This is a genomic window from Streptomyces sp. NPDC031497, from assembly GCF_055580905.1.
In genome coordinates this window covers 226809-283564 of record NZ_JBVIKO010000011.1, presented here as the reverse complement: position 1 = coordinate 283564, position 56756 = coordinate 226809, and the positions used below count along the sequence as shown (strand labels likewise).

Annotated in this window: 52 protein-coding genes and 1 tRNA gene (2 of these 53 cut by a window edge); 18 read left to right on the top strand and 35 right to left on the bottom strand. The window is 70.3% G+C overall.

The features are described 5' to 3' along the window. From tatC to ACZ5K7_RS24450, 10 genes are all read right to left on the bottom strand, one after another. Positions 1–935: the 5' portion of a twin-arginine translocase subunit TatC gene (tatC, locus tag ACZ5K7_RS24495; RefSeq protein ID WP_351700314.1), read on the bottom strand. 10 nt of this gene lie to the left of the window's left edge; only the first 935 of its 945 coding nucleotides appear in the window; it begins with the start codon at positions 933–935; its stop codon lies beyond the left edge, outside the window. 47 nt (positions 936–982) lie between these two features. After that, a complete protein-coding gene (tatA, locus tag ACZ5K7_RS24490) occupies positions 983–1270 on the bottom strand; it encodes a Sec-independent protein translocase subunit TatA (protein ID WP_468916067.1) in 288 nt (95 codons plus the stop codon). Positions 1271–1530: 260 nt separating this feature from the next. Next, on the bottom strand, positions 1531–1725 hold the full coding sequence (locus tag ACZ5K7_RS24485; RefSeq protein ID WP_351700309.1) for a hypothetical protein: 195 nt from the start codon (positions 1723–1725) through the stop codon (positions 1531–1533). A 10-nt stretch (positions 1726–1735) separates the two neighbouring features. Beyond that, positions 1736–1969, bottom strand: a complete 234-nt coding sequence (locus ACZ5K7_RS24480; protein WP_351700678.1) for a hypothetical protein — start codon at positions 1967–1969, stop codon at positions 1736–1738. A 195-nt stretch (positions 1970–2164) separates the two neighbouring features. Further along, entirely contained in the window at positions 2165–3175 is a 1011-nt protein-coding gene (locus ACZ5K7_RS24475; protein WP_351700306.1) for a helix-turn-helix transcriptional regulator, read from the bottom strand. A 19-nt stretch (positions 3176–3194) separates the two neighbouring features. After that, the gene (locus tag ACZ5K7_RS24470) at positions 3195–4148 is read right to left on the bottom strand and encodes a helix-turn-helix transcriptional regulator (protein ID WP_351700303.1); all 954 of its coding nucleotides are present in this window, start codon (positions 4146–4148) and stop codon (positions 3195–3197) included. Between the two features lie 206 nt (positions 4149–4354). Next, on the bottom strand, positions 4355–4726 hold the full coding sequence (locus ACZ5K7_RS24465) for an FKBP-type peptidyl-prolyl cis-trans isomerase (protein ID WP_351700300.1): 372 nt from the start codon (positions 4724–4726) through the stop codon (positions 4355–4357). 74 nt (positions 4727–4800) lie between these two features. Then, a complete protein-coding gene (locus ACZ5K7_RS24460) occupies positions 4801–5802 on the bottom strand; it encodes an FKBP-type peptidyl-prolyl cis-trans isomerase (RefSeq protein ID WP_351700297.1) in 1002 nt (333 codons plus the stop codon). A 104-nt stretch (positions 5803–5906) separates the two neighbouring features. Then, positions 5907–7268 (bottom strand): Pup--protein ligase, encoded by a 1362-nt coding sequence (gene pafA / locus ACZ5K7_RS24455; protein WP_069771814.1) that lies wholly within the window; start codon positions 7266–7268, stop codon positions 5907–5909. A gap of 9 nt (positions 7269–7277) precedes the next feature. After that, positions 7278–8537 (bottom strand): MFS transporter, encoded by a 1260-nt coding sequence (locus tag ACZ5K7_RS24450; RefSeq protein WP_468916064.1) that lies wholly within the window; start codon positions 8535–8537, stop codon positions 7278–7280. An 88-nt stretch (positions 8538–8625) separates the two neighbouring features. Here ACZ5K7_RS24450 and ACZ5K7_RS24445 point away from each other — a divergent pair, with 88 nt between their 5' ends. Next, positions 8626–9642 (top strand): LacI family DNA-binding transcriptional regulator, encoded by a 1017-nt coding sequence (locus ACZ5K7_RS24445; RefSeq protein WP_468916062.1) that lies wholly within the window; start codon positions 8626–8628, stop codon positions 9640–9642. 79 nt (positions 9643–9721) lie between these two features. Here the strand turns inward: ACZ5K7_RS24445 and prcA are convergent, their stop codons facing one another. From prcA to arc, 6 genes are all read right to left on the bottom strand, one after another. After that, positions 9722–10480, bottom strand: coding sequence for a proteasome subunit alpha (gene prcA, locus ACZ5K7_RS24440; protein ID WP_351700286.1), 759 nt, complete (start codon positions 10478–10480; stop codon positions 9722–9724). A 71-nt stretch (positions 10481–10551) separates the two neighbouring features. Beyond that, entirely contained in the window at positions 10552–11397 is an 846-nt protein-coding gene (gene prcB, locus ACZ5K7_RS24435; protein ID WP_351700283.1) for a proteasome subunit beta, read from the bottom strand. Next, complete coding sequence (locus tag ACZ5K7_RS24430; RefSeq protein WP_468916060.1) at positions 11349–11954, bottom strand: endonuclease VII domain-containing protein; 606 nt, start codon at positions 11952–11954, stop codon at positions 11349–11351. The genes prcB and ACZ5K7_RS24430 overlap by 49 nt, the downstream gene beginning before the upstream one ends. Before the next feature lie 49 nt (positions 11955–12003). Beyond that, positions 12004–12222 (bottom strand): ubiquitin-like protein Pup, encoded by a 219-nt coding sequence (locus ACZ5K7_RS24425; RefSeq protein ID WP_351700277.1) that lies wholly within the window; start codon positions 12220–12222, stop codon positions 12004–12006. A 195-nt stretch (positions 12223–12417) separates the two neighbouring features. Then, positions 12418–13929, bottom strand: coding sequence for a depupylase/deamidase Dop (gene dop, locus ACZ5K7_RS24420; RefSeq protein ID WP_351700274.1), 1512 nt, complete (start codon positions 13927–13929; stop codon positions 12418–12420). Between the two features lie 244 nt (positions 13930–14173). Continuing rightward, positions 14174–15940, bottom strand: a complete 1767-nt coding sequence (gene arc, locus ACZ5K7_RS24415) for a proteasome ATPase (RefSeq protein WP_351700271.1) — start codon at positions 15938–15940, stop codon at positions 14174–14176. Between the two features lie 535 nt (positions 15941–16475). Between arc and ACZ5K7_RS24410 the strand changes: the two genes are divergently transcribed. Continuing rightward, on the top strand, positions 16476–16781 hold the full coding sequence (locus ACZ5K7_RS24410) for a ferredoxin (protein WP_351700267.1): 306 nt from the start codon (positions 16476–16478) through the stop codon (positions 16779–16781). Between the two features lie 46 nt (positions 16782–16827). Here the strand turns inward: ACZ5K7_RS24410 and ACZ5K7_RS24405 are convergent, their stop codons facing one another. The 3 genes from ACZ5K7_RS24405 to ACZ5K7_RS24395 form a co-directional block, all read right to left on the bottom strand. Beyond that, positions 16828–17409 (bottom strand): hypothetical protein, encoded by a 582-nt coding sequence (locus tag ACZ5K7_RS24405; RefSeq protein WP_468916056.1) that lies wholly within the window; start codon positions 17407–17409, stop codon positions 16828–16830. A gap of 482 nt (positions 17410–17891) precedes the next feature. After that, a complete protein-coding gene (locus ACZ5K7_RS24400; RefSeq protein WP_351700261.1) occupies positions 17892–18794 on the bottom strand; it encodes a tRNA (adenine-N1)-methyltransferase in 903 nt (300 codons plus the stop codon). Positions 18795–18865: 71 nt separating this feature from the next. Beyond that, on the bottom strand, positions 18866–20575 hold the full coding sequence (locus ACZ5K7_RS24395; protein ID WP_468916111.1) for a site-2 protease family protein: 1710 nt from the start codon (positions 20573–20575) through the stop codon (positions 18866–18868). Between the two features lie 146 nt (positions 20576–20721). Here ACZ5K7_RS24395 and ACZ5K7_RS24390 point away from each other — a divergent pair, with 146 nt between their 5' ends. Together ACZ5K7_RS24390 and ACZ5K7_RS24385 are read left to right on the top strand one after the other, a co-directional pair. Next, positions 20722–21663 (top strand): RecB family exonuclease, encoded by a 942-nt coding sequence (locus tag ACZ5K7_RS24390; RefSeq protein WP_351700255.1) that lies wholly within the window; start codon positions 20722–20724, stop codon positions 21661–21663. Between the two features lie 15 nt (positions 21664–21678). Beyond that, positions 21679–22350, top strand: coding sequence for a response regulator (locus tag ACZ5K7_RS24385; RefSeq protein WP_020939010.1), 672 nt, complete (start codon positions 21679–21681; stop codon positions 22348–22350). 67 nt (positions 22351–22417) lie between these two features. Here the strand turns inward: ACZ5K7_RS24385 and ACZ5K7_RS24380 are convergent, their stop codons facing one another. The 3 genes from ACZ5K7_RS24380 to metH all read right to left on the bottom strand — a co-directional run bounded on the left by ACZ5K7_RS24380 (position 22418) and on the right by metH (position 28790). Then, a complete protein-coding gene (locus tag ACZ5K7_RS24380; RefSeq protein WP_351700252.1) occupies positions 22418–24019 on the bottom strand; it encodes an ABC transporter substrate-binding protein in 1602 nt (533 codons plus the stop codon). Positions 24020–24442: 423 nt separating this feature from the next. After that, complete coding sequence (locus ACZ5K7_RS24375) at positions 24443–25144, bottom strand: HAD family hydrolase (RefSeq protein ID WP_351700249.1); 702 nt, start codon at positions 25142–25144, stop codon at positions 24443–24445. A 130-nt stretch (positions 25145–25274) separates the two neighbouring features. Further along, positions 25275–28790: a methionine synthase gene (gene metH / locus ACZ5K7_RS24370; protein WP_468916052.1), complete on the bottom strand. Its 3516-nt coding sequence runs from the start codon at positions 28788–28790 to the stop codon at positions 25275–25277. A gap of 376 nt (positions 28791–29166) precedes the next feature. Here metH and ACZ5K7_RS24365 point away from each other — a divergent pair, with 376 nt between their 5' ends. From ACZ5K7_RS24365 to ACZ5K7_RS24335, 7 genes are all read left to right on the top strand, one after another. Beyond that, complete coding sequence (locus tag ACZ5K7_RS24365) at positions 29167–29931, top strand: IclR family transcriptional regulator (RefSeq protein WP_351700243.1); 765 nt, start codon at positions 29167–29169, stop codon at positions 29929–29931. Between the two features lie 377 nt (positions 29932–30308). Then, entirely contained in the window at positions 30309–31103 is a 795-nt protein-coding gene (locus ACZ5K7_RS24360) for an MIP/aquaporin family protein (protein ID WP_351700240.1), read from the top strand. An 81-nt stretch (positions 31104–31184) separates the two neighbouring features. After that, positions 31185–32723 carry a glycerol kinase GlpK gene (gene glpK, locus ACZ5K7_RS24355; RefSeq protein WP_351700237.1) on the top strand — a complete coding sequence of 513 codons (1539 nt, stop codon included), beginning with the start codon at positions 31185–31187 and terminating at the stop codon, positions 32721–32723. Between the two features lie 53 nt (positions 32724–32776). Further along, on the top strand, positions 32777–34393 hold the full coding sequence (locus tag ACZ5K7_RS24350) for a glycerol-3-phosphate dehydrogenase/oxidase (protein WP_351700234.1): 1617 nt from the start codon (positions 32777–32779) through the stop codon (positions 34391–34393). Between the two features lie 328 nt (positions 34394–34721). Then, a complete protein-coding gene (locus ACZ5K7_RS24345; protein WP_351700231.1) occupies positions 34722–35519 on the top strand; it encodes a nucleoside phosphorylase in 798 nt (265 codons plus the stop codon). A gap of 55 nt (positions 35520–35574) precedes the next feature. Continuing rightward, on the top strand, positions 35575–36246 hold the full coding sequence (locus ACZ5K7_RS24340; RefSeq protein ID WP_351700228.1) for a FadR/GntR family transcriptional regulator: 672 nt from the start codon (positions 35575–35577) through the stop codon (positions 36244–36246). Positions 36247–36424: 178 nt separating this feature from the next. Next, positions 36425–37465 (top strand): PAC2 family protein, encoded by a 1041-nt coding sequence (locus ACZ5K7_RS24335; protein WP_468916048.1) that lies wholly within the window; start codon positions 36425–36427, stop codon positions 37463–37465. A 73-nt stretch (positions 37466–37538) separates the two neighbouring features. Here ACZ5K7_RS24335 and ACZ5K7_RS24330 read toward each other — a convergent pair whose 3' ends face one another. From ACZ5K7_RS24330 to ACZ5K7_RS24310, 5 genes are all read right to left on the bottom strand, one after another. Next, positions 37539–38477, bottom strand: a complete 939-nt coding sequence (locus tag ACZ5K7_RS24330) for an SMP-30/gluconolactonase/LRE family protein (protein ID WP_351700152.1) — start codon at positions 38475–38477, stop codon at positions 37539–37541. 248 nt (positions 38478–38725) lie between these two features. Then, complete coding sequence (mshC, locus tag ACZ5K7_RS24325) at positions 38726–39955, bottom strand: cysteine--1-D-myo-inosityl 2-amino-2-deoxy-alpha-D-glucopyranoside ligase (protein ID WP_468916044.1); 1230 nt, start codon at positions 39953–39955, stop codon at positions 38726–38728. Between the two features lie 103 nt (positions 39956–40058). Then, the gene (locus ACZ5K7_RS24320) at positions 40059–40874 is read right to left on the bottom strand and encodes an SCO1664 family protein (protein ID WP_351700146.1); all 816 of its coding nucleotides are present in this window, start codon (positions 40872–40874) and stop codon (positions 40059–40061) included. Then, positions 40838–41428 carry a DUF3090 domain-containing protein gene (locus ACZ5K7_RS24315; protein ID WP_351700143.1) on the bottom strand — a complete coding sequence of 197 codons (591 nt, stop codon included), beginning with the start codon at positions 41426–41428 and terminating at the stop codon, positions 40838–40840. Before ACZ5K7_RS24315 ends, ACZ5K7_RS24320 begins: the two co-directional genes overlap by 37 nt. Positions 41429–41536: 108 nt before the next feature. Next, on the bottom strand, positions 41537–42223 hold the full coding sequence (locus ACZ5K7_RS24310) for a histidine phosphatase family protein (RefSeq protein ID WP_351700140.1): 687 nt from the start codon (positions 42221–42223) through the stop codon (positions 41537–41539). Between the two features lie 173 nt (positions 42224–42396). On the opposite strand from ACZ5K7_RS24310, the gene corA reads away from it, so the two are divergent. Beyond that, positions 42397–43401: a magnesium/cobalt transporter CorA gene (gene corA / locus ACZ5K7_RS24305; protein WP_351700046.1), complete on the top strand. Its 1005-nt coding sequence runs from the start codon at positions 42397–42399 to the stop codon at positions 43399–43401. A 32-nt stretch (positions 43402–43433) separates the two neighbouring features. On the opposite strand, the gene ACZ5K7_RS24300 is transcribed toward corA, so the two are convergent. Beyond that, entirely contained in the window at positions 43434–44222 is a 789-nt protein-coding gene (locus ACZ5K7_RS24300) for a ferritin-like domain-containing protein (protein ID WP_468916037.1), read from the bottom strand. A gap of 226 nt (positions 44223–44448) precedes the next feature. Next, a complete protein-coding gene (locus ACZ5K7_RS24295) occupies positions 44449–45504 on the bottom strand; it encodes an LLM class F420-dependent oxidoreductase (protein WP_468916035.1) in 1056 nt (351 codons plus the stop codon). A gap of 254 nt (positions 45505–45758) precedes the next feature. Here ACZ5K7_RS24295 and ACZ5K7_RS24290 point away from each other — a divergent pair, with 254 nt between their 5' ends. Together ACZ5K7_RS24290 and ACZ5K7_RS24285 are read left to right on the top strand one after the other, a co-directional pair. After that, positions 45759–46742 carry an aldo/keto reductase gene (locus ACZ5K7_RS24290; RefSeq protein ID WP_351700030.1) on the top strand — a complete coding sequence of 328 codons (984 nt, stop codon included), beginning with the start codon at positions 45759–45761 and terminating at the stop codon, positions 46740–46742. After that, positions 46739–49123, top strand: a complete 2385-nt coding sequence (locus ACZ5K7_RS24285; protein WP_468916032.1) for a helix-hairpin-helix domain-containing protein — start codon at positions 46739–46741, stop codon at positions 49121–49123. Before ACZ5K7_RS24290 ends, ACZ5K7_RS24285 begins: the two co-directional genes overlap by 4 nt. A gap of 112 nt (positions 49124–49235) precedes the next feature. Here ACZ5K7_RS24285 and ACZ5K7_RS24280 read toward each other — a convergent pair whose 3' ends face one another. Beyond that, entirely contained in the window at positions 49236–49958 is a 723-nt protein-coding gene (locus tag ACZ5K7_RS24280; RefSeq protein WP_351700024.1) for a hypothetical protein, read from the bottom strand. Between the two features lie 47 nt (positions 49959–50005). On the opposite strand from ACZ5K7_RS24280, the gene ACZ5K7_RS24275 reads away from it, so the two are divergent. Beyond that, a complete protein-coding gene (locus tag ACZ5K7_RS24275; protein ID WP_046732800.1) occupies positions 50006–50194 on the top strand; it encodes a DUF5703 family protein in 189 nt (62 codons plus the stop codon). 101 nt (positions 50195–50295) lie between these two features. On the opposite strand, the gene ACZ5K7_RS24270 is transcribed toward ACZ5K7_RS24275, so the two are convergent. From ACZ5K7_RS24270 to ACZ5K7_RS24260, 3 genes are all read right to left on the bottom strand, one after another. Further along, on the bottom strand, positions 50296–51246 hold the full coding sequence (locus tag ACZ5K7_RS24270) for a chaplin (RefSeq protein ID WP_468916028.1): 951 nt from the start codon (positions 51244–51246) through the stop codon (positions 50296–50298). A gap of 134 nt (positions 51247–51380) precedes the next feature. Next, positions 51381–51614, bottom strand: coding sequence for a chaplin ChpH (gene chpH, locus ACZ5K7_RS24265; RefSeq protein WP_123978334.1), 234 nt, complete (start codon positions 51612–51614; stop codon positions 51381–51383). Positions 51615–51759: 145 nt separating this feature from the next. After that, positions 51760–53085 carry a M20/M25/M40 family metallo-hydrolase gene (locus ACZ5K7_RS24260; RefSeq protein WP_468916024.1) on the bottom strand — a complete coding sequence of 442 codons (1326 nt, stop codon included), beginning with the start codon at positions 53083–53085 and terminating at the stop codon, positions 51760–51762. A gap of 211 nt (positions 53086–53296) precedes the next feature. Here ACZ5K7_RS24260 and ACZ5K7_RS24255 point away from each other — a divergent pair. Continuing rightward, positions 53297–53384: transfer RNA gene (locus tag ACZ5K7_RS24255), tRNA-Leu, on the top strand. 52 nt (positions 53385–53436) lie between these two features. Here ACZ5K7_RS24255 and ACZ5K7_RS24250 read toward each other — a convergent pair. Together ACZ5K7_RS24250 and ACZ5K7_RS24245 are read right to left on the bottom strand one after the other, a co-directional pair. Beyond that, entirely contained in the window at positions 53437–53673 is a 237-nt protein-coding gene (locus tag ACZ5K7_RS24250; RefSeq protein WP_351699997.1) for a DUF397 domain-containing protein, read from the bottom strand. Between the two features lie 3 nt (positions 53674–53676). Further along, positions 53677–54543 carry a helix-turn-helix domain-containing protein gene (locus ACZ5K7_RS24245; protein WP_351699994.1) on the bottom strand — a complete coding sequence of 289 codons (867 nt, stop codon included), beginning with the start codon at positions 54541–54543 and terminating at the stop codon, positions 53677–53679. Positions 54544–54784: 241 nt separating this feature from the next. On the opposite strand from ACZ5K7_RS24245, the gene ACZ5K7_RS24240 reads away from it, so the two are divergent. Together ACZ5K7_RS24240 and ACZ5K7_RS24235 are read left to right on the top strand one after the other, a co-directional pair. Next, positions 54785–55228 carry an ATP-binding protein gene (locus ACZ5K7_RS24240; protein ID WP_351699991.1) on the top strand — a complete coding sequence of 148 codons (444 nt, stop codon included), beginning with the start codon at positions 54785–54787 and terminating at the stop codon, positions 55226–55228. 420 nt (positions 55229–55648) lie between these two features. Beyond that, positions 55649–56756: the 5' portion of a Pls/PosA family non-ribosomal peptide synthetase gene (locus ACZ5K7_RS24235; protein WP_468916020.1), read on the top strand. Its footprint extends 2762 nt past the window's final position; only the first 1108 of its 3870 coding nucleotides appear in the window; the start codon lies at positions 55649–55651; its stop codon lies off the right edge, out of view.

The window sequence follows — 56756 nt, the reverse complement described above, 5'->3', positions numbered from 1 at the left end:
TCGTCGTAGCCGTTGACCCGCTCCGGGGTCTCGGGCAGCGCGCGGCTGGCCGAGACGGTCTCGATCTCGCCGATGTCGTCGGGCGTGAGGTCGAGGTCGGAGGCCTCGTCGTCGTCGGGGCCCTCGGCCTCCCGGCGGCGCCTGCGGCGGTCGTTGACCAGGGAGAAGAGGACCGCTCCGAAGTACAGCACCCAGATCGGCCCGGCGAGCGCCAGCATGGAGAGCGGGTCGGTGCTCGGGGTGGCGACGGCGGCGAAGACCGTGATCCCGAGGATCATCGCCCGCCACCAGCCGAGCATCCGCCGGCCGGTGACGATGCCGGTGAGATTGAGCATGACCAGCAGCAGCGGCAGCTCGAAGGAGAGCCCGAAGACGATCACCATGCGGGTGACCAACTGGAGCAGGTCGTCCAGCGGCAGCAGGTTGCTCACGCTGTGCGGGGTGAACTGGAGGAGCACCTTCGCGGTGGTCGGCAGGACCTTGTACGCGAAGAACGCGCCGCCGAAGAAGAGCGGGACGCCGGTGGCGACGAACGCGTAAGCGTACTTCTTCTCGTGCCGGTGCAGACCGGGCGCGACGAAGGCCCACAGCTGGTACAGCCAGACCGGCGAGGCGAAGACCACACCCGCCATCAGCGAGACCTGGAGGGCCAGCGTGAAGGGCGCGAGCAGGCCGTTGATGGTGATCTGCGCGCAGGGGTGGGAGTCGGACTTGGCCCGGGCCAGTTCCCCGAACGCCTGCTCACAGCCGACCGAGTCGAGGACCGGCTTGGTGAGGAAGTTGATGATGTCGTTGTAGAAGAAGGCGGCGACCACCGTCACGATGACGATGGCCAGCATGGCCTTCGCGAGCCGGTTGCGGAGCTCACGAAGGTGATCTCCGAGAGGCATCCGCCCCTCGGGATCCCTCTCCTCTTTGCGGGCAGACTTGGGCAACCCACGTCCTCATCTCGTGCGGCAGGCCGGGGGTCACCGGCCTTGCGTCAGCGCTGGGTGGTGTCCGACGGCTCGTTGACCGGGCGGGAGCTGGTCACGTCGCCGGGGGCCGCCTGGATGGTGCGCTGGGCCTGGGCCTGATCGCCGGAGGCGGGCGCCTGGGCGGAGGAGGAGGTGCTGCTGCCGTCTTCCTTCATCGCCTTGGCTTCGCTCTTGAGGATGCGCGCGGACTTGCCGAGCGAGCGAGCCATGTCCGGAAGCTTCTTCGCGCCGAACAGCAGGATGACGACGACAAGGATGAGAATGATCTCGGGAGCTCCGAGCCTTCCGAACATAAGTTTTACCTTCTCACCGAGGCGGCTGGGTGGGGTGCTGTCCGATCGGTCGGACATGCGTCCGAGTAATCGCGCTGACAGCGATCGTAACGCTCAGGGGTAAACGCGAGGCAATCCCTGTGCGTACGCCCGGTCCGCGGTACGGGCCTCGTTCTCCGCGCCGCGATCAGCAGCGTACCCGCCGGGGTGGGCGCCGTGACAGGGGCGAAGTGACGCAAAGCGCTTATGGCGCACTACTCACATCGGTTCCACAGCAGGTCTCAGAGGGTGTCCACAGTCCGCGCGGCGCTCGCCGCCGCCCGCTCCAGGTCCTCGGCGGCCCGGTTGATGCGCCGCGCCGAGTCCGTGACCTGCGCTCCCAGCAGTCGCGCCGCCAGGAAGACCCGTACGGCGAGCACGCCGAGCACGGCGAGACCCACGAAACCCACAGCTACCGCGAACATCGGCCAGAACATGCGGGTGAGCCTAGACGGTGGGGTGCAGCCGCAGGGTCCTGACCCCGCCGCCGGTCAGCAGCTCGATGATCCGCTCGCCCGCGGGCTTGCGGACCAGGACGCCGCAGTCGGGGCAGGTGAAGGAGTAGAACGTGGTCTTGCTGGTGGCCCCGATGGCCAGCCGCAGGGCGCCCGCGGTGAGCTCGAAACTGCCCCGGCAGTCCGGGCAGCCGGCCTTGAACACCACGGGGACCACTCTTCTCATCCCGGCGAACGCGGCGGCGACCGTCACGTCCCTCGCGCCTGCGACACCGGAACCCGAAGACTCGTTCAAATCCCTCGCCCCTCCTTCTTGGTCGTTCGCCTCCGGAGCACCTCGGCCGACGTCGAGGGGGTGACCGTGCTCAACCCTGCGGGCCTTTGCGCGGTCACCCCCTCGACACCGGCGCGCTCCTCCGGCTCACTCATGCCCTTCCGCATCGCCGTGCCCGGCACGGTCGTACGCCGCCAGGGCCTCGCGGGCCGCTTGGCGGGCGCTGTCGGCCAGCTCGGGCGGCGACACGATCCGGCCGTCGCCGCCGAGCCTGAGTGCCAGTCGGCGCAGGGAGGCCGGATCGGGGGTGCGCAGGGTAATACGCAGCCCGCCGTCGGGAAGCTCATCCGCGCTGTCGTGCGGGTAGTACTCGGCGACCCAGCGGCCGGCCGGGCCGACCTCGACGACCACCTCGGGGTCCTCGGCGGCGGGCTGCACCAGGGCCTCGGACAGGTCGCGCAGCTCGATCTCGGGGGGCGCGGACGGCTCGTCGAGGATCTTGATCTCGGCGACGCGGTCGAGGCGGAAGGTGCGCCGGGCCTCGGAGCGGCGGCACCAGGCCTCCACGTAGGTGTGGCCGACGCTGACCAGGCGGATGGGGTCGATCTCGCGCTCGGTGACCTCGTCCCGGGCCGGCGAGTAGTAGCGGATCCACAGCCGGCGGCGCTCGGAGATCGCCCGGTCGACGTCGGCGAAGACCCCGCCCTCGGACTCGAAGGTCACCGACAGCCGGGCGCTGGCGTCACCCGCCTCGCCGGCCGCGGTCTCCACCTTGGCGGTGGCGCGCAGCAGCGCCTGCCGGTCGCCCTCGCGCAGTCCGGGCAGCGTGGACACGGCACGGGCGGCCACCAGCAGCGCGGTCGCCTCGTCGGCGGCCAGCCGCAGCGGCTCGGCGGCCTCCTCGCCGAGCGCGGCGGCGTTGTGCCACCAGATGCGCTCGCCGTCGGTGTCGATGTCCAGCAGATCGCCGCCCCGGAAGCTGGTGCCGCACATGGGCAGCACGTCCAGGTCGGAGACCAGCTCGTCCTCGGTGATGCCGAAGGCCCGGGCCACGTCCGCGATCCGGGCGCCGGGGCGCTCGCGCAGATAGGTCACCAGGGAGAGCATCCGCCGGGTCTGGTCGATGGCGTTCACGGGCCTGACCGGTTTGCCTGCCACTGTCTTGCTCCGCTCCCCCTCAGCCCTTGGCCACGGCACGCAGCCGGTCCACCACGTCCGCGCGCAGCTCGGCCGGCTCCAGGACCACCACGTCCGGCCCGAACTCCACCAGCCAGGCGTCCAGACCGTGCCCGTACGGAATCTCCAACTCGTCCCAGCCGTCGCCGAGTTCCCGGACCGTCCTGGCCTTCGCCCGCAGGGGGTAGCCGGCGCCCGAGCGCAGCCGGATCAGCGCCGACCGGTCGGCGATCTCCCCGGCCCAGCTCGCGACGGTCTCCCGGACGGTGACCACGTCCGGGACGGGCACGGTGAAACGGGTGCCCCGGGAGCGCACCCGGCCGGTGATCCGGGACAGCCGGAACACCCGCTCGGCACCCCGGTCCCGGTCCCAGCCCGCCAGGTACCAGTGGCCGCGCCAGCACTCCAGGGCCCACGGCTCCACGTGCCGGGGCTCGGGGCGGGCGGCGGTGGCCTTGCGGTAGTCGAAGACGACCGGGCGGCGGTCGCGGCAGGCCAGCATCAGCGGCTCGAAGGCGGCCTCGTGCACCGGGATGCGCGGCTCCAGGGCGCCGTGCGCCTCGTACGGGTCGACGTCCTCGGGCAGCCCGGCGGCGCGCAGCTTCTGCAGGGCGCCGCTGGCCGCGCCGGCCAGCCGGGCCTGCTGCCAGACCTTGGCGGCCAGCCCCAGGGCGGCGGCCTCCTCGGCGTCCAGCGTGATCGCGGGCAGGCTGTTGCTGTCGCGGCGCGCCAGATAGCCGACCTCGCCGTCCAGGTTCTCGACGGTCTCGATCACCAGTCCGAGCTCGCGCAGATCGTCCTTGTCCCGCTCGAACATCCGGTTGAAGGAGTCGTCGGACCCGGCTTCGAGGTAGGCCTCGATGGATTCCCGCAGCTCGCGCTTGCTGAGCGGCCGTCGCGTTCCCAGCAGACACAGCGCCAGGTTCATCAGCCGCTCGGCCTTGGCAATGGCCATCGACGCCCTTCGCCTTCCCTATGGTGCTTCTGACCGATGACCGTACCGCTCCGGAGTGGCACGGCAAAAGCCAGTACAAACAACGAGGTCCGAAACGGACAGGACACGACAAACACCGAGGGCCCGCGCACACGGCACGGGCCCTCGTCCAGCCGGTATCCGACCAGAGCGATCAGCGCCGGAACGGCGCCGACCAGGCACGGGGCTCAGACCCCGAGCAGGTCCACGACGAAGATCAGCGTCTCGCCGGGCTGGATCAGCGGGCTCGGGCTCTGGTTGCCGTAGGCGAGGTGGGCCGGGATGGTCAGCTGGCGGCGGCCGCCGACCTTCATGCCCTCCACACCCTGGTCCCAGCCCTTGATGACACGGCCCCCGCCCAGCGGGAACCGGAACGGCGTACCACGGTTCCAGCTGGCGTCGAACTCCTCGCCCGTGCTGAACGCGACACCCACGTAATGCACGGTGACGGTCTGGCCGGCCGTGGCCACCTCGCCGTCGCCCTCCCAGATGTCCTTGATCTCCAGGTCGGCCGGGGGCTCGCCGCCCGGGAAGTCGATCTCGGGCTTGTCGATGCTCACGTCTCTCGCTCCTGCTTGTGTACGACACGGAACCGGGACAGTCTTTCATCCCCGCCCGGTTCCCGCCCGCGCGACTACATCGCCGCCAGGATGTCCACCGAGAACACCAGGGTCGAACCCTTCTTCACCACACCACCGCTCGGCGGGTTGTTCCCATAGGCCAGGTTCGGCGGTACGACGATCAGCAGCCGGCTGCCCACCTTCTTCCCGGTGATGCCCTGCGCCAGCCCCTTGAGGACCTCCTGCATCTGCGTGATCGCGAACTGGGCCAGCCGCCCGCTGTCATAGGTCTGCTCGAAGACCTTGCCGCTGTCCCAGACCTCGCCCTTGAACTGGCAGAGCACCGTCTGCGACGCCTTCACCTCCGCGCCGTCGCCCTCCAGGACGTAGTTCGACACCAGCGCCTTCGGCGGGTCGGCCTTGGGAATGTCGATCGACGGAGCCTTCCCGTCGGTGTTGGTGCCGACCTTGGGCAGCGCGGAGTCGCTCTGCGCGACCTCCTTGCCGGTGCTGGAGCTCTTGGAGTTGAACGAGTTCAGCACATCCACCACGAACACCAGCGTGTCCGTGCCCTTGATCCCCGCCTGCGAGTTGCCCGCCGTGCCGTAACCCCAGGTCGGCGGCACGGCCATCAGCACCCGGCTGCCGACCTTCTTCCCGGCCAGCCCGTACCGCCAGCCGTCGATGATGCTGCCCTGGGCAAGCTGCATGAGCAGCGGAGTACGGTCGTACGACTGGTCGAAGACCTTCGCCGTGGACCAGATCTGCCCGAGGTAGTTGGCCTGGATGAAGTCGTTCTCCGCGACCGCCTTGCCGCCGCCCGCGATCACCGTCTTGACCGCCAGGTCCTTCGACGGATCCCCGGAACCCTTGGCCACCGTCGGCTTCTCGTCGAACTTCGTCCCCGCCGTGATCGCCGGCAACGGCCCGTCCACGATCTTCGGCGGCGGCACCGAGGAGGCGGAACCCGACGGCGCCGCGCTGGCCTTGCTGGAAGCGGACTTGTCGTCGCCGCACGCGGCAAGCGTGACCAGTCCTGCGGGTACGGCGGCAAGGAGAAGGGAGCGTCGGCGCACGGAAACAGCCTCATAATCGATCGATCTTGCGGATGCGTGCGCGCAACTCTACGACGTGACACGGGCGCCGTACGGTAAACGTACGGCGCCCGTGTGGCGTTCGCTCACATACCGGCGATGAGCTTCTCCACCCGGTCGTCGACCGAACGGAACGGGTCCTTGCACAACACCGTTCGCTGTGCCTGGTCATTGAGCTTCAGATGCACCCAGTCGACCGTGAAGTCCCGGCGCTGCTCCTGAGCCCGCCGGATGAAGTCACCGCGCAGGCGCGCCCGAGTCGTCTGCGGCGGTACCGACTTGCCCTCGAAGATCTTCAAGTCATTGCAGATCCGCGCGGCTTGACCCTTCCTCTCCAGCAGGTAATACAGACCCCGACGACGGTGAATGTCGTGATAAGCGAGGTCTATCTGCGCCACCCGCGGATGGGACATGGTCATGTTGTGCTTGGCCCGGTACCGCTCGATGAGCTGGTACTTCATCACCCAGTCGATCTCGGTGCCGATCCGGTCCAGATCCTCGGCCTCGATCGCGTCCAGGGTCCGGCCCCACAGCTCCAGCACCTGGTCGACCGTGCCGGTACGGATACCGCGACGCTCGACGAAGTCCACGGCCTTCTCGTAGTACTCCCGCTGCACCTCCAGGGCGGAGGCCTCACGGCCACTGGCCAGGCGCACCTTGCGCCGGCCCGTGATGTCATGGCTGACCTCGCGGATCGCCCGGATCGGGTTCTCCAGGGTCAGGTCCCGCATCACCGTGCCCGCCTCGATCATGCGCAGCACCAGGTCGGTGGCACCGACCTTGAGCAGCATGGTCGTCTCGGACATGTTCGAGTCGCCGACGATGACATGCAGCCGGCGGTAGCGCTCGGCGTCCGCGTGCGGCTCGTCGCGCGTGTTGATGATCGGCCGGGAGCGGGTCGTCGCCGAGGAGACGCCCTCCCAGATGTGCTCCGCCCGCTGGCTCACGCAGTACACCGCACCGCGCGGCGTCTGCAGCACCTTGCCGGCGCCGCACAGCAGCTGCCGGGTGACCAGGAACGGAATGAGGATGTCCGCGAGCCGGGAGAACTCCCCGTGCCGCGCCACCAGATAGTTCTCGTGGCAACCGTAGGAGTTGCCCGCCGAGTCCGTGTTGTTCTTGAAGAGGTAGACGTCGCCCGCGATTCCTTCCTCGTGCAGGCGTCGTTCGGCGTCCACCAACAGTCCTTCGAGAATGCGCTCGCCGGCCTTGTCGTGGGTGACCAGTTCGGTCACATTGTCACATTCGGGTGTCGCGTATTCCGGATGTGAGCCCACGTCGAGATAGAGCCGGGCGCCGTTTCGAAGAAAGACATTGCTGCTACGGCCCCATGACACGACACGGCGGAAGAGGTACCGCGCCACCTCGTCAGGCGACAGGCGGCGCTGTCCCCTGAACGTGCACGTGACGCCGTACTCGTTCTCCAGCCCGAAAATGCGGCGGTCCATGACTGAACATTACGCCCGATCCCCTGAGCTGAAACGGGGTTCGACAGCACGATTTGGATCAGTTTCCGATGAAGCCGCAACCACCGCGCCCCCACCGGGAACTGCGAGGACCCGCCGCGTGACCACCAGGACCAGCAACGACACGCCCCCCGCCGCACCCGGCACCGCGAAGCCCCACAGCGCCCCGCCCGCCTCGACGACCGGGCCCGCCAGGCCCGTTCCCACCGACGCGCCCACTGTGAACGTCGTCACAAGCCAGGAGAAAGCCTCGGTGACCGTCCCGGTCGGCGCATGCCGGTCCACCAGTACGAACGCACATGCGATCGCCGGTGCCAGGAACACCCCCGCCAGCACGGTGAGCAACACCATGGCCACCGCACCCGGCATCACCATCAATGGCAGATAACACACCGCCAGAAGCGCCACCAGCACCCGCAGTCGCACCGCCGGCTCCCCCCGCCAGAGCCGCGCCCCGTACACCGAGCCGCCGAGCAGCGCCCCCAGCCCAAGCCCCGCCATCATCCAGCCGTACACCCCGTCACCACCGTGTCCGTCCGCGTACGGCACCGACGCCACCGTGATGGAACCCATCGCGATCCCGACGAACAGGAACGCGCCCAGCAGCGCCACCAGCCCCGACGACCGCAGCGCACCCAGCCAGTGCGCCGCACGCGGCGCCGAACGCCACGCGCGCGAAGGCGGCGAGAGGACCACGGAAAGCGCCCCCAGCACGCCCAGCGCGTTCACCACCAGCAGCGCCGCCTGCGCCGACCACAGCGACACGCACAACGTCACCAGCAACGGCCCCACCGTGAACATGACTTCCTGCGCCACCGCGTCCATCGCGTACGCCGTGTGCACCTGGTCCTCCTTGCCGAGCACACTCGGCCACAGCGCGCGCAGACCCCCCTCCAGGGGCGGCGTGAACAACCCCGCCGCTGCCACGCACCCGTAGGCGAGCGGCAGCGGATCGGTGCCGGCGAAGGCGAAACCGGCCATGGCGAGGGCCGACGCGACAGCCGCGGGCAGCTGGACCCGAGGCTGCCCGTGCACATCCACCAACCGGCCCAGCACCGGCTGGCCCACCGCGTTGGCGACCCCGTACACGGCCGCGAGCGCCCCCGCCAGGCTGTACGTACCGCCCTCCGTGCGCACGAACAGCACGATCGCGATCGCGGCCGTGGCGTTCGGCAGCCGACCCACCAAGGTGCCCGTCAGCAGGCGGACCGCGTGCCTCGCCCTGAGGATCTCCAGGTATCCCGCGGCCATGAACCGCCTCCAAGTTTTACGTATAACCCCGACTCCCATACGTACCATGTGCGCAGTTCACACGTCCAGACGAAGGAGCCCGCACCCGGTGGCACGCAGCAGCACGCGCCCCACGAGCCGCGACGTCGCCCAGGCCGCCGGCGTCTCCCAGGCCGCCGTGTCACTCGTCCTCGGCGACAAATGGCGCGGCCGCGTCTCCGAGGCCACCGCCGAACGCGTCCGGGAAGCCGCCCGCGACCTCGGCTACCGCCCCAACCTCGCCGCCCGCAACCTCCGCCTCGGCCACACCCGCACCGTCCTCCTCGTCGTCCCCGCCCTCACCACCGAGTTCTTCGCCGGCGTCTACACCGGCGCCGCCCGCGTCGCCGCCGACCACGGCTTCGGCGTCGTCCTCTACCCCTCCCCCGAAGGCATCGGCCCGGCCCGCGACCCCTTCGCCTCCGCCCAGGCCGCCCTCGACGGCGTCATCGCCTCCTCCATGGCCGCCGACGCCCTCACCGCCATCCGCGGCGACCAGCTCCCCCTCGTGATGCTCGACAGCGACCCCGACGGCAGCCTCGGAGTCGCCACGGTGAACCTGGACATCGCCGACGGCGTACGCCAGGTCACCGAACACCTGCTCGACCTCGGCCACCGCCGCTTCCTCCACCTGGCCGCCGACGTCCCCTCCTGGACCTTCGAGGTACGCGCCCGCGAGCTGGCCGCACGCACCGCCGAGGTGCCCGGCACCTCGGTACGCACCGTCCACGCCCCGATCTCCATCGAAGGCGCCCACGCAGCCACCGAAGCCGCCCTCGCCGCACCCGGCCCCCACCCCACCGCCCTCGTCTGCGACGACGACAAACTCGCCGCCGGCGCCTACAAAGCCCTGCGCCGCCACGGCCTGCGCATCCCCGACGACATCTCCGTCACCGGCCTCGACGACCTCGCCCTCGCCACCGCCATCGACCCCGAACTCACGACCGTACGACTGGACGCCGAACTCTTCGGCGAACGCGGCATGCACGCCCTCCTGGCCGTCCTGGAAGGCCGCGCACCGGAAGGCCGGGACATCCCCGTCGAGCTGGTCGTACGAGGCTCCACAGCGCCCCCACCGCAGCCCTAGCCGCACCTGGCCGCACACACACCCGCGCCCCGCCCGGACGACTCACCGGACGGGGCGCACAGAGCAGGTGCAGCGGGAGCTACTCGACGTCTCCGCCGGACTCCTCCGCCTCGTCGGTGGCCGCAGCCGTGGCCGCACCCTCCGACTCCAGCAACCGGGACAGCTGCGGGCCGCCGATACGCCTGAACTTGCGCTTCTGCGGACGCGTACGGTCCAGCAGCGCAACCTCCAGACGCTCCGCCGGAATCTCCCGCTGCGTGCCGTTCGACTCCCGCGACAGAGCCGTCACCGCCAGCTTCAGAGCCTCCCCCAGAGTCATACCGTCCCGGTGCTCCCGGTCCAGATAACTGCTGATCTGCTCCGCATTGCCACCGACCGCCACCGAACCGTGCTCATCGACGATCGACCCGTCGTGCGGCAGCCGATAGATCTGGTCACCCTCCGGGGTCTCCCCGACCTCCGCGACCACCAACTCCACCTCGTACGGCTTCTCGGCCGCACTGGAGAAGATCGTGCCCAGCGTCTGCGCATACACGTTGGCAAGACCACGCGCCGTCACATCGTCACGGTCATAGGTGTAACCCCGCAGGTCGGCGTAGCGCACACCACCGATCCGCAGATTCTCGTACTCGTTGTACTTCCCGGCGGCCGCGAAACCGATCCGGTCATAGATCTCGCTGAACTTGTGCAGCGCACGGGACGGGTTCTCACCGACGAACACGATGCCGTCGGCGTACTGGAGCACCACCAGACTCCGACCGCGCGCGATGCCCTTCCGGGCGTACTCCGCACGGTCCGCCATGGCCTGCTGAGGTGAGACATAGAACGGCGTCGACACCGGTATCCGTCCCCTTCCTTAGGGTTCCGTCGAAGTCACTGGGATCACCTTCACAACAAGCGCCCGGCGCCTCAGAGCAGCGCCGCGCGCGGACCGTCCGGCTCCTCCAGACGGCGCGCCAGCACCGCCCGGGCGAGCCCGGAGGACTCCTCATCGGTGAGCCGGCGGAACCCGTCCTCGGTGATCACGGTGATGATCGGGTAGATCCGGCGGGCGACATCGGGACCACCGGTCGCCGAATCGTCGTCGGCCGCGTCGTACAGAGCCTGCACCACCAGTGTGGTCGCCTGCTCCTCGCTCAGGTCCTCACGGAACAGCTTCTTCATGGCCCCGCGCGCGAAGACCGAGCCGGAACCCGTCGCCGAGAAGTTGTGCTCCTCGGAACGGCCGCCCGTGACGTCGTACGAGAAGATCCGCCCCTTGCCCCGGTCCACGTCGAACCCGGCGAACAGCGGCACGACCGCCAAGCCCTGCATGGCCATGCCGAGGTTGGACCGGATCATCGTCGACAGCCGGTTCGCCTTGCCCTCCAGCGACAGCTGCGCACCCTCGACCTTCTCGAAGTGCTCCAGCTCCAGCTGGAAGAGCTTGACCATCTCCACGGCGAGGCCGGCGGTGCCGGCGATGCCGACCGCCGAGTACTCGTCGGCCGGGAACACCTTCTCGATGTCGCGCTGGGCGATCACGTTCCCCATCGTGGCCCGACGGTCACCGGCGAGCACCACGCCCCCGGGGAAGGTCACCGCCACGATCGTCGTCCCGTGCGGCGCCTCGATCACCCCCTGCGTGGGCGGCAACTGCCGCTTGCCGGGCAGCAACTCCGGCTGGTGGTCACCGAGAAAGTCCATGAACGAAGAGGACCCAGGCGTCAGGAAGGCAGCTGGTAGACGCCCGGTGCTACGAGTGTTGGCTTCCACGCGTTTCCTTCCACGTATGCTGCAGCCCGCCTTATGGCCTCGGGCTGATCCTTGAACTGCCCCAGCGCGGCATTGCAGCTGAAGCACAGTACGCCACGGACCCTACCCGTCTCATGGCAGTGATCCACATGTGCGGGCGGAGCCGACAGACATATACAGCAGACGCCTCCTTGAGAGGCGATCAACTCCTCGCGTTCGGCTCCGGTAATGCCGTACTGGCGCTTGAGATGGTCCTGCCGCCCGATCGCGGATCGGCACGCCTTACAGCGAGTCGACAGCCCATCGGAAGCCGTCGCGTTTCGATGCCATTCACTGTGAGGCTTGGCCTCACCGCACGTCCGGCAGAGCTTGTGGCCGACCGGGACGTCCGCTCTCTCCCGGACAGTCTTTCCCACAGCCTCCCGGCGCCGCCGATAGTGCGCGGCACTGTATTCCGCCACGCACTCCCGGCAGTGCACCTGGAGGCCATCACGCCGACTCTTGTCCCGAGCGAACGCCGCGAGAGGCAGATCCCGCCCGCATTTCCGGCATTGCTTCGAGTTCGGCTCCTCAGCCACCCGCTCCCCCCAGAACCTTCACTTCGAAGGGAAAGCAGCCAGCTCGCCTCTACTCTCCACCTTTTTGCACGAAGGACCGAACGAAATCCTCGGCGTTCTCCTCGAGTACGTCATCGATTTCATCGAGGACCGAGTCCACGTCATCGCTCAGCTTCTCGTGGCGCTCCTTGAGGTCCTCCGACGCCTGCGCTTCCTGCGTCTGCTCCTCGGCCTCCTCGGTGGAACGTGTGGCCTTCTGCTGTCCGCCGCCGGTGTCCTTGGTTGCCATAACCCTCACCCCGCTCAGTTCGCGTTCGCCCGACATGGTCGACAGGTCGGCATTCCTGCCGATCGGTGGTGATCAGACCCTACAAGCCGGGTCCGACATCGGCCCCGCAGTTTCTCCAACGTACGGGGGCCACCTCGATGATTCCCGGGCGGCGGGGTTTTGACCCCGGTCGCCCGGTACGGTCCGGGTGCTGGTTCAGCCGCCGGAGAGGACCCTGACCAGGTCTTCTGCGGTGCGGCAGCGGTCCAGGAGCTCCTTGACGTGATTTCGCGTTCCGCGTAGCGGTTCCAGGGTTGGGACCCGCTGGAGGCTGTCCCGGCCCGGGAGGTCGAAGATGACCGAGTCCCAGCTGGCGGCGGCGACGTCGTCGGCGTACTGCTCCAGGCAGCGGCCGCGGAAGTACGCGCGGGTGTCCTCCGGCGGGTTCGTGCGGGCCCTGTCGACGTCGGTCTCGGTGAGCAGCCGTTTGATGCGCCCGCGGGCCGCGAGGCGGTTGTAGAGGCCCTTCTCGGCCCGTACGTCGGCGTACTGGAGGTCGAGGAGGTGGAGCTTGGCGGCGTCCCAGTCGAGGTCGTCGCGGCGCCGGTAGCTCTCCATGAGCTCCTTCTTGGCCACCCAGTCGAGTTCGCCGGAGAGACTCATGGGGTCGTTCTCCAGGCGGTTGAGGGTGTCCTCCCAGCGCTGCAGGACGTCCCGGGTCTGTTCGTCGGCGTCGGAGCCGTAGCGCTCCTCGACGTATTTGCGGGAGAGCTCGTAGTACTCCATCTGGAGCTGGACGGCGGTGAGTGTGCGGCCGCTGCGGAGCGTGACGAGGCGCTTGAGGCCGGGGTCGTGGGAGACCTGGTGGAGGGTGCGTACGGGCTGGTCGACGGCGAGGTCGACCGCGATGAAGCCGTCCTCGATCATCGAGAGGACCAGGGCCGTGGTCCCGAGCTTGAGGTAGGTCGAGATCTCCGACAGGTTCGCGTCGCCGATGATCACGTGCAGCCGGCGGTATTTCTCGGCGTCCGCGTGCGGCTCGTCGCGGGTGTTGATGATGGGGCGCTTGAGGGTGGTCTCCAGGCCGACCTCGACCTCGAAGTAGTCGGCGCGCTGGCTGAGCTGGAAGCCGTGCTCGTGGCCGTCCTGGCCGATGCCTACGCGGCCTGCGCCGGTGACGACCTGGCGGGAGACGAAGAAGGGGGTGAGGTGGCGCACGATGTCGGAGAAGGGGGTTTCCCGCTTCATCAGGTAGTTCTCGTGCGTGCCGTAGGAGGCGCCCTTGTTGTCGGTGTTGTTCTTGTAGAGGTGGATGGGCTGGGCGCCGGGGAGCTGGGCGGCTCGTTCGGCGGCCTCGGCCATGATGCGTTCGCCGGCCTTGTCCCAGAGGACGGCGTCGCGGGGGTTGGTGACCTCGGGGGAGCTGTACTCCGGGTGGGCGTGGTCCACGTAGAGGCGGGCGCCGTTGGTGAGGATGACGTTGGCGAGGCCGATGTCCTCGTCGGTGAGCTGGCTGGCGTCGGCGGCCTCGCGGGCGAGGTCGAATCCTCGGGCGTCCCGCAGCGGGTTCTCCTCCTCGAAGTCCCAGCGGGCGCGGCGGGCCCGGTGCATCGCCGCCGCGTAGGCGTTGACGATCTGGGATGAGGTGAGCATGGCATTGGCATTGGGGTGGCCGGGGACGGAGATCCCGTACTCCGTCTCGATGCCCATTACTCGCCGTACGGTCATGCGGCCCTCCTTGCCCGGCGGAGCCCTCGGTCGTGGGCTCCGCTCGCGTACCGCTGGCGCTCCGGTGCGTGTGCGGTGCCCGTCCCCGCACTGCGCGACTCGGCGGTAGGAAAGAGCCTAGAACGCCTTTGCGCTGGTGGGGAGATCATTTGCGTCATTGCCTTGCTCGCCTCGGTTCCGGTTTTGGCCGGAAAAACAGTCGGCTGCGGGTACCCGGTGGGGGCACCCGCAGCCGCCCTGTGTGTTACAGGTACTGCCCGGTGTTCGCCACCGTGTCGATGGAGCGCCCGGTGTCGGCGCCCTGCTTTCCGGTGATGAGGGTACGGATGTAGACGATCCGTTCGCCCTTCTTTCCGGAGATTCGGGCCCAGTCGTCGGGGTTGGTGGTGTTGGGCAGGTCCTCGTTCTCCTTGAACTCGTCCACGCAGGCCTGGAGGAGGTGGGAGACGCGGAGGCCCTTCTGGCTGTGCTCCAGGAAGTCCTTGATCGCCATCTTCTTGGCGCGTCCGACGATGTTTTCGATCATTGCGCCGGAGTTGAAGTCCTTGAAGTAGAGGACTTCCTTGTCGCCGTTGGCGTAGGTGACTTCCAGGAAGCGGTTTTCCTCGGATTCGGCGTACATGTGTTCCACGGCCGTCTGGATCATGCTGGCGACGGTGGTGGCCTTGCTGCCGCCGTGCTCGCCGACGTCGTCGGAGTGCAGCGGGAGGCGTTCGGTGAGGTATTTGCCGAAGATGTCCTTGGCTGCCTCGGCGTCCGGGCGCTCGATCTTGATCTTCACATCGAGGCGGCCGGGGCGGAGGATGGCGGGGTCGATCATGTCCTCGCGGTTGGAGGCGCCGATGACGACCACGTTCTGCAGGCCTTCGACACCGTCGATCTCGGCGAGCAGCTGGGGGACGATGGTGTTCTCCACGTCCGAGCTGACGCCGGAGCCGCGGGTGCGGAAGAGGGACTCCATCTCGTCGAAGAAGACGATGACGGGGGTGCCCTCACTGGCCTTCTCCCGGGCACGCTGGAAGACGAGGCGGATCTGCCGCTCGGTCTCGCCGACGTACTTGTTCAGGAGCTCGGGGCCCTTGATGTTGAGGAAGAAGCTCTTGCCGGCGGCCTGGCCGGTGACCTCGGCGACCTTCTTGGCGAGTGAGTTGGCGACGGCCTTGGCGATGAGCGTCTTGCCGCATCCGGGGGGTCCGTAGAGCAGGACGCCCTTGGGCGGGCGCAGTTCGTGCTCCTTGAACAGGTCCGGGTAGAGGTACGGCAGCTCGACCGCGTCGCGGATGGCCTCGATCTGGCCGCCGAGACCACCGATCTGCTCGTAGCCGATGTCGGGGACCTCTTCGAGGACGAGTTCCTCGACCTCGCTCTTGGGCACGATCTCGTAGACGTAGCCGGAGCGGGGTTCGAGCAGCAGGGCGTCGCCGGGGCGGATGTTCACGTCCAGCAGCGGCTCGGCGAGCCGCACCACCCGCTCCTCGTCGGTGTGCCCCAGTACCAGGGCGCGTTCGCCGTCCTCGAGGATCTCCTTGAGGGTGACGATGTCGCCGACGCGCTCGTACTCCATGGCCTCGACCACGTTGAGCGCTTCGTTGAGCATGACTTCCTGGCCGCGCCTGAGCTCGTCCAGGTCAACGCTTGGGCTGACGTTCACCCGCAGTTTGCGGCCGCCGGTGAAGATGTCGGCGGTGCCGTCCTCGTTCGCTGTGAGGAAGACACCGAAGCCGGCCGGCGGCTGTGCGAGCCGGTCGACTTCCTCCTTGAGGGCCACGATCTGGTCGCGGGCCTCGCGGAGTGTGTTCGCGAGTCGTTCGTTCTGGGCGGACACGCCGGCCAGGTTCGTCTGCAGCTCGACGATCCGCTCTTCGAGAATCCTCGTGTGTCGCGGAGAGTCGGCGAGCTTGCGTCGCAGGACGGCGATCTCCTGCTCAAGGTAGGCAATCTGTCCGGCGGGGTCGTCGGACCCTCGTCCCGGGCGGATGCCGCGGTTCATGTCGTCGTCGTGGGCTGCCACGGTCCTCACCTCCTCCAAGGGGAGCTGGACGCTTCCAGACCCTACCTGGGTGGGTGTCGATTGAAACCCCTAGATCACAAAGACTGTCAAGGTGTGTCGTCGGTCACCCATCGCTTCTCCCTCGTGCCCGGTGGATACCCACTCAACGCGATTCAGAAGCTGCGTGTTCCAGGCCGGGAGCGGTCAAAATCCTTCGTGACTGGCCGGAGTTGTCCGCTCCGATGCCGGTTCAGGGGTTGTGCCCCGGTGAGGGCTTCCTTACACAGAGCAACCGGTCGGGTGGCGTGGGTGATCGCGGACGCGGGTTGCGGGTTGGCTCAAGTCGATCGATCCGGTGGCCGAGCGCCGTCCTCCGGCGCGGCCGGTGCGCCGTGTGCGCGGGTCCGAGGGCCCGCCGGGCGCGGGTGGGTGCGCGGCGGAGGGCACGGCCGGGGGTGGTTCGGGCGGGGGTAGGGTCGAAGGAGTTCAACACCCGCCGGGGCGGGACCGGGTGACCGCCGGGTCCGGCCGTCCGGCGCTTTCGACGGCAGGAGAGATGAGCGTGCAGCAGGAGGCCCTGGCCGGCGCGGAGGCGCTTGAGGTCTGGATCGACCAGGATCTGTGTACGGGTGACGGGATCTGTGCCCAGTACGCCCCGGAGGTGTTCGAGCTGGACATCGACGGCCTGGCCTATGTGAAGGGCGTGGACGACGAGCTGCTGCAGGCGAAGGGGGCGACGGTGCCGGTGCCGTTGCCGCTGCTGACGGATGTGGTGGATTCGGCGCGGGAGTGTCCGGGCGAGTGCATTCATGTGCGCCGGGTCACGGACCGGGTCGAGGTGTACGGGCCGGACGCGGAGTGACTTTCCGGCCACCCCGCGTGGCCTGTGGGTCGTGCGGGTGTGGCGGTCAGACGCTGTGGGCGGCCGCGGGGGTGGAGCGGACGAACGTGTGGCCGTCCCAGCGCCAGGTGGCGCGGGTCTTCACGTCCGGGCAGCAACTGGGCACATTGTCCGAGGAATAGCCGAGCATGGTCGTGGTGACCGCTCCGGCGGCGACGGTGAAGTCGGTGACCGTGAGGCGGTCCTTGGGGTCGACGAGGGTGGCGACGACGCGGGGGCGGGTGGCGTCGGCGCCCTGGGTGAGGACGTAGACGCCGTCGGGCGGGGTGCCCATGGCCGAGTCGCAGTGGACCACCGCCACGGTTTCCGGTCTGCCGTCGCCGTCGAGGTCGCCGGTGGCTTTCTTGACGACCGTCTCCTTCACGGGGCCGCAGTCGAGGGGGAAGTCCACGCCGGTGACGCTGGGCGGCGCGGTGGCCGCGGGAGTGGGCTTCGCCTCGGTGCCGGCCGTGGGCTGGGCGGCCTTGGCCGCGCCCGGCTGGAAGAGGGATGACAGCGCGATGACGCCGGTCACAGCAGTGGCGGTGGCGAGCCAGTGCATGGGGCGGGGGTCGGTGTGAGCGAGCTCCGGGACCACGGATTGCTGCACTAGGACTGTCTCCTGTGAGGCCTGTGCCGGTGGGGGATGGCCTGCATAGTGCCACACGTCACAGTGGGTGGGGAACGGCGGGGTGTGCTTCCGTCGGCAGCCGGCTCCCGCGGCAGCCGGAAGGGCTTCCGCCCCAGCTCCGGCGGGGCTTCCGCACGGCTCCGGCGGGGCTTCGTCACAGCTGGCGAGACTTCCGTGACGGCCGGGGAGGCCTTCGCGTCGGCGGTGAGTCGCTGCGTCGGCGGGTGGGCTGCCGTGACAGCGGGGGGAGCCGCGAGACCGGGGGGACTTCCGCGCGACAGCAAGGCTGGCTTCCGCGACGGCGGGTGGGGTTCCGTGGGGTCGGGGTGCGGGGTTCCGGGGTTCTGCGCCGCGTCGGCTGCCGCGTCAACGCGTGAGCGCCACTGCCGAGTTCCGGTCGGGTCGGGGGAACTCGGCAGCGGCGCTCGTACGTTGACGCTGCGACGCGATGACGGGACGGCTCAGCGGCCGGTGCCGCCGTCGGCGTTGGGGCCGTCGTAGTCCTCGCCGTAGGCACCCTTGGCGGGGCGGCGGCGGCGCATGGGCGGCTCGACGCCGTCGGCGAGGCGGCGGGCGGTGAGCAGGAAACCGGTGTGGCCGATCATCCGGTGGTCGGGTCGGACGGCAAGCCCTTCCACGTGCCAGTTGCGGATCATCGTCTCCCAGGAGGTCGGCTCGTTGAAGCAGCCGATCTCGCGGATGGACTCGACGGTCCGCGCCAGCTGGGTGGTGGTGGCGACGTAGCAGCACAGGATGCCGCCGGGCACGAGCGCCTTGGAGACGGCCTCCAGGCACTCCCAGGGCGCGAGCATGTCGAGGATGACACGGTCGACGTCGGTGTCCGACAGGTTGTCCTGGAGGTCGCCGACGGTGAGCTGCCAGGCGGGGTGCGGGCCGCCGAAGTAGCGTTCCACGTTCTGCTGGGCGATCTCGGCGAAGTCCTCGCGGCGCTCGTAGCTGTGCAGCATGCCCTGGTCGCCGATGGCACGCAGCAGGAAGCTGCTGAGGGAGCCGGAGCCGACGCCGGCTTCGACGACGCGGGCGCCGGGGAAGATGTCGGCGAAGGAGAGGATCTGCCCCGCGTCCTTGGGGTAGACGACGGCTGCCCCGCGGGGCATGGACAGGACGTAGTCGGGGAGCAGGGGGCGCAGCGCGAGGTAGGCGACGTTGCCGGTGGTACGGACAACGCTGCCCTCGGGAGCGCCGATCAGTTCGTCGTGCGGGAAGGAGCCCTTGTGGGTGTGGAAGTTCTTCCCGGCTTCGAGCGTGAACGTGTAGTGGCGGCCCTTGGGGTCGGTCAGCTGAACCTGGTCCCCGACCTTGAAGGGCCCGCGCCTGCGGGCGGCACCGGTCGGTTCGGACATGTGAACAGCCTACCGGGGTTTGTGGAGGCCACCGACCACGCGGAACGGGCTTTGCCCGGGCGGAGCGGGGCTCAGCTGGGGCGGGCCATGGCCCGTACGAAGGCGCGCTCGACGTCGGCCGCCGACAGGACACCGTAGATCTCGCCGGTGTCCTCGACCACCAGGTACTCGGTGGCGGGGGTGGCGCGCAGCACGTCGAGGAGGTCCTCTCCGGCCAGTTCCGCGGAGACGCGCATGCCGTCGGTGAGGTCCTGGGCGAGGCCGCTGACGGCGACCCAGGGTCGGCGGTGCTCGGGTACGCCGACGATGGCGGCCTCGCGGACCAGGGAGAGCGGGTTGCCGTCGGCGTCGACGACGACCAGGGCGCGGGCCCCGGCGGCGTTGGCGCGGCGCAGGGCCTCGGAGAGGGGGGTGCCGGTCTCCACCGGGACGGCGCGGCGGGTGAGGGTGCGGGCGCGCAGTTCCGGGAGGTGTTCGCGCAGCCTGGCCATGCGCAGGCTGTTGCCGGCGCCGGTCCAGATGATCGCGGCGAGGACGGCGGCGAGCAGGCCGTCGGTGAGGGCGTCCATGCCGTTGGCGTTCTCGGTGCCGCCGCCGAAGGTGCCCGAGTAGTTGAGCAGCGGGAGGCCGATCAGGACGGAGACGGCGAGGGCGCGGCCGACCCAGGCGGCGGCGACGGTGCCGCTCATGGGCCTGCCGGTGATCTTCCAGACGACGGCGCGGAGCATCCGGCCGCCGTCGAGGGGCAGGCCGGGCAGGAGGTTGAAGATGGCCACGATGAGGTTGGAGACCATCAGGCCGGCCAGCAGGACGCCGGGGACCGTGCCGGGTTCGACGGGCTGCATGGCGAGGTAGAAGAGGCCGGAGAGGACGAGGGAGAGCAGTGGGCCGACGAAGGCCAGCACGAACTCCCGGCCGGGGGTCTCGGCTTCTTTCTCGATCTCGGAGACGCCGCCGAAGAACTGGAGCTGGATGCGGCGGACGGGGAGTTTGAAGCGGATCGCGGCGACCGTGTGGGCGAGTTCGTGGACCAGGACGGAGGCGTAGAAGGCGATGGCGAAGAAGAGGGAGACGAGGTAGCGGGCGGCGCCGAGTTCGGGCAGCACGCGGTCGAGCTGGCCGCCGAAGACCCAGGTGATCAGCGCGGCGACGACGAACCAGCTGGGGGCGACGTACACGGGTACGCCGAAGGGGCGCCCCATGAGCAGGCCGCCGCCGGGTTCCCTGGGCCGCTGCGGCGGCCGCCCCTTCGCCATACCGGAGCCCGCGTGACCAGACGCGCCGGTCCCGTCGGGCCGGGCGGCGCCGACCGCACCGGCGCGATCGGAACCGGAAGCGCCGGACTCCTCGGAGCCAGAGACACCGGAAGCACCGGACTCCTCAGCACCGGAGGCACCAGGATCGGCGGTCTCCTCAGGACCAGAGCCACCGGAAGCACCGGACCGGTCGCGACCGGAGACGCCAGTCCCCTCAGAGCCAGAGGCACCGGAAGCGCCGGGCTCCTCGGAGCCAGAGGCACCGGACGTGGGGGTCTCGTCCGGGACGGAGGCCGGTGGTTCGGGGGGTGTGTTCGGGTTGTTGGTCTCCGGAGTGGGTGACTCGGCGGGCGGTTCCGGCTTCGGCTCCGGTTTCCCGGTGTCGGCGGGTGTCCCGGCCCATGGCGGAGCCGTCGGAGCGTCGGTGGGGTCCGGGCCTCCGTCGTTGGTCGGGGCCGTAGGACCTGCGGGCCGCTCGGTCGGTTCGCCGTCCTCCGACCGGGGCTGCCCGCTCCCGCCGCTCACGTCCACGGTGTCCCCTCGTTAGAAACGTCGTCTCCGGTTGATGGTATGCGGCCGTCGTGACGCGTTTCGCCCCGGCACCCCTTGTGTTGGCCGGGGCGTAGCGCGGGTTGGGTGACTGTCAGTGGCGGGCCGTATGGTCTGTGGTCATGGAGAGCAGCATCGAGGACGCCTCGCCGGCTCAGGGCGCGGCCGTCCCTCAAGGGGAAGGGCCGGTCACGGAGGCGGGGGCGAGGGCGGCCGGGCCGCCGGCCTCGCTGTCGCCGTCGCGGGCCAGTGACTTCATGCAGTGTCCGTTGCTGTACCGGTTCCGGGTGATCGACCGGCTGCCGGAGAAGCCGAGCGAGGCGGCGACCCGGGGGACGCTGGTGCACGCGGTCCTGGAGCGGCTCTTCGACGCGCCCGCCGCGGAGCGGACGGCGCCGCGGGCCAGGTCGCTGGTTCCGGGGCAGTGGGACCGGCTGCGGGAGAGCCGGCCGGAGGTCGGTGAGCTGTTCGCGGACGATCCCGAGGGCGAGCGGCTGACCCGCTGGCTGGGCGAGGCGGAGCAGCTCGTCGAGCGCTGGTTCACGCTGGAGGATCCGTCGCGGCTGGAGCCGGTGGAGCGGGAGCTGTTCGTCGAGACGGAGCTGGAGTCGGGGCTGCGGCTGCGCGGGATCATCGACCGGGTCGACGTGGCGCCGACGGGTGAGGTGCGGATCGTCGACTACAAGACCGGCAAGGCGCCGCGACCTGAGTACGCCGAGGGCGCGCTGTTCCAGATGAAGTTCTACGCCCTGGTGGTGTGGCGGCTGAAGAACGTGGTGCCGAGGCGGCTGCAGCTGGTCTATCTCGGCAGCGGTGACGTGGTGACGTACGACCCGGTGGTCGCCGATCTGGAGCGGGTGGAGCGCAAGTTGCTCGCGCTGTGGGAGGCGATCCGGCAGGCGACGGAGTCCGGGGAGTGGCGGCCGCGTCCGACGAAGCTGTGCGGCTGGTGCGACCACCAGGCGCACTGCCCCGAGTTCGGCGGTACTCCCCCGCCGTATCCGCTGCCGGTGAGGTCGGCCGAGTCCGGAGACCTTCCGCAGGGCAGAATGGGCGCGGACTAGCGAAGGAGACTCACCGTGGCCATCCGCGTCCTACTGGTCGACGACCAGCCACTGCTGCGAACCGGGTTCCGGATGATTCTGGAGGCCGAGCAGGACATCGCGGTCGTGGGCGAGGCCGGAGACGGCCTTCAGGCTCTCGACCAGGTGCGCGCCCTCCAGCCCGATGTGGTGCTGATGGACATCCGGATGCCGCGGATGGACGGGGTGGAGGCGACCCGGCAGATCACCGGTCCCGGCCGGGACGGCCCGGCGAAGGTGCTGGTGCTGACCACGTTCGATCTCGACGAGTACGTGGTGGAGGCGCTGCGCGCGGGCGCCAGCGGCTTCCTGCTGAAGGACGCTCCGGCCAACGAGCTGGTGCAGGCGATCCGGGTGGTGGCGGGCGGCGAGGCGATGCTGGCGCCGAGCATCACGCGCCGGCTGCTGGACAAGTACGCCACGCATCTGCCGTCCGGCGAGGAGCCGGTGCCGGACACCCTGCACACGCTCACCGACCGTGAGGTGGAGGTGCTGAAGCTGGTCGCGCGGGGGTTGTCGAACGCGGAGATCGCCGCCGATCTGTTCGTCAGCGAGACCACGGTGAAGACGCATGTGGGGCATGTGCTGACCAAGCTGGGGCTGCGGGACCGGGTGCAGGCGGCGGTGTACGCGTACGAGAGCGGTCTGGTGCGGCCCGGCGCGCAGTAGGCCGAGAACGGCAAGGGCGCCCCTTCTCCGAGGAGAGGGGGCGCCCTTCGCGTCGTGTGACCGGTCGTCAGCTGGAGCCGCGGCCGAGCTCCCACAGCTGGAGGCTGGCGGAGGAGTTGAGGGCGTAGGCGACGCCCGTGATGTCGTCGCGGGCGGCGACGAACTGCTTGCCCTGCCAGAGCGGCAGCACCGGGACGTCGTCGGCGACGTCGTCCTGGATCTCGGTCAGGCTGCCGCTGGCGCTCGCGCGGTCGGCCTCGCGGCGGGAGGCCGGGATCAGCGTGTTGATGATCCGGTTGTTGACGTAGGGCGACTTGAGGAAGTTGTCCTTGTCGAGGAACGGCGCAAGGAAGTTGTCGGCGTCCGGGAAGTCGGGGAACCAGCCCATGCCGTAGACGTCGTAGTCGCCCTTGCGTTCGGCCGTCTGGTAGGTCGACCAGGGGGTGCCCTCGATGCTGACGTCGAACAGGCCGCTGTCGTTGAGCTGCTGCTTGAGGACCTCGAACTCCTGCTTGGTGGCCGGACCGTAGTGGTCGGTCGTGTAGTGCAGGGTGAGCTTCACCGGGGTGGTGATGTTCGCGGCGGTCAGCAGGTTCTTGGCCTTGGCGACGTTCGGGTCGCCGTACTTGTTGAAGAAGGAGTTGGAGTGGCCGGTCACGGAGGCCGGGACCAGCGAGTACAGCGGCTCGGCCTGGGTGCCGTACACCTTGGCGACGAGTTCGTCGCGGTTGATGACCTGGGCCATGGCCTGGCGGACGGCCTTGGACTTCACCGTGGGCGCGTCGGTGTTGAAGCCGAGGTAGCGGATCTCCAGGCCGGACATCTCGACGAGGTCGACGTTGGCGTCGTCTCCGGTGTTGAGCTTCTTGATCTGGGACGGCGACATGGTGCGGGTCATCAGGTCGATGTCGCCCTTGTCGATCGCGTCGCCCATGGCGGCGGCGTCCTTGTACGAGCGCATGACGACCTGCTCGTTGTTCACCTTCACGCTGCCCTTGTAGTTCGGGTTCTTGGTGAAGGTGGCGGAGACGATCTCGTCGTTCTTGACGTCGGCCTTGAAGGTGTAGGGCCCGGAGCCGTCGATGTCGAAGCCGTCGCGGAGCTTGTCCTTCTCGTAGTCCTTCGGGTTCACGATGCCCGCGACCGGAGTGGACAGCTTGTACGGGAAGGTGGCGTCGGCGGCCTTGAGGTGGAAGATGACCTCGCGGTCGCCCTGGGTCTCGATGGTGTCGATGTTCGAGAGGAGGGCGTAGACGCCGGTGTCGGACTTGATCCGCAGGGCGCGCTGCATGGACCACTTGACGTCCTCGGCGGTGACGGCGTTGCCGTCGGAGAACTTCAGGCCCTCGCGCAGCTTGCAGGCGTAGCGCTCGCTGCCGCTGTCGGTGAAGGAGCAGCTCTCGGCGGCGTCGGGGACCGGGTCGCCCTCGCCCTTGGGCTGGCTCATCAGGGTCTGCACCGTCTGACGCAGGATGTTCCAGCCGCCGACGTCGTAGGAGTAGGCGGGATCGACCGGCGCCGGGGCGTCCTTCGTGGCGGTGAACCGGTCGGTGGTGCCGACGACGATCGCGCCGTCACTCGCGCTGCCACTGTCGGATCCACCGCACGCGGCGAGAACCGGAGTGAGCAGGCCGATCACAGCCGGCAGCACCAAAGTCTTGCGGTTCATGCTCGAAGTTCTCCAGAGCTGTTCGAGTCCGTGTATCCGGCATGCAGGGGTGTCGAAGCGGACCACGGGGGTAACGGCGATGTTCTCGCGATGAGATTAGTCCGCGCCCGCAGGAGGGCTCACAGGCGCATGAGTTGAGGTCCCATCACGCAGTGGAACCGGCTGCGGACAGACCGAAAACCCGACGACGGCAGGATTAGTGCAGCGTCTCCCCAATCGGGACACAAGGGCGCCTGAATTCCCCCCGATCAGGGGGGAAGCGGCACACCCGGGCAACGTTGTCGACCCCCGTGCACGTGGGGAACGTCACACATGCGGGAGTGGGGGCGGGTATCGGAATTCAGCCGGTTGAACAGTTGCGAATTCCGTTGAATGAACGCCACCGGGATTTCACCCAATGCCGTTCGCACGCTGGGTGAACGGCTAGCGCATTTCCGTCATCAGTCCGCGCAGGAATGCCAGGTCGACCTCTTCCAGGGAGGTGACCACGGTGCGCCGCTCGGCCGGGGCGATGGGCGCGACGGACGGCACGGCAACCACCTGGCAGCCGGCGGCCTCGGCGGCGGCGACACCGGTCGCGGTGTCCTCGACCACCGCGCATCTGGCCGGATCCGCGCCAAGTCCCGCGGCCGCGAGCAGATACGGGTCCGGGTAGGGCTTGGTGCGGGAGACCTCGTCGCCGGCGACGGAGAGGGTGAAGTGGTGGGGGCCCAGTGAGGTCAGGACGCGGTCGATGATGCGCCGGTGCGAGGCGGAGACCAGGGCGGTGGGGATCTGCTGTTCGTGGAGTTCGGCGAGCAGCCGCTTGGCGCCCGGCATCAGCGGCAGGGTGGTGCCGATGCGCTGCTCGAAGCCGTCGTTGAGCAGCACGCTGAGTTCGGCGAGGGTGATGGCCGCGCCGGTGGCCTCGATGAGGAACCCGGCGCTGCGGGTCATGGGGCCGCCGACCACGACATGGCGCCAGGACTCGTCGAGGGTGTGGCCGAGGCGGGCGAAGATCTCGACCTCGACGTCCCACCAGAAGCCCTCGGTGTCCACGAGGGTGCCGTCCATGTCGAGGAGCACCGCCTGAAGCGCCGATCCTTCCGCCGTACGGGTTCCGAGCGCGGGGACCGTACTGGTCATCCGGGCGCACCTCCTTGAGGGACGACCAGGCCGGTTCCCATGCGGGGAACCGGCCTGCTGTGGACCGACCAGTGTACGACTTATCGGATCAATGTGCGGTGTGGGACACGTCTCGGTGTCGCCGTACCGCTCATCGTGCGTTGAAGTACTTCGCCTCCGGGTGGTGGATCACGATGGCGTCGGTGGACTGCTCGGGGTGCAGCTGGAACTCCTCGGACAGCTGGACGCCGATCCGCTCGGGCTGGAGCAGGTCGGCGATCTTGGCGCGGTCCTCCAGGTTCGGGCAGGCGCCGTAGCCGAGGGAGAAGCGGGCGCCCCGGTACTTCAGGGCGAACATGTCCTCGACGTCGCTGGGGTCCTCGCCTGCGAAGCCCAGCTCCGCACGGACGCGCGCGTGCCAGTACTCGGCGAGTGCCTCGGCCAGCTGGACGGACAAGCCGTGCAGTTCGAGGTAGTCACGGTAGGAGTTGGCCTCGAAGAGCTTGGCGGTCTGCTCGCCGATGCGGGAGCCGACGGTGACGACCTGGAGGCCGACCACGTCCGTCTCCCCCGACTCCTCCGGGCGGAAGAAGTCGGCGAGGCACAGCCGGCGGCCGCGGCGCTGGCGCGGGAAGGTGAACCGGGTGCGTTCGTTGCCGCGTTCGTCCAGGATGATCAGGTCGTCGTCCTTGGAGACGCAGGGGAAGTAGCCGTAGACCACGGCCGCTTCCAGCAGGTTCTCGGTCTGGAGCTGGTCCAGCAGGCCGCGCAGCCGGGGGCGGCCGTCGGTCTCGACGAGTTCCTCGTACGTGGGTCCCTCGCCGGTGCGGGCCTGCTTGAGGCCCCACTGGCCCTTGAAGAGGGCGCCCTCGTCGAGCCAGCTCGCGTACTCCTTGAGCTGGATGCCCTTGATGACGCGGGTGTCCCAGAACGGCGGGGTGGGCACCGGGTTGTCGACGGCGACGTCGGAGCGGACGTGGCCCTCCTCGGGCCGTTCCTCGGCCTCGACGGTGGCGGTCGGCCGCACCCGGCGCTGCTTCAGTTCCGGCAGGCTGGCGCCGGGCACTCCGCGCTTGACGCCGATGAGGGCGTCCATCAGGCGCAGGCCCTCGAAGGCGTCGCGGGCGTAGCGGACCTCGCCCTCGTAGATCTCGTACAGGTCCTGCTCGACGTAGGAGCGGGTGAGGGCGGCGCCGCCCAGGATCACCGGGTAACTGGCCGCCAGGCCGCGCTGGTTGAGCTCCTCCAGGTTCTCCTTCATGATCACCGTGGATTTGACCAGCAGGCCGGACATGCCGATGACGTCGGCCCGGTGCTCGTCGGCGGCCTCCAGGATCGCGGAGACGGGCTGCTTGATGCCGAGGTTGACGACGTTGTAGCCGTTGTTGGACAGGATGATGTCGACGAGGTTCTTGCCGATGTCGTGGACGTCGCCGCGCACGGTGGCGAGCACGATGGTGCCCTTGCCCTCGGCGTCCGACTTCTCCATGTGCGGTTCGAGGTAGGCGACCGCGGACTTCATGACCTCGGCGGACTGGAGGACGAACGGCAGCTGCATCTGGCCGGAGCCGAACAGTTCGCCGACGACCTTCATGCCGTCCAGCAGGGTCTCGTTGACGATCTCGAGGGCGGGGCGGTCCTGGAGGGCCGCGTCCAGGTCGGCCTCCAGGCCGTTCTTCTCGCCGTCGATGATGCGGCGCTTGAGGCGCTCCTCCAGCGGGAGGGCGGCCAGTTCCTCGGCCTTGCCGGCCTTGAGGGACTTGGCGGTGGCGCCCTCGAACAGGGCCATCAGCTTCTGGAGCGGGTCGTAGCCCTCGGTGCGGCGGTCGTGGACGAGGTCGAGGGCGGTCTGTACCTCTTCCTCGGAGAACCGGGCGATCGGCAGGATCTTGCTCGCGTGCACGATCGCCGAGTCCAGTCCCGCCTTGACACACTCGTCGAGGAAGACGGAGTTCAGCAGGATGCGGGCGGCCGGGTTGAGGCCGAAGGAGATGTTGGACAGGCCGAGCGTGGTCTGGACGTCCGGGTGGCGGCGCTTGAGTTCGCGGATCGCCTCGATGGTGGCGATGCCGTCGCCCCGGGACTCCTCCTGGCCGGTGCAGATGGTGAAGGTCAGGGTGTCGATGAGGATGTCCGACTCGTGGATGCCCCAGTTCCCGGTCAGGTCCTCGATCAGCCGTTCGGCGATCTCCACCTTCTTCTCGGGGGTGCGGGCCTGGCCCTCCTCGTCGATGGTCAGCGCGATCAGCGCGGCGCCGTGCTCGCGCGCCAGTGCGGTGACCTTGGCGAAGCGGGACTCCGGGCCGTCGCCGTCCTCGTAGTTGACGGAGTTGATGACGGCGCGGCCGCCGAGCTTCTCCAGGCCGGCCTGGATGACGGGGACCTCGGTGGAGTCCAGGACGATGGGCAGTGTGGAGGCGGTGGCGAAGCGGCCGGCCAGTTCCCGCATGTCGGCGACGCCGTCGCGGCCCACGTAGTCGACGCAGAGGTCCAGCATGTGGGCGCCCTCGCGGATCTGCTCGCGGGCCATCTCCACACAGTCGTCCCAGCGGGCGTCCAGCATGGCCTCGCGGAACTTCTTGGAACCGTTGGCGTTGGTGCGCTCGCCGATGGCCAGGTACGAGGTGTCCTGGCGGAACGGGACGGTCTGGTAGAGGGAGGCGGCGCCGGGCTCGGGGCGCGGGCTGCGCTCGGGCGGGGTGACCCCCTGGACGCGCTCGACGACCTGGCGCAGGTGCTCGGGGGTGGTGCCGCAGCAGCCGCCGATGAGGGAGAGGCCGTAGTCCCGTACGAAGGTCTCGTGGGCGTCGGCCAGCTCGGAGGGGCTGAGCGGGTAGCTGGCGCCGTCCTTGCCGAGGACGGGCAGGCCGGCGTTGGGCATGCACGACAGCGCGATCCGGGAGTGCCGGGAGAGGTAACGCAGGTGCTCGCTCATCTCGGCGGGGCCGGTGGCGCAGTTCATGCCGATCATGTCGATGCCGAGCGGCTCCAGCGCGGTGAGCGCGGCGCCGATCTCGGAGCCCAGCAGCATGGTGCCGGTCGTCTCGACGGTGACGGAGACGATGATCGGGACGTCCAGGCCGGCGATCTCGCGGGCGCGGTGGGCGCCGATCACGGCGGCCTTGGTCTGGAGCAGGTCCTGGGTGGTCTCCACGATCAGCGCGTCCGCGCCGCCCGCGATCAGGCCCTCGGCGTTCTGCTGGAAGGCGTCGCGGATCGTGGTGTACCCGATGTGGCCGAGGGTGGGCAGCTTGGTGCCGGGGCCGATGGAGCCGAGCACCCAGCGCTGGCGGCCGTCGCGGGCGAGGTAGCCGTCGGCGGTCTCGCGGGCGATCCGGGCGCCCGCCTCGGAGAGTTCGTAGACGCGCTCGGGGATGTCGTACTCGGCCATCGCCGCGTAGTTGGCGCCGAAGGTGTTGGTCTCGACGCAGTCCACGCCCGCGTCGAAGTACGCCTCGTGGACCGAGCGGACGATGTCGGGGCGGGTCAGGTTCAGGATCTCGTTGCAGCCCTCTAGCTGCTGGAAGTCGTCGAGGGTGGGGTCCTGGGCCTGGAGCATGGTGCCCATGGCTCCGTCGGCGACCACCACACGGGTGGCGAGCGCCTCTCGGAGCGCGGACACGCGGGTCCGGCTGTCGGCGGAAGGGGACGGCGGCAACGAGGCCATGAAGGGCTCCCTTGGATGCGACGGCTGTCGGCTATGCGGTCCGCCGGGCCGGGCCCGGGCACGGACGCACTGCGCCAGCCTAACCGGGTGTGGGCTTGGATGGGCAGGGCGTCCATGTGGCGGACGGGTGAGGGGCTGGTGAGGCGCCGGATGGGCGAGTATGTCGCCCACCACGGCGTCCGCGCCGCGCACGGGGACCGCACGTGAGCTGGGCCGGGGGGACCACATGTGCGGGAGGCGCGGTCGACGCCTGGTGTAACAGGTGTCGACCGACCATTAGCGGAGAGTCGACATGGACCGGTAGTGTTCGACATTGCCGAACGACGGTTACGGCAGTCTTACGGCGAGGGTCGTAGGGGACGGAGGCAGGACTGCGATGGCACGGAACATCCAGTCGCTCGAACGGGCGGCAGCGATGCTGCGGCTGCTCGCGGGCGGTGAGCGACGGCTCGGCCTGTCCGACATCGCCTCGTCACTGGGTCTGGCCAAGGGCACCGCGCACGGCATATTGCGCACCCTCCAGCAGGAGGGGTTCGTCGAGCAGGACGAGGCCTCGGGGCGCTATCAGCTGGGCGCCGAGCTGCTGCGGCTCGGCACCACCTATCTGGACGTGCACGAACTGCGGGCCCGGGCGCTGGTGTGGACGGACGACCTGGCCCGCTCCAGCGGGGAGAGCGTCTACCTGGGCGTTCTCCATCAGCAGGGCGTGCTGATCGTGCACCACGTGTTCCGGCCCGACGACAGCCGGCAGGTGCTGGAGATCGGGGCGATGCAGCCGCTGCACTCCACGGCCCTCGGCAAGGTGCTGTCGGCCTACGACCCGGTGGCGCACAGCGAGGCCCTGGAGGCAGACCGCAAGCCCTTCACCGACCGTACGACCTGCGACCCGGACGCTTTCGAACACGTCCTCGACCTCACCCGCGCCCGGGGGTACGCGGCGGACGTGGAGGAGACCTGGGAGGGCGTGGCGTCGATAGCGGCGCCGATCCACAACCGGCGGCGCATGCCGGTCGGCGCGGTGGGCATCACGGGCGCGGTGGAGCGGCTGTGCAAGGACGGGGAGTTGCAGCCCGAGCTGATCGCCGCGGTGCGGGACTGCGCCCGCGCGGTGTCGCGGGACCTGGGCGCGGGACGGTTCTGACCGCGTACCGCTGATCATCACCTGAGGCCGGTCCGCCTGTCGGCGGACCGGCCTCAGCCGTACCCTGATGTGGACAAAACAGAACAAATGCGGAGTTCAGTGGGGCCGCCATGGCACATCGGGCCCGCGATCCCGACAAAGATCGACAACTCACAGCAATCAATAACGATCGCGCTTTCGGTAACAGAACTCTTGACGCACGCGTAACGCCGGGGCGAGACTCCCGTCCATCGGTCGGCATTGTCGAACACCTACCGGCAATACGCGCTAGAGTGTGGCAACGCCAAGGGCCGGATTCGCTCTCACCCACGAGGGCGCCAACACCCCGACGGGACTCGGGGTTCGGCTTCCCTGGACGAAGGACAAAGGAGTCGCGGGTGTCCAGCTCCGACATCTTCATCGGCGAGACCATCGGTACCGCCATACTCATCCTGCTCGGCGGCGGTGTGTGCGCCGCCGTCACGCTCAAGGCCTCCAAGGCCCGTAACGCCGGCTGGCTCGCCATCGCCTTCGGTTGGGGCTTCGCCGTCATGACGGCGGTCTACATCTCCGGACCGCTGTCCGGCGCCCATCTCAACCCGGCCGTCACCGTCGCCCTCGCGATCAAGAACGACGACTGGAGCAACGTTCCGGTCTACTTCGCCGGCCAGCTGCTCGGCGCGCTGATCGGCGCGACCCTGGTGTGGGTCGCCTACTACGGCCAGTTCCACGCGCACCTGACCGACCGGGAGATCGTCGGCGGTCCGGGCGCGCAGGCCACCACGGCCAAGGCAGTCGAGGCGCAGGAGAAGGGCGCCGGCCCGGTCCTCGGCATCTTCTCCACCGGCCCCGAGATCCGGAACGTGGTGCAGAACCTCGCCACGGAGATCATCGGCACCATCGTGCTGATCCTGGCGGTCCTCACGCAGGGCCTCAACGACAAGGGCAACGGCCTCGGTGTGCTGGGCGGCCTGATCACCGCCCTGGTGGTCGTCTCCATCGGTCTCTCGCTCGGCGGCCCGACGGGCTACGCCATCAACCCGGCCCGTGACCTCGGTCCGCGTATCGTGCACGCGCTGCTCCCCCTGCCCAACAAGGGCGGTTCCGACTGGAGCTACGCCTGGATCCCGGTGGTCGGTCCGCTGATCGGCGCAGCGATAGCCGCGGGCATCTACAACGTCGCTTTTGCTTAGAAGCAGACCTCCGCTACCGGCTGAACTCCGCTGAAGCAGCAGACGCACCGCCACACACCACGGATCTTCGAGGAGCACACAGTGACCGACGCCCACACCGCAGGCCCGTTCATCGCCGCGATCGACCAGGGCACGACCTCCAGCCGCTGCATCGTCTTCGACAAGGACGGCCGTATCGTCTCGGTCGACCAGAAGGAGCACGAGCAGATCTTCCCCAAGCCGGGCTGGGTCGAACACAACGCCAACGAGATCTGGACCAACGTCCAGGAAGTCGTCGCCGGGGCCATCCAGAAGGCCGGCATCACCCGCGACGACATCAAGGCCATCGGTATCACCAACCAGCGCGAGACCACCGTGCTGTGGGACAAGAACACCGGTGAGCCCGTCTACAACGCCATCGTCTGGCAGGACACCCGCACCGACGCCCTCTGCCGCGAGCTCGGCCGCAACGTCGGCCAGGACCGCTTCCGCCGCGAGACCGGTCTGCCGCTGGCCTCCTACTTCGCCGGCCCCAAGGCCCGCTGGCTGCTCGACAACGTCGACGGCCTCAAGGAGCGCGCCGAGGCGGGCGACATCCTCTTCGGCACCATGGACAGCTGGGTCATCTGGAACCTGACGGGCGGTGTCGACGGCGGCAAGCACGTCACCGACGTGACCAACGCCTCCCGCACCCTCCTGATGAACCTGCACACCATGCAGTGGGACGAGAAGATCGCCGAGTCCATCGGCGTGCCGCTGCAGATCCTGCCCGAGATCCGGTCCTCCGCCGAGGTCTACGGCGAGGTCACCGGCGGACCGCTGGGCGAGCTGCTCGGCGGCATCCCGGTCGCCTCCGCGCTCGGCGACCAGCAGGCGGCCCTGTTCGGCCAGACCTGCTTCTCCGAGGGAGAGACCAAGTCCACCTACGGCACCGGCACCTTCATGGTGATGAACACCGGTGAGAAGATCATCAACTCCTACGCGGGCCTGCTGACCACGGTCGGCTACAAGATCGGCGACCAGCCGACGGTGTACGCGCTGGAGGGCTCGATCGCCGTCACCGGCTCGCTGGTGCAGTGGATGCGCGACCAGATGGGCCTGATCTCCACCGCCGCCGAGATCGAGACGCTCGCGCTCTCGGTCGAGGACAACGGCGGCGCCTACTTCGTGCCGGCCTTCTCCGGTCTGTTCGCCCCGCACTGGCGTTCCGACGCCCGCGGTGTGATCGCCGGCCTGACCCGGTACGTCACCAAGGCGCACCTGGCCCGCGCCGTCCTGGAGGCCACCGCCTGGCAGACCCGCGAGATCGCGGACGCCATGGTGAAGGACTCCGGCGACGAGCTGGTGGCCCTGAAGGTCGACGGTGGCATGACCGCCAACAACCTGCTGATGCAGCAGCTCGCCGACGTCCTCGACGCGCCGGTGGTGCGCCCGATGGTCGCGGAGACCACCTGCCTCGGCGCCGCCTACGCCGCCGGCCTCGCCGTCGGCTTCTGGTCCAGCACCGACGAACTGCGCGCCAACTGGCGCCGGGCCGCCGAGTGGACCCCCCGCATGGACGCGGAGACCCGCGACCGTGAGTACAAGAACTGGCTCAAGGCCGTCGACCGGACCATGGGCTGGATCGACGACGAGAGCTGACGAGAGCGAGCGCGCTCTCACGATCGAGCTCTGACGAGGAGTAAGAACCCGACATGACCAGTCAGTCCACCCTGCAGTCCGTACCTGCCCTGGGAACGCACCCGGCCTCCGGCTCGCTTCCGAGCCGGGCCGAGACCAGGGAGCAGCTCTCCAAGGCGTCGTACGACCTTCTTGTGATCGGCGGCGGCATCCTGGGCATCTCCACCGCCTGGCACGCCGCGCAGTCCGGACTCAGGGTGGCCCTGGTCGACGCCGGCGACTTCGCCGGCGCCACCTCCTCCGCCTCCTCCAAGCTCCTCCACGGCGGTCTGCGCTACCTGCAGACCGGCGCGGTGAAGCTGGTGGCGGAGAACCACTTCGAACGCCGTGCGGTCTCCCGCCAGGTGGCCCCCCACCTGGCGAACCCGCTCACGTTCTACCTCCCCGTGTACAAGGGCGGTCCGCACGGTGCGGCGAAGCTCGGGGCGGGCGTCTTCGCCTACTCCGCGCTCTCCGCGTTCGGTGACGGCGTCGGCCACCTGCTCTCGCCCGCGCGGGCACAGCGGGACGTGCCGGAGCTGCGCACCGAGAACCTCAAGGCCGTGGCCGTGTATGGCGACGACCAGATGAACGACGCGCGCATGGCGCTGATGACGGTCCGCGCGGCCGTCGAGGCGGGCGCGGTCGTCCTCAACCACGCCCAGGTCACCGGCCTGCGCTTCACCAAGGGCCGGGTGACCGGCGCCGACCTGAAGGACGCGGTCTCCGGCGAGGAGTTCGGCGTCAACGCCCGTCTGGTGCTCAACGCGACCGGCCCCTGGGTCGACCACCTGCGCCGGATGGAGGACCCGAACGCGGCCCCGTCGATCCGCCTGTCGAAGGGCGCGCACCTGGTCCTGAAGCGGACGGCCCCGTGGAAGGCCGCCCTCGCCACCCCCATCGACAAGTACCGGATCACCTTCGCCCTCCCCTGGGAGGACATGCTGCTGCTCGGCACCACCGACGAGGAGTACGAGGGCGACCCGGCGGACGTCTCCGTCACCGAGAAGGACATCGCCCAGATCCTGGACGAGGCCGCGTTCTCGGTCCGGGACCAGCAGCTCCGGCGCGACCTGATCACCTACTCCTTCGCGGGCCTGCGGGTGCTGCCGGGCGGACCCGGCGACACCGCGAAGGCCAAGCGGGAGACCGTGGTGACCGAGGGCAGGGGCGGCATGCTGTCCGTCGCGGGCGGCAAGTGGACCACCTTCCGGCACATCGGCCGTACGGTGATGGAGAAGCTGGAGGCACTGCCGGGGCACCCGCTGGGCGACGACTTCGAGCCGATCGCCTCGCTGCCGAAGAAGCTGCCGCTGCCCGGCGTCGCCAACCCCCGCGCGGTCGCCCACCGGCTGCTGGTGGACAACCCGGCCCCCGGCCCGCGCATGGCCGCCGACACCGCCAAGCACCTGGCCACCCACTACGGTTCGCTGGCCTTCGACATAGCCCGGCTCGCCAACGAGCACCCGGAGCTGGCCGAGCGGGTCCACCCGGACGCCCCGGAGATCTGGGCGCAGGTCGTGTGGGCCCGGGACAACGAGTGGGCCGAGACGACGGACGACGTGCTGCGCCGGCGTACCACCCTGACAATCCGCGGCCTGGCGACGGACGACGTCAAGGCCAAGGTCCAGGACCTGCTCGACAAGAAGTGACCCGCCGCGAGGCGGACGAGATACGGGCGGTGCGCCGGGTCCCCTGACCGGTCCGGCAGCCGCTGGAGTCCCGGCCCCGCCGTACCGGGGGCGGGTCTGCGAGGGGGCGGCTCCTCTCCCCTAGGGAACCGCCCCCTTCGCGCGCCCGAACCGGGATTCACCGGCTGGGTACGGCACTGGGCGGCCGGCCGGGAGTGGTTCGACGCGGAGTGAGACCGCCGCCCGGGCGAAGGGTGCCCCGCGCTTCGGCCACGCCCCCGGCGACACGCGGTTGCCGGGGCGTACGCGACACTCCCGATGTCCCGTTCGCCCTTGCTGGAGTCGCCGTATGACGCAGGACCTGCTGCCCATCACCCGGATACCGCGCTCGGGGCTGCCGGCCCACGCGATCGTGGTCGGGGACCCGGCGCGGGCGGCGGCGGTGGCCGCGCTGCTCGACGGCGCCGAGGAGGTGTCGTACCACCGCGAGTACCGGGTGTTCGGCGGCAGTTGGCAGGGACTGCCGGTGGCGGTGGCCTCGCACGGGGTGGGGGCGCCGGGGGCGATCCTGCTGTTCCAGGAGATGGCCGACGCGGGGGTGACCACCTTTCTGCGGTTCGGTACGGCGGGGGCGATGAAACCCGGGATCGAGGACGGTGACCTGGTCATCGCGGAGGCGGCCGTCCGCGACGACGGGGTGACCCAGCAGTTGCTGCCGCCCGAGTATCCGGCGTACTCCTCGCCGGAGGCGGTGTTCGCGCTCCAGCGGGCCGCGCGGGAGGCCGGAGCGCCGTACCACCGGGGTGTGGTGTGGACCCGGGCGGCCTTCCAGCCTGGCCTGCTGCCCCTGTTCTCCTACCGGGGCGCGGGGCTCGCCGCGATCGAGATGGAGCTGTCCGCGCTGCTGGTGACGGCCTCGCTGCGCGGACTGGTCGCGGGCGGGATCGTGGTCGTCGACGGGGTCAACGCCGACGAGCTGGTCGACGCGGAGGCCACCGGTGGGTACGACCCGCACCGGGAGGTCGTCGCGGCCGGTGTCGAGCGCGGTGCTGTGGTGTCCCTGGAGGCGCTGCGGCTGCTGGCGGCGGAGAGCGGGGCGCTCACCGGTCCCGGCCGGTGCCCGGCACCACGGTCTGCCCCGGCCTGACCAGGTCGCATAATGTGGCTGAGACATCGGATGTCTCAGCGACAAGGAGGCCGGTATGGCAGTCACCGATGAGGCGATCGAGAAGATCAAGGACATGATCGTCTCCGGTGCGCTGCGCCCCGGTGACCGGTTGCCGAAGGAGAGCGAACTCGCCGCCGAACTCGGTCTGTCCCGCAACTCGCTGCGGGAGGCGGTACGGGCCCTGTCGCTGATCCGGATCCTGGACGTACGGCAGGGCGACGGCACCTATGTCACCAGCCTGGACCCGCAACTGCTCCTGGAGGCGATGAGCTTCGTCGTCGACTTCCACCGCGACGACACGGTCCTGGAGTTCCTCGCGGTGCGCCGGATCCTGGAGCCGGCCGCCACCGCGATGGCCGCCTCCCGGATCAGCGAGCAGCAACTGGACGCGCTGGCCGCCCAGTTGGACGCGCTGGGTGCCGCGCCGTCGGTGGAGGAACTGGTCGCCTGCGACCTGGAGTTCCACCGGGGCATCGTGCAGAGTTCCGGGAACTCGGTGCTCTGCTCGCTGCTTGACGGGCTGTCCGGGCCGACCACCCGGGCCCGGATCTGGCGCGGGCTGACACAGGAGGACGCGGTCGCTCGGACCCTGCGCGAGCACCGGGCGATCCTGGCCGCGCTGCGCGACCGGGACGCGGAGGCGGCCCGCTCCTGGGCGACCGTGCACATCGCGAGCGTGGAGCAGTGGCTGCGCAGCAGTCTGTGAAGCGACAGCCTGTGAAGCGCTTACTACCCGTGAGCGGTTCCTCGCCGAATCGGGGTGTTCGAGGGTGGTGAACGGGGCAGTGATCCGTTCACTCCCCCGTGCAAGGGGGCTGCGGGCGCCCCCGCCGGACGCCGTAAGGTTGGGGCGTACGCGAGGGTACGTCGGAAGGAGGCGCTGGGTGATCGAGCTGGAGGGGGTTCCCGAGCTGATCGACCCAGTCATGGTGGCCGCGTTCGAGGGCTGGAACGATGCCGGCGACGCCGCCTCCACCGCGGTCGCGCATCTGGAGCGGGAATGGAAGGGCGAGGTGTTCGCGGCCCTGGACGCCGAGGACTACTACGACTTCCAGGTGAACCGCCCCACGGTGTGGATGGACGCCGGCGTGCGCAAGATCACCTGGCCGACCACACGACTGTCGGTGGTCCGGGTCGGCGGCGACAAGCCGCGGGACCTGGTGCTGGTGCGGGGCATCGAGCCGTCCATGCGCTGGCGCTCGTTCTGCAACGAGCTGCTCGGCTTCGCCCATGAGCTGGGCGTGGAGCTGGTGGTCGTCCTGGGCGCCCTGCTCGGTGACACCCCGCACACGCGTCCGGTGCCGGTCAGCGGGGTCACCTCCGACCCGGACCTGGCCCAGCGGATGGACCTGGAGGAGACCAAGTACGAGGGTCCGACGGGCATCGTCGGCGTCCTCCAGGAGGCCTGCACCCACGCGGGCGTCCCGGCGGTCTCGCTCTGGGCGGCCGTCCCGCACTACGTCTCCCAGCCGCCCAACCCGAAGGCCACGCTGGCGCTGCTGAACCGCCTGGAGGACCTGCTCGACCTGCGGATCCCGCTGGGCGAGCTGCCCGAGGACGCGCGCGCCTGGCAGGTCGGGGTGGACCAGCTGGCCGCCGAGGACACCGAGGTCGCCGAGTACGTGCAGACGCTGGAGGAGGCCCGGGACACCGCCGAGCTGCCGGAGGCGTCGGGCGAGGCGATCGCTCGCGAGTTCGAGCGCTATCTGCGGCGCCGGGATGTGAACCCGCCGCCCGGCCATGCCACGGCGGACGGCACCGAGAGCGCGTCGTACCTGCGGGACAACCCGAGCGGCAAGACCCGGCCGCCCAGACCGCCGAAGCCCGACACGCCCGGGAACACGGGGAATTCCGCGGACGCCGACGGCTCCACGGACTCCGACGAGGACCTGGGCCCGGAGGGCGAGGACACCTCCGAGGACTGAACGAAGGCCGGACAAAGGCCGGGACGAAGGGGCGGTACGCGTGACGCGTACCGCCCCTTCGTCCTGTCACGCCTCAGGCGTCGACCGCGGTGACGGAGTACGTCGTGCCGGGCGTCGGCGCGGTCGTGAAGCGGGCGTTGGGCAGATAGAGCCGGCCGCCGTACGCGGCGACCGTGGTCGGGACGTCGAAGGCCGGGTCGGTGATGCGCCGCTGGAAGACCCCGCTGCGGCCGTCCGGGGCCAGCCGGAAGACGTCGACGGCGTTCTGCCGGTTCTGTACGGCGTACAGCGTGCGCCCGCGGACCAGCAGGCCGTCACCGTTGCCGAGCGGGGCCGCGTCGCCCAGGTCGACGGTCTCGGTGACCCCGGTGCGCGGGTCGACGCGGTGCAGCAGGCCGACCCCGGCCTGGACGACGAGGAGTGCGGAGCCGTCGGGGGTGCGGGCGATTCCGTTGGCGTTGATGGCGCCGTCGGCCGTCTGGCTCCAGTCGCCGGTGAGCGGCAGCCGCACGACGTCCTCGGCGGCCGGCAGCGCGCCGTCCCGGCCGAGCGGGAGGCCGTACAGCACCGGCTGGTAGGACTCGGTGAACCAGGCGGCGCGCGGCGTCAGCACGACGTCGTTGGCGAAGCTCGGGGTGGCGGTGGCAAGGGGGTAGGAGGCGAGGGTCTCGCCGCTGCGGGCGTCGACCACCCTGGCGCCGAAGCCGCGCGCGGCGACGAACAGCCGTCCTCGGGCGTCGAGTTTGAGGCCGACGGCGGGGGTGCCGGGGCCGGTGGAGATCACCTTTCCGGTGCCGGTGCGCAGGTCGGCGCGGTAGATGGAGCCGTCGGCGAGGGAGCCGAGGTAGGCGTAGGGGGCGGCGCCGATGGTGATGCCCTCGGGCTGCCAGCCGTCAGGGAGGGCGAGGGAGGTGGGCCGCGAGGCCGCGTCGGCGTGGGTGCCTAAGGCGAGGGCGCCGAGGGTTGCCGTGCCGATCGTGAGGAGGCGGCGTCGGCTCAGGGGGTGGGCCACGGGGTGCCTTCCGCGTGGGGACCGACCGGCAGTTGGCCGGTCCGACGGTCAACTGACCGTCATAGCCCATCACATGTGCCGCACCGAGCACACCGGCGTTGGTCGATCGACAGGGTTTCGACAGTTGGGGGTGCGCGTCGAGTGTTGTCCGCGGGTGCGTCGTGGTTGCTCGCGCCCGCGCGGCGGTAGCCGCACATCGAATACGGCCCCGCGCCCCTCGAAGAAAGGGGCGCGGGGGTTGGCCCTTCTCAGAGGGCTACGCCCAGCAAGGCGTCCACCGCGCGCGACACGACCCCGGGCGCGCCCGTGTCCGTGCCGCCCTCGGTCTGCTGGAGCGCTGCCCAGCGGTCCACCGCCGCCAATGCGGCAGGGGCGTCCAGGTCGTTGCTCAGGGCCTCGCGGATCTCCTCCACCAAGGCCTCGGCCGGGGGGCCGTCCGGGCGGGAGACCGCTGCGCGCCAGCGGTCGAGGCGGGTCACCGCGTCCGCCAGGACCTGGTCGGTCCACTCCCAGTCGGCGCGGTAGTGGTGGGAGAGCAGGGACAGGCGGATGGCGGCCGGGTCGACGCCGTCGCGGCGCAGCTGGGAGACGAAGACCAGGTTGCCCTTGGACTTGGACATCTTCTCGCCGTCGAGGCCGACCATGCCGGCGTGGACGTACGCCTTGGCCATCGGGAACTCGCCGGTGAGCACCTGGGCGTGCGAGGCGCCCATCTCGTGGTGCGGGAAGGCGAGGTCGGAGCCGCCGCCCTGGACGTCGAAGGTCATGCCGAGGTGGTCGAGGGCGATGGCCACGCACTCGATGTGCCAGCCCGGACGGCCGCGGCCGAGGGAGCCGCCGTCCCAGCTGGGTTCGCCCTCGCGGGCGGCCATCCACAGCATCGGGTCGAGCGGGTTCTTCTTGCCGGGGCGGTCGGGGTCGCCGCCGCGCTCGGCGGACAGCAGCCGCATGGCGGCGGCGTCGAGACGGGAGACCTTGCCGAAGTGGGGGTCGGATTCGACGGAGAAGTAGATGTCGCCTTCGAGTTCGTAGGCGGCGCCGAGGTCGCGCAGCCGCTCGACCAGCGGCACGATGCCCGGTATCGCCTCGACCGCGCCTATGTAGTGCTGGGGCGGCAGCATCCGCAGGGCGGTCATGTCCTCGCGGAAGAGGGTGGTCTCCTGCTCGGCGAGGGCGACCCAGTCGACGCCGTCGCGCTCGGCGCGCTCCAGCAGCGGGTCGTCGACGTCCGTCACGTTCTGGACGTAGTGCACCTGCCGCTTGGTGTCGAGCCACACACGCTGAACCAGGTCGAACGCGTTGTAGGTCGCCGCGTGCCCCATGTGGGTGGCGTCGTACGGCGTGATGCCGCAGACATAGATTCGGGCGACGGGACCGGGGTCGAGGGTGACGAGGCCGCCGGTCGCGGTGTCGTGGATCCTCAGGTCGCGGCCCTGACCAGGCAGGGCGGGGACCTCGGAAGCGGGCCAGGCATGCATGTACATGAGCGTAACCGGACCAGAGTTCGGTATACGAACCGGACCAGGCCAGATGGCCGGGAAGGCACTCTTGATCTTGCGTCCGCGATGTGCTGCGGGCCGGTCACACGGGCGGCCAGGGGATGGCCGGCCACTCTCCGCTCGGTTCCGGGTGCTTTCCGGTGATGAGCAGCGCGTCGACACGCGCGCGCGTGGCCTCGAGTTCGGCGACGGTGATCAGCTCGGCCAGCCGGGCCCCCAGCGCCCCGCCGAGGGCCTCACGGAGCCCGTTGAGGGCCTCGACGGCCTCCTCGGTGAGCGGCTCCCCCGCCCAGCCCCACAGCAGGGTGCGCAGCTTGTTCTCGGTGTTGAAGGTCACCCCGTGGTCGATGCCGTAGAGCCGCCCGTCGGCGGTGGGCAGCAGATGGCCGCCCTTGCGGTCTGCGTTGTTGATCACGGCGTCGATGACGGCGAGCCGGCGCAGCCGTGCGTCGTCGGCGTGCACCAGCAGCGCGGTCTTGCCCTCCCCGACCTCGGCGAACCCGATCGCCTTCCAGCCCGGCTCCGGTTCCTCCGCGTCGACCAGGGCGAGCAGGTCGGCGCTCTCGGGGTCGATGTCGATCCAGAGCTGGCACATGCCCTCGCCGTAGGGTCCGTCGCGCAGCACGGTGGGCGGCACCAGGTCCCAGCCGGTGGCCGCGGCGACCTCGTAGGCGGCCACCTCGCGCTGGGCGAGGGTGCCGTCGGGGAAGTCCCACAGCGGGCGTTCCCCGGCGACCGGCTTGTAGACGCAGGACGCTTCCTCACCGTCGTACGCGACCGTGCAGAACAGGGCCGCGTTGGAGGCGTCGCGGATGCGTCCGCGTACCTTCAGCTCACCCTGGGCGAGCAGTTCGGCGGCGGTCACGCTCCGCGGCGGTATCCGTTCTGGCGCGGACATACGTGTCCTTCCGGGTCGAGCGGGAGGCTGCACAGCGGGCACGGCGGCCGCCCGGCGTTGACGACGTCCAGGGCGCGCTTGGCGAAGGCCCTGGCCTGCGCGCCGGTCAGCCGGACCCGCAGCATCGGGGGCCCGTTCTCCTCGTCCTGCAGGAGCCGCTCCTCGGCCTCGGCGAGGTCCTCGTCGGAGTCGGCGTCCAGTTCCACGAGCGCCTGCGCCTCGACGATCATGCGCTCTTCCTCGCCGTCCCAGGCGAGCGCCATGGTGCCGACGCGGAACTCCTCCTCGACGGGGGTGTCCAGCGGGGCGCTGTCGGCGATCTCGGTGGGGGCGACGGCGGGGACGGCCGCGTTGCCGCCGCTGCGCCGGACGACCTCGTCGAGGAGTTCGTCCATGCGTTCGGCGAGCGCGGCGACCTGGGTCTTCTCCAGGGCCACGCTGGTCGTCCGGGGGCCGGCCGTGGCCTGGAGGAAGAACGTACGGCGTCCGGGCAGTCCGACCGTGCCCGCGACGAAGCGGTCCGGCGGATCGTAGAGGAACACCTGACGGGACACGTCCTGTCTCCATGGGAATCGAGAGTGCGTGGGCTCGGAAGGGCGAGGGACCGTGCGGGTTGCCGGTCGGCGACTACGTGGATCGCTTCACCCTACTGCGGCTGACGATCACGGCGCGCCGGCACCGCCACCGACCGGGGCGTCTTCCCCCGGAGGTTCCTCGCGGGGGGCAAGGGAGGCGAAATCCCCGGTGTCCCCGAGACGAACGAGAAACGGCCTCAGGCGGGTGTAACGGATCGCTGTGATGGAACACGGTTCGACGGAGATCCGCTGGAAGAGGTCGAGATGCAGGCCGAGCGCGTCCGCGACGAGCGACTTGATGATGTCGCCGTGCGAGCACATCAGGTAGACGGCGTCGGAGCCGTGGTCGCGCTCCACGCGCGCGTTCCACTCGCGTACCGCCTCGGCGGCGCGGGTCTGCATGGCGCGCATGGACTCCCCGCCCGGGAAGGCGGCCGCCGACGGGTGTGCCTGCACCACCTCCATCAGCGGCTCGTCCTTGAGCTCGGCGAGCTTGCGGCCGGACCAGTCGCCGTAGTGGGCCTCCCCGATCCGCTCGTCGGTGTGGGCGGTGAGTTCCGGGCGGGCGTCCAGCAGGGGACGGATCGTCTCCTGGCAGCGCTGCAGGGGGCTGGCGACGACCTCGGAGATCGGCAGGCCGGCGAGCCGGCCGGGCAGCGCGGCGGCCTGGGCGGCGCCGCGCTCGTCGAGGGCGACGCCGGGCGTCCAGCCGGCGAGCAGCCCGGAGGTGTTGGCGGTGGACCGTCCGTGCCTTACGAGGATCAGCGTGGGCATGCGGCCCAGGGTAGGCGTTCGCCCGTGCAAGGGGTGCGCCGGTGTCGAGGGGCCGAACGCGCCCACCGCTTCGGGGCTCCGTGCGTTCGGCGCCCCGACGCCGGCCGGGGCGGACCGGCGGCGGAGAACGTCACGGAATGCGGTGCGGGCCGGGCGACGGGAGAATACTCTCCGTGATCGTCGACTGTGCCATCTACCGGGACGGGGAGCGGATGGAGACCCCGCAGGACTTCTCCGATGCCCTCGCGGAGGCACGCGCGCGTGGCGACAGTTTTCTCTGGATCGGCCTGTACGAGCCGACGGAGCACGAGTTCGACCTGGTCACCGATGAGTTCGGGCTGCATCCGCTGGCCGTCGAGGACGCCCTGACCGCCCACCAGCGGCCCAAGCTGGAGGTGTACGACGACTCGCTGTTCGTCGTCCTGAAGCCGGTGACGTACGAGCCGAAGAGCGACACGGTGACCTCCGGCGAGCTGATGATCTTCATCGGGGATTCCTTCGTGGTCACGGTGCGCCACGGGACGCCCTCGCCGCTCGGGGACATCCGGCGCCATCTCGAAGAGCAGCACGAGCTGCTCAAACACGGGCCGACGGGAGTGCTGTACTCGATCTCCGACGCGGTCGTCGACAACTACCTGGAGGTCGCGACCGAGTTGCAGAGCGACCTGGAGGAGCTGGAGACCGAGGTGTTCTCGCCGAGCGGCGGCGGCTCCCGGCACACCGCGTCGCGGATCTACACCTTCAAGCGGCAGATCCTGGAGTTCCGCCGGGCCACCGTGCCGCTGGCCGTGCCCATGACCAAGCTGGCGGGGGTGGGCCCCTACAGCAGCGGCACCACGGTGCCCTTCGTGCGCGAGGACGCCCGCCCGTTCTTCCGGGACGTCAACGACCACCTGCTACGGGTGAACGAGGGCGTGGAGGGCCTGGACCGGCTGGTGTCGGACGTCCTCAACGCCCACCTCGCGCAGATGAGCGTGCGGCAGAACGACGACATGCGGAAGATCTCCGCGTGGGCCGCCATGGCGGCGGTCCCCACGCTGATCGCGGGGATCTACGGCATGAACTTCGACCACATGCCCGAGCTGCACTGGCTCTGGGGGTACCCGGCGGTGATCCTGCTCATGGCGTCCCTGGAGCTGGTGCTGTACCGGCTGTTCAAACGCCGCGGCTGGATGTGAGGCGCTCGCGGCGGCCGGGCGCCCCTTCCTGCTCAGGCGAGCTCCGGGGCGGGGGTGGCGGGGCCGCCCAGGGCGTTCCTGCGCTCCGGCATCCGCAGCGAGACCATCCGGCGCCAGCCGGCGGCGCGCTCGTAGGCGTAGACGGCGTGGATGCCGAACGCGAGGAGCGCGGACCTGCCCTTCGGCCAGCCCAGGATGCGGCCCATGCGGGCCATGACGGCGAGGCTGACGTCCCGGTGGATACGGATCTCCGCGAGCGCGCACTCACGCAGGGTGCGCTGGATGGCGCGGCCGTGCCCGGCGGCGGCGAGCCGCAGCAGTTCCTCGTGGCAGTAGGCGAGGTGGTTGTCCTCGTCGTCGGAGATCATCCGCACCGCACGGCCGAGGTCCGGGTGGTCGGCGAAGTGCCTGCGCAGCAGCTCCATCTGCTCCGAGGCGCGCTGCTCGGTGACCCGGCTGTGGGCGAGGTAGGTGACGATGTCCCCTTCGGTGAGCGGACGGTCGGCCCGGAGCCTGTCGTGGGCCAGCCCGATGCCGTGCCGTTCCAGGAGCACCGTGTAGTCGGTGTCGGGCGGGACCGGGACGGGGGTGAGCCCGCGCTTCTTCATGAGGGCGTTGAAGATACGCCCGTGCTTGTCCTCGTCGGCGCCATGGCGGGTGATCTTGGAGGCGAGGTCGCGTTCGCCCTGCGGTACCAGTGCGGCGATCCGGGCGTTCTCCCAGCCGCCCTGCGACTCCCCGCTGGCCGCGATGGAGCAGAAGAGTCGGAAGGACTCGTCGTTGTCGACGATCTCCAGGAACAGACTCTTGGCCGAAAGCATCGTGGGCACCCCTCCGGAGAACTCACCGACCCGCAGAGAACGAGTCAAATGCCGCATCCGGTCAGCTGCAACAGCTGTGCGGACGAACTCGGCCGGAAGGAGGAGCATCGGGGTCACGCCGGGGCGTAACCGCGCGGGCGCGGGCGCGTTGTTCCGCGTGACGGCCGTGGCGGGGAAGACCCCCGAGCCCCCACCACGGCCGCGGACCTCTCTCTCGCCGGGGCGCCTACGCGAGTCCGGCGCGCTCCAGGGCCTCGGCACCGGCCCGCAGCGAGGCGAGCCGCTCGTCCAGGGCGAACCCGGCGGGCGCGAGCGACAGCGTGGTGACCCCGGCGGCCGCGTAGGCCTTCATCCGGTCGGCGATCCGGTCCACCGAACCGAGCAGCGTGGTCTGGTCGATCAGCTCCTGCGGTACGGCCGCGGCGGCGCCGTTCTTGTCCCCGGACAGGTACTTGTCCTGGATCTCGGCGGCCTCCCGCTCGTACCCCATGCGCTGGGCGAGCTGGTTGTAGAAGTTCTGCTTGCGGCTGCCCATGCCGCCGACGTACAGCGCGGTGTACGGCCGGAAGGTGTCGGCGAGCGCGGCCACGTCCTTGTCGTCGCCGACGGCGAGCGGCAGCGTCGGGCAGATGTCGAACCCGTCGAGGGTCCGGCCGCCCTTCTCCCGCCCCGCGCGCAGGTACTTGACGGCCGTCTCCTCCAGGTGCTCCGCGGAGGGGAAGATCAGCAGCGCGCCGTCGGCGATCTCACCGGTCTGCTCCAGGTTCTTCGGCCCGATGGCGGCGATGTAGACCGGGATGTGCTCGCGCTCCGGGTGCACGGTCAGCTTGATCGGCTTGCCGGGACCGCCCGGCAGCGGCAGCGTCCAGTGCTCGCCCTCGTACGACAGCCGCTCGCGGCTCATCGCCCTGCGCACGATCTCCACGTACTCGCGGGTGCGGGAGAGCGGCTTGTCGAACTTGACGCCGTACCAGCCCTCGGACACCTGCGGGCCGGAGACGCCGAGGCCGAGCCGGAAGCGGCCCTTGGAGAGCGAGTCGAGCGTCGCGGCGGTCATCGCGGTCATCGCGGGCTGCCGGGCCGGGATCTGGAAGATGGCCGAGCCGACGTCGATACGCTCGGTCTGGGCGGCGACCCAGCTGAGCACGGTGGCGGCGTCGGAGCCATAGGCCTCGGCGGCCCAGCACACGGCGTACCCGAGCCGCTCGGCCTCCTGCGCCACGGCCAGATTGTCCCCGTCCATCCCGGCACCCCAGTAGCCGAGGTTGATCCCGAGTTTCATGGCCGATCCCCTTACCGATCAGTAACGTCGCTGTTGCGGAGACCTTAGCGCGGTCGTTGGCGGGTGCGAGATCGGTCGTGGTCCGGCCGCGCGTCGTGAGGGCTGGTCGCGCCCACGCGGCGGAGCCGCATATCGGTACTGCCCCGCGCCCCCGGGCAGGCCGCCTCCCGCCTCCCGCAAGGCACCGCTGCCTTGTGAAATCGGTTATCCACAGGCAACCCAACGCACCAGCTCTGGCCAGTAATCTCGCGGGCATGGAGCAGAGGCATCTCGGCCGTACCGGCCTGCGCGTGTCCCGGATCGGGCTAGGCACCCTCACGTGGGGCCGGGACGTCGACGAGCACGACGCCGCGGACATGCTGAAGGCGTTCTGGGAGGCCGGCGGAACCCTCGTCGACACCGCGGACGTGTACGGCGACGGAGAGGCCGAGTACCTGCTCGGACAGCTCATAGAAGGGCTGGTGCCGCGCCGGGACCTGGTCATCTCGACGAAGGCGGGCAGCGTCCCCGATCCCGACCGCCGTTTCGACGGCTCCCGCGGCCATCTGCTCGCCGCGCTCGACGCCTCCCTGGCCCGCCTCGGCACCGACTACGTCGACGTCTGGCACGTGCACGCCTACGACCCGGACACCCCGCTGGAGGAGACCCTCCAGGCGCTCGACCTGGCCGTGAGCAGCGGCCGCGCCCGGTACGCCGGGGTCTCCAACTTCTGCGGCTGGCAGATCGCGAAGGCGGCGACCTGGCAGCTCGCCGCACCGGGCACCCGCACCCGGCTGGCCAGCACCCAGCTGGAGTACTCGCTGCTCCAGCGCGGCGTGGAGCGCGAGGTGCTGCCCGCCGCCCTCGACCTCGGCATCGGCCTACTGCCGTCCTCGCCGCTGGGCCGGGGCGTACTGACCGCGAAGTACCGCCACTCCACTCCCCCGGACTCCAGAGGCGCCTCCGAGCATCTGGCGCCGTTCGTCGCGCCGTATCTCGACGACACCGCGACCCGGATCGTGGACGCGGTGCAGACGGCGGCGGACGGGCTCGCCGTGACCCCGCTGCAGGTGGCGCTCGCCTGGGTCCGGGACCGGCCGGGCGTGGCCGCGCCGATCGTCGGCGCGCGCAACGCGCAGCAGCTCACGGGGGCATTGTCAGTGGAGGCGCTTAGTCTTCCTGACGAGATCTGCCGGGCGCTCGACGACGTGTCGGCGCCCGTGCACCGCTATCCCGATCACGACTGGAGCACGCTGTGAGCACGGAGCCGGGGCTGGGCGCCACGCCCGAGGCCGACGAGGGAACGACGGCCGAGGGGACGCCGGAGGCCGACGCCCTCGCCACCACGACCGCCGCGGCCAGCGACACGGCAAGCGACACGCAACCCGCCGACTCCCGCACGACCGGCGCGGGCAACGGCAGCGACGGGGCCGAGGGCGGCAAGCACGACACCGCGGGCGCGGGCGGTGACCCGGAGGGCGACGCGGGCGACGGCAGCGACCGAGGCGCGGGCGGTGGCCTGGAGGGCAGCGCGGGGGACGGCAGCGACGGGGCCGAGCGCGGCAAGCACGACACCGCGGGCGCCGGCGGTGACCCGGAGGGGGGCGCGGGTGACGGGGGCTCGGTGGGTGGTGCGCGGCTGTCCGAGGCCGAGGCCGAGCTGGCCGCCCAGCGGGTCGAGCGGGAGCGGATCGAGCGGCGGAAGGCCGAGAAGGCGAGGCCGGTCGAGGCCGGGGCCAAGCTCAGTGGCAAGGCGGCCGACCTGCTCGCGGCGATCCGGGCGGTGGAGAGCGGCGAGAAGCCCACGGCCACCGTGTTCGCCGCCCCGGAGCCCGCCCCGCGGCGAGCGTCCGTACCGGAGCCGGCCCACCGGCCCCAGCCCGCACCTGCCGCCGCCGCGCCTGTGGCACCCGCGGCGCCCGCCGTGGAGACGGTCGCGGCGGTGCGGGCGTTGCTGACCGAAGGCGGTGCGCCCGAGTCGCTCGCACCCCAGGTCGCCGCCGCCCTCGGTGAGGGCGCGGACACCATGCTGCGGGAGGACCCCTGGCAGCTGCTCCGGGTCACCGGCGTACGGCCGGAGCAGGCGGACGGGTTCGCACGGTCGGTGCTGGGCGCGGAGTGCGGTCCGGACGACGAGCGGCGCGGCCGGGCGGTGACCGGCTGGCTCCTGGAGCAGGCCGCCCTGGCCGGGCACACCGCGCTGGAGATGCCGGCGCTCACCGCCGCGCTGGCCCAGCGGGCGGTGCCCGACCCGGAGGCGGCCGTGCAGGACGCGATCGCCGAGGGTGACGCGCTGGTCTTCCAGGACCTGCTGGATCCGGGCGCCCCCGAGCCCGAGGACGACGAGGAGGAGCGGCCGGTCCGCGTCCTGGTCGGTCTGGAGCGGTACGCGCTGGCAGAGGAGAGTCTCGCCGACGGACTGGCCCGGCTGGTCAACTCCCCGTCGAAGGACGCCGAGGAGCGCTGGGAGGCGGCCGCCGCGGCGGCCACCGGCGGCGCGGCCGAGCTGGCGGCGGCGGTCGCCGGACACGGCCTGGTGCTGCACACGGGCGGCGAGGCGGCGCGCGCCGAACCGGCGGCCCTGCTGAGCGCCGCCCGGAGCGCCGGGCTGCGTGCCTTCGCCGCCACCCACACCCCGGAGGGACACCGCCGCCTGGCCGCCCTGCTGCCGGCGGACGGCGAGGCGGCCGTCGGCACGGTCGCCGGTCTACTCTCCGGCGCCGAGGGGCCGGGCCGGGACGCGGAGGGTGCCCTGGACCTCGATCTGCTGATCGTGCTGGACGCGCCCCAGCTGGACGTGGAGGGCGCGGCGATGCTCCTGGAGGCGCTGCCCGACGGGGCCCGGCTGGTGCTGAGCGGGGATCCGGCGGTGCTGTGGTCGGCGGGCCCCGGGCGGGTCTTCGCCGACCTGCTGGCGGCCCGGGTGTGCCCGGGGATCGCCTCGCGCACACCCGACCCCGGCCCGCTCGGTGAGCTGGTCTCCGGGATCGGCGCCGGCGAACTGAACCAGGTGGAGGCGCCCGGCAAGGAGATCGTGATCGTACCGGTGCGGGACGCCGGCGAGGCGGTGCACCGGACGGTGCAGCTGGTCGCCGACTCCGTCCCGCGCGCCATCGGCGTCCCCGCCGAACAGACCGTGGTGATCACCCCGGGCCACGGCGGCGCGGCCGGCACCCGCGCTCTCAACGCGGCGCTCAAGGAACGGCTCAATCCGGGCCCCGGCCGCTTCGGCGGCTTCGACCCGGGTGACCGGATCGCCTACTCCCCCGCGCCGGGCCGTACGGTCCCGGGCCAGGTGGTGAAGGCCGACGCCGACGGGCTGCACCTGTCGTGCGCGGGCGAACCCGTCGTCGTACCGAAGGAGCGGGTGGAGCAGGCCGTACGGCACGGCTGGGCGCTGACCGCCCACCAGGCGGTGGCCGGCCGCTGGCCCGCCGCGGTCGTGGTGCTGCCCGGGGACGCGGCCCAGTCCCTCAGCCGCCCCTGGGTGTACACGGCGTTCAGCCGGGCGGAGCGGCATCTGTCGGTGGTCCACGGTGTGGAACAGGCCCTGCCGAAGGCGGTGGCCGAGACCCTGCCGAAGCCCCGGACGACCCGCCTGCCGCTCCTCCTCAAGACACAGGCACCGGCGACGGCCTGAGCCTGACCCAGCCCGGCCCGCCCCTTCGTCTGCGCTGTTCCCGCCGTGTCCGGTGACCGGCGGTGCCCGACCGGCCTGAAGGCCCGCAAGGCACCGCCGGCCGACCGGCGGGTCAGCGTTCGGCGTCCAGCGGCTCCAGGTCCTCGTCCTCGTCGAGGTCGAGGTCGTCGTCCAGCTCGTCCGCGTCCCCGCTGCGCGCGGTGTCCTCGCCGTCGTCGCCGTCCTCGTCGTCGAACACCGCGCTGACGTCGAACCGGCACACGACCCGCTGCGGATCGACCCCCTCGAACGGGGCCTCCAGCCACTCACCGGGCTCGGCCTGCTCGTCCGCCGCGGTCACCCACAGGGTGGAGTCGCCCTCCTCCAGGCCGAACTCCTTGTGCCGGGAGGCGATCTCGTCCGGCTCGAACTCGCCGAACAGGATCCCCAGCGCCCCGTGGATCGTGCCGGCGGCGTCCTGGTCCGCGCCGGGACCGTCGTCGTACTCCGCCGCCTCGACCCGCTGGGCCTGCGCCAGCAGCCGCTGTGGTTCCGCCACGGCGTAGTCGCGGCGGATCAGCACGCTGATCGCGTTCGGTTCCTCGGGCCCCGCATACGGTGGCAGCGAGTCCTCGGTACCGGGGATCTCGAAGGGGGTGACCTCGTCGTGGCGGTCGTAGAGCAGCTCGTCGTAGACCTCGGCGGCCGCGGCCAGCTGGTTGAACGCCTCGTAGACAGCCGGGTCGTCCTCCCCCGACCTGCGTTCGACCGCGGCCAGATGGCGGTCGAGCGCGGTCTTGACCGCCTCGGCGGCGGCGCGTACCTCGGCAGCGGTGGGCTGCGCAGCATCAGACATAGTGCAGACGCTATCCGTACCGGGCACCAGCCCGCACAATAGATGCGATGCCGGAATACGAATTTGTCGACGTGTACGTGCCTCGCGGGGTGTCCCGCAAGGAGGCGACGCGCCTGCTGACGGACCATGCCGAGTACGGACACTGGGAGTTGGACCGACTGAGCCTCATGCGCGACGGCAGCCGCAGGGTGCGGTTGCGCCGGCGGATCATCCGCCAGGTGCGTGCCACATGGTGAGACTCTCCGCATGACGGAAGGGGCCCCGCATCGACGGGGCCCGCTCCGTTCCGCGCACCGCCGCTGGGGGCGCCCCCTCCGGGGGAGTCACGGTCCGTGCACTACGCCGAGGCGCGCGCCTTGCGGTAGAGCACCGCGCCCGCGAGCAGCGCGCCGGCGCCCGCCGGGAGCGCGAGGCCCATCGGCAGGTCACTGCCTGTGTGTGCGAGCTGCGCGGTGGCCGGGCCGGGCCGGGTCACCGAGAGGCTGCCCAGCGGGTCGACGAGGGTGGAGCCGTGGGTACCGGTCGTGACGGTCCGTCCCCCGGAGTGACCGGGCGGCGTACCGGGGTGCTGGCCCGGGGTGCCGGGGTTGCCAGGGTGACCCGGTTGTCCCGGGGTTCCAGGCTGACCGGGCTGGCCCGGAGTCCCCGGCTGGCCCGGAGTCCCGGGGTTTCCCGGCTTCCCGGGTGGGTTGCCGCCGTGTCCTCCGTGTCCCGGAGGCGTCCCGTGCCCCCCGTGTCCGGGCGGCTGCGTGGGGTGACAGTCGCCGGAGTGGCCGGAGCCGCCGGAATGTCCGGAACTCCCCCCGTTGGCGCACTCGTCGCCCACGGCGGTGTTGCCGACCCCGATGACGTTGACGCTGTTCCCGCACACGTTGACCGGGACGTCGATCGGCACCTGCACGGTGTTGCCCGAACCGACCCCGGGCGAGCCACCGGTGTGTCCCCCGGCGTGCGAGCCGCCGTGGTTTCCGTGCCCACCACCATGCCCCTCGTGCCCCGTTTGTCCCCCGTACCCACCGTGGCCGCCGGAAGCACCGCCCCCGTCGCCGTGGTTGGCGCACTTGTTGCCCATCGACGGGTTGAGGGCGCCGACGACGTTCACGGTGTTGCCGCAGACGTTCACCGGAACGTGCACGGGCGCCTGCACCGTGTTCCCGGAGAGCACACCGGGTGAGTCGGTGGCGGAGCCGGCGGCCCCCGAGTCGGCATGGGCGTAACCGCCCGCCGCGGCGATCACGCCGGTCGCCGCGGCCACTGTCATGAGGCCCTTACGGGTGCCCTGTCGCATTTCTGAATTCCCCCTGCCTTGGATCCTGACCGTTGCATTTCCCGCGGAAAGAGCCCGCGGAGAAACCGGTCGGCCCCGGAGCGCATGGCGCGCGCTCCGGGGCCGACGGAAAGACGCCCCTCAGGGAGGCGGCGTCACTTGTTGATGCAGGTGTTGCCGAAGGCGGGGTTCAGCAGCCCGATCACCGAGATCGTGTTGCCGCAGACGTTCACCGGGACGTGCACGGGAACCTGGATCACGTTGCCGGAGACGACACCCGGGGAACCCACGGCAGCGCCCTGGGCACCCGAGTCGGCGACAGCCAGGCCCGCACCCGCGAGAACCAGACCACCAGTGGCAGCCGCAGCAGCGACGACCTTCTTGAGCATTATTCCTCCTTGTTGGCAATGCGATTCCAAGTAGCGGATCGCATTAGATGTAACGAGGAGGAACTAATGGAGCTACGAGCTTATCGTCGCATTCACTCTTTTCAGTCGATCTCGCACAGCCGCCCGATTACCTGAAGCCAGGACTTCACGACGCGTCGATGAAGCGGTCGAGCACCCGCACGCCGAACTGCAGGCCGTCCACCGGCACCCGCTCGTCCACACCGTGAAACATGCCCGCGAAGTCCAGCTCCGGCGGCAGCTTCAGCGGTGCGAAGCCGAAGCCGCGGATGCCGAGGTCGTCGAAGGACTTGGCGTCGGTACCGCCGGAGAGCATGTAGGGGATCGCCTTGGCGGTGGGGTCCTCGGCCAGCAGCGAGGACTGCATGGCCTCCACCAGCGCCCCGTCGAAGGAGGTCTCCAGCGCCTTGTCGGAGTGCACGTCCTCCCGGACCACGTTGGGGCCGAGGATCCGGTCGAGGTCGGCGAGGAACTCGTCCTCGTGACCGGGCAGGAACCGGCCGTCCACATGCGCGGTGGCCTCGCCGGGGATGACGTTGACCTTGTAGCCGGCGTTCAGCTGGGTGGGGTTGGCGGTGTTGCTCAGGGTCGCGCCGATGAGCTTGGCGATGCCGCCGAGCCGGGCCAGCGTCGACTCCATGTCCTCCGGGTCCAGTTCGGTGCCGAGCGCGTCGCCCAGTTCGTCCAGGAAGGCCCGGGTGGTCTTGGTGACCCGTACCGGGAACTTGTGCCGGCCGAGCCGGGCCACGGCCTCCGAGAGCTCGGTGATCGCGTTGTCGCGGTGGATCATCGAACCGTGCCCGGCGGTGCCGGCCACCTTCAGCTTCATCCAGTGCATGCCCTTCTCGGCCGTCTGGATCAGATAGAGCCGGCGCTGCTCGTTCACCGTGAAGGAGAAGCCGCCCACCTCGCTGATCGCCTCGGTGACGCCCTCGAAGAGGTCCGGGTGGTGGTCGACGAGGTGCCGGGCGCCCCAGGTGCCGCCGGCCTCCTCGTCGGCGAGGAAGGCGAGCACGATGTCCCGGGGCGGCTTCCGGCCGCTGCGCAGCCGGTCCCGTACGACCGCCAGGGTCATCGCGTCCATGTCCTTCATGTCGACCGCGCCCCGGCCCCACACGCACCCGTCGGCGATCTCGCCGGAGAACGGGTGGTGGGTCCAGTCGTCGGCGTTGGCCGGTACGACGTCGAGGTGGCCGTGGATCAGCAGCGCGGGCCGGGTCGGGTCCGCGCCCTCGATGCGGGCCACCGTGGAGGCGCGGCCCGGGTGCGACTCGAAGATCTTCGGCTCGAGCCCGACCTCGGCGAGCTTCTCGGCGACCCACTCGGCGGCCTTGCGCTCGCCCGGTCCGGAGTGGTCGCCGTAGTTGCTGGTGTCGAAGCGGATCAGCTCGCGGCAGAGGTCCACGACCTCGTCCTCGCCGGTGACGCTCCTGGCCGTGTCCGTCTCGCTCACGCTGCTTCCTTCCGCTGTCACTGCCGGCCGGTCCCTGTCATCCTTTCCGTCATCCTCTCTCCCTTCCGGCTCCGAGCCCAAGACCGGTCCCGGTCCGTCACACGCCGTTCACGCCCGCCCGTCCCCGGAACAGGGTGTGATCGGCCACCTCCGAAAGCCTGGTAATGTTTCCTCCGTCGCCGCGAGGGAGACTCCGCGCGACAGACACCTTGTCCGGGTGGCGGAATGGCAGACGCGCTAGCTTGAGGTGCTAGTGCCCTTTATCGGGCGTGGGGGTTCAAGTCCCCCCTCGGACACCACGAAGAAACCCCTGCTGAGCAGGGGTTTCTTGGTTTTCGGGGAGCGTGCGGGTCAGCCGAGGCGGCCTATTCGGCCGTTCCCGGGGTCTCCGAGGGGCACGGCCGTGGTGAACGCGGAGAGTGCCGCCCGGCCCAGCAGCAGCGCGGGCCCGTGGGGCCGCTTGCTGTCGCGGACGGCGACCGTCGCCCCGTCGACGATCCCGCATTCCACGCAGTCGGACTGTGATGCGGACGCCGAGGACTTCCACCAGGTCACCGGCAGAGTCGACGCGTCGTCAACGTGCTTCATTCGCTATTCGTTCTTCCTTATCTGGGTGATCAGTTCCACCGACGCCTCGACGGACTCGGCGGCAGACGTGAGGCGTTGCCACGCGGCCCGGTGCGTGGAGACCCGATCACGTTCCTCGATGTACAGGGCGGAGGTCAGCCCTTCCTGGTGGACGACGTCCAGGTCCGTGTGCGGACCGAAGCCCAGGATGCTGAAGGTGCCGGTCAGCCCGGCGTGCAGGGGGGCGTCCGAGCGCAACACCTGGATGTTGATGTTCGGGCGCCGCCCCATCGTAAGCAGGCGCCCCAACTGCTCGTACATCAGGGCGGGATCCTCGGTGGTGCAGCGCAGGGCCTGTTCGGAGATGATCGCCCAGAGCGCCAGCGGGTCGCTGTCGCGGGTGAGGACGGCCTGGCGTGCCAGCCGTACCTCGACCAGTGCGTCGACCCGTGCCTCGACCGCCTCGGACATGGCGGTCGCCCGGATGATCTCGCGGGCGTACTCGGCGGTCTGGAGCAGTCCGGGAACCATCCCCAACTGCCAGGTGGACACCGTCTCCGCCTCGGCCTCGAGACTGATCAGGTCCTCGTACACCGGTGTGAGGACACCCCGGTACGAGTGCCACCAGTCGCGGCGGCCGCCCTCCTTGGTGAGCGTGATCAGGGCCGCGCGCAGTTCGTCGCTCACGTCGCGGCCGAGTGCGGTGTACAGGTCGAGCAGCGCCTGGATGTCCGCTGCCTTGGGGGCGGTCTTGCCGGTCTCCATCCGGGACAGCTTCGAGGAGACGAACGCGCCTTCGGAGTGCTCCGCGACCTCGTCGAGGGTGAGTTCGCCGCGCAGTTCGCGCAACTTCGCACCGAGCCGTCGCCGGCGCACCGTGGGCGTGCTCACGGATTCCCCCTTCTGTCCGATGAACTGCCCGACAGTCTGCCGTGCCGCCCCCACCCTCGCCACCGGCTCGCAGCCTGTGCCGCAACTCCCCCGCAGACATGCGCAATTTTTCACATCACGTGGAACGTATTGCGGTCGACTGTGCCATGAAGGCACCATGAATCCGGGAAATACGAAAGTGACCGCACTCGCATGGCGAACCACCGTGCCTGCGTTGGGACATGCCCGTGAGGGGATCTACATGATCGAACGCCAGCGGAGCACCACGACCGAAACCCGTGCACTGCAAGTCGCCCCGCCGCCCGTCCTGTTACTGGCGAGCGAGCCCCAGTCCGCCAGGGCGGCACGGACGTTCGTGAGCGACTTCATCATCCATCACATACCGGACGTCTCCCGTGACCACATCGAGGCCGTCGCGCTGGTCACCTGCGAGCTGGTCACCAACTCCCTGCGGTACGAGACCGACCCGGACGACCCGGTCCGTCTCCTCATCGACACCGACGGCTCCCGGACCCGGGTCGAGGTGCACGATCCGCTGAACCACCATCCCCGGCTGCGGCCCATCTCCGTCGAACGCGACCGCGGGCGCGGCCTGCTGATCCTGGACGCGCTGTGCTCGGGCCGCTGGGGCGTGGGCAATCTGCCCTGGGGCAAGTCCATCTGGGCCGAGGTCAGCGCCGCGTGAACAGCGCCGCCTGAACCGCGCGGCCCGATCCGCACCCTCCGATCCACACCGCCCCCCACGGCGACAGCCGGTTCCGCGGCGCTCTCCCCTCCCCGCCGCGGCACCGGCCGTCGTCGTGCGCGCCACCGGGCCCGTGGAATCGGCGCGACTCACGCCGCGTTGGCCTTTCTCACGCTGTGTTGACCCGGCTCACGCTGTGTGTCTCATCTCTCGTCACGTTCAGAGAAGGCCTGGTCAGAGGTGACTTAAGATTCAACAGACTGCTCCGAACGGCCCTTTCCAAGTGGCCGCGAGATGAACGGGAGCCTAGCGTCGTACTAATATTTCCGGCTTGTTACCCAGCCGGAGCCGGACAACCCCAGGCAGACCTGGGGACCCGCCGGCGCCCCGGAGGTTCCGGGAACGAGACGCGAGGACCGGATGGCAGCGATTGACGAGAGCAGTGCTCTCGGCCTGCTCGACGAAGAGATCCGCGAGGAGTTCGGGGACACGGCACGATTCTCGGCGGGAACCGCGGCCTCGCCGCGCACGCTCGTGGACGTGTTCGAAGCAACGGTACGGGCGCACCCTGACGAGCCCGCACTGGACGACGGTACCGCCCAGCTCACCTACCGCGCACTCGCGGTCGAGGTCGAGCGGCTGCGGCGACGGCTCCACGAGGCCGGGGTCGGACTCGGCGACCGCGTGGGCGTGCGGGTGCCGTCCGGGACCAACGATCTGTACGTCGCCGTGCTCGGCGTGCTCGCGGCCGGTGCCGCCTATGTACCCGTCGACGCCGAGGACCCGGACGAGCGGGCCGCGCTGGTGTTCGGGGAGGCCGAGGTCGCGGCCGTCCTCGGCGCCGGCCTCTCGATCGACGTACGGAACCCCGAGGCGGGCAACGCCGCCCGGCGGCCCGGCGTCGAGCACGACGCCTGGATCATCTTCACCTCCGGTTCCACCGGCAAGCCCAAGGGCGTCGCCGTCACCCACCGCAGCGCCGCCGCCTTCGTGGACGCCGAGGCCGCGCTCTTCCTGGCCGAGGAACCGATCGGCCCCGGCGACCGGGTCATGGCGGGCCTCTCGGTGGCCTTCGACGCCTCCTGCGAGGAGATGTGGCTGGCCTGGCGCTACGGCGCCTGCCTGGTCCCGGTGCCCCGCTCCCAGGTCCGCAGCGGCGCCGATCTCGGCCCCTGGCTGGTCGAGCAGGAGATCACCGTCGTCTCGACCGTGCCGACCCTGGCCGCGCTCTGGGAGCCCGAGACGCTCAACGACGTCCGCCTGCTGATCTTCGGCGGCGAGGCCTGCCCGCCCGAGCTGGCACAGCGGCTGGTCACCGAGGGCCGCGAGGTCTGGAACACCTACGGCCCCACCGAGGCCACCGTCGTGGCCTGTGCCGCCCTGATGACCGGCGAGGAACCGATCCGTATCGGGCTGCCGCTGAACGGCTGGGAACTCGCCGTCGTGGACGACGCGGGCGTGCCCGTGTCCCTGGGCGAGAGCGGCCAGCTGGTGATCGGCGGCGTCGGCCTGGCCCGTTACCTCGACG

Bases quoted from the DNA above. Each gene is read 5' to 3' on its own strand.
- tatA (WP_468916067.1), bottom strand. From the start codon at position 1,270: ATGTTCGGAAGGCTCGGAGCTCCCGAGATCATTCTCATCCTTGTCGTC.
- ACZ5K7_RS24485 (WP_351700309.1), bottom strand. From the start codon at position 1,725: ATGTTCTGGCCGATGTTCGCGGTAGCTGTGGGTTTCGTGGGTCTCGCC.
- ACZ5K7_RS24480 (WP_351700678.1), bottom strand. From the start codon at position 1,969: ATGAGAAGAGTGGTCCCCGTGGTGTTCAAGGCCGGCTGCCCGGACTGC.
- ACZ5K7_RS24470 (WP_351700303.1), bottom strand. From the start codon at position 4,148: ATGGCCATTGCCAAGGCCGAGCGGCTGATGAACCTGGCGCTGTGTCTG.
- pafA (WP_069771814.1), bottom strand. From the start codon at position 7,268: ATGGACCGCCGCATTTTCGGGCTGGAGAACGAGTACGGCGTCACGTGC.
- ACZ5K7_RS24450 (WP_468916064.1), bottom strand. From the start codon at position 8,537: ATGGCCGCGGGATACCTGGAGATCCTCAGGGCGAGGCACGCGGTCCGC.
- ACZ5K7_RS24425 (WP_351700277.1), bottom strand. From the start codon at position 12,222: ATGGCAACCAAGGACACCGGCGGCGGACAGCAGAAGGCCACACGTTCC.
- dop (WP_351700274.1), bottom strand. From the start codon at position 13,929: ATGACCGTACGGCGAGTAATGGGCATCGAGACGGAGTACGGGATCTCC.
- ACZ5K7_RS24410 (WP_351700267.1), top strand. From the start codon at position 16,476: ATGAGCGTGCAGCAGGAGGCCCTGGCCGGCGCGGAGGCGCTTGAGGTC.
- ACZ5K7_RS24400 (WP_351700261.1), bottom strand. From the start codon at position 18,794: ATGTCCGAACCGACCGGTGCCGCCCGCAGGCGCGGGCCCTTCAAGGTC.
- ACZ5K7_RS24390 (WP_351700255.1), top strand. From the start codon at position 20,722: ATGGAGAGCAGCATCGAGGACGCCTCGCCGGCTCAGGGCGCGGCCGTC.
- ACZ5K7_RS24380 (WP_351700252.1), bottom strand. From the start codon at position 24,019: ATGAACCGCAAGACTTTGGTGCTGCCGGCTGTGATCGGCCTGCTCACT.
- ACZ5K7_RS24375 (WP_351700249.1), bottom strand. From the start codon at position 25,144: ATGACCAGTACGGTCCCCGCGCTCGGAACCCGTACGGCGGAAGGATCG.
- metH (WP_468916052.1), bottom strand. From the start codon at position 28,790: ATGGCCTCGTTGCCGCCGTCCCCTTCCGCCGACAGCCGGACCCGCGTG.
- ACZ5K7_RS24365 (WP_351700243.1), top strand. From the start codon at position 29,167: ATGGCACGGAACATCCAGTCGCTCGAACGGGCGGCAGCGATGCTGCGG.
- ACZ5K7_RS24350 (WP_351700234.1), top strand. From the start codon at position 32,777: ATGACCAGTCAGTCCACCCTGCAGTCCGTACCTGCCCTGGGAACGCAC.
- ACZ5K7_RS24345 (WP_351700231.1), top strand. From the start codon at position 34,722: ATGACGCAGGACCTGCTGCCCATCACCCGGATACCGCGCTCGGGGCTG.
- ACZ5K7_RS24340 (WP_351700228.1), top strand. From the start codon at position 35,575: ATGGCAGTCACCGATGAGGCGATCGAGAAGATCAAGGACATGATCGTC.
- mshC (WP_468916044.1), bottom strand. From the start codon at position 39,955: ATGCATGCCTGGCCCGCTTCCGAGGTCCCCGCCCTGCCTGGTCAGGGC.
- ACZ5K7_RS24320 (WP_351700146.1), bottom strand. From the start codon at position 40,874: ATGTCCGCGCCAGAACGGATACCGCCGCGGAGCGTGACCGCCGCCGAA.
- ACZ5K7_RS24310 (WP_351700140.1), bottom strand. From the start codon at position 42,223: ATGCCCACGCTGATCCTCGTAAGGCACGGACGGTCCACCGCCAACACC.
- ACZ5K7_RS24300 (WP_468916037.1), bottom strand. From the start codon at position 44,222: ATGCTTTCGGCCAAGAGTCTGTTCCTGGAGATCGTCGACAACGACGAG.
- ACZ5K7_RS24295 (WP_468916035.1), bottom strand. From the start codon at position 45,504: ATGAAACTCGGGATCAACCTCGGCTACTGGGGTGCCGGGATGGACGGG.
- ACZ5K7_RS24290 (WP_351700030.1), top strand. From the start codon at position 45,759: ATGGAGCAGAGGCATCTCGGCCGTACCGGCCTGCGCGTGTCCCGGATC.
- ACZ5K7_RS24280 (WP_351700024.1), bottom strand. From the start codon at position 49,958: ATGTCTGATGCTGCGCAGCCCACCGCTGCCGAGGTACGCGCCGCCGCC.
- ACZ5K7_RS24275 (WP_046732800.1), top strand. From the start codon at position 50,006: ATGCCGGAATACGAATTTGTCGACGTGTACGTGCCTCGCGGGGTGTCC.
- ACZ5K7_RS24270 (WP_468916028.1), bottom strand. From the start codon at position 51,246: ATGCGACAGGGCACCCGTAAGGGCCTCATGACAGTGGCCGCGGCGACC.
- chpH (WP_123978334.1), bottom strand. From the start codon at position 51,614: ATGCTCAAGAAGGTCGTCGCTGCTGCGGCTGCCACTGGTGGTCTGGTT.
- ACZ5K7_RS24250 (WP_351699997.1), bottom strand. From the start codon at position 53,673: ATGAAGCACGTTGACGACGCGTCGACTCTGCCGGTGACCTGGTGGAAG.
- ACZ5K7_RS24240 (WP_351699991.1), top strand. From the start codon at position 54,785: ATGATCGAACGCCAGCGGAGCACCACGACCGAAACCCGTGCACTGCAA.